The following is a 54,862-nucleotide window of genomic DNA, read 5'->3' as shown; positions in this document are numbered from 1 at the left end:
CGAATGGGCCGGGCTTGGCTATTACGCCCGCGCCCGCAACCTTCTGAAATGTGCGCGTGTCGTGGGAGGTGAGCTGGACGGGCGCTTCCCCGAAACGGCGGCAGAGCTGCAAAAGCTGCCCGGCATCGGGCCCTACACCTCCGCCGCGATCGCCGCGATCGCCTATGACGAGCCGGTCGCCGTGGTCGACGGCAACGTCGAGCGCGTCGTCTCGCGGCTTTTCTCGGTCGAGACGCCACTTCCCGGCGCCAAGGCGGAGCTGACCGAATTGACGGCACAGATCACGCCCGAGGACCGACCCGGAGATTTCGCGCAGGCGATGATGGATCTGGGCGCGACGATCTGCACGCCGCGCAATCCGGCCTGTGGCATCTGCCCGCTCATTGATTCCTGCACCGCCCGCGCTGCCGGGATCGCCGAGACGCTCCCACGCAAAGCTCCGAAGAAGGAAAAGCCCACCCGCCGTGGCTTCGCCTATGTCGTGATGAACGGCCAGGGCGACGTGCTGCTGGAACGCCGCCCCGACAAAGGGCTTCTGGGCGGAACGCTGGGCTTTCCCGGCTCGGACTGGTCCGAGGCGCCGACACCCGCCCCGCCGATGCAGGCCGACTGGGCCCTCTCCCCGGTCGAGGTGCGCCACACTTTCACCCATTTCCACCTGATCCTGCAGGTCCACGTCACCCGCACGGAGGCCCATGCCATGACCCCGCGCGCCGATTTCCGGCCCGGCGATTTGCCCACGCTGATGCGCAAGGTCTGGGATGCCGCCCAAAGCGCCGAATGGCCGCAACCCGAGTGATTGTATCGGGTTAGCGTTCGGCTAGTATGACCGCGCCCGCATCGCTCACGAGGCCCCGATGTCCAGCCGCGACGAAATCCGCCGCCCCTCTCACGCCCTGCCCTTCTGGCTGTCGCTCGGCACCGTGCCGCTGGCGGGGATCGAGGCGTGGTTCGGCGGTTGGACCCTGATCCTGCTGCCCGCCTATGCGTGGTGGCTGACGACGGTGCTCGACCAGTTGCTGGGGCGCAACGAGGATCAGCCCGACACCGAGACGCCCGAAGCCGACCTGTTCTGGTATCGCGCGATCACGCTGGTCTGGTTCCCGATTCAGGCGGCCGTGATCTTCGGCACGATCTGGTGGGTGACGCATACGACCCATCTAAATGGGTTCGAGATCGTCGCCCTGATGTTCGGCGTGGGCGTGATCTCGGGCACGATCGGCATCGTTTATGCCCACGAATTGCTGCACCAGAAGAGCAAGCTGGAACGCTGGCTGGGCGATTTGCTGCTGGCGAGCGTCCTCTACTCCCATTTCCGGACCGAGCATCTTCTCGTCCATCATCTCTGGGTCGGCACCCCCCGCGACGCGGTCTCGGCACGCTACAACGAGGGCTTCCACCGCTTCTTCTGGCGGGTGATCTTTGAATGCCCCCGCTCCGCCTGGAAAGCCGAGAAGCTGAAACTGAGCCGCGCGGGCCGCCCGGTCTGGCACCGCTCCAACCCGTTCTGGCGCTACGGCGCATTGCAGGCGCTGGCGCTGATCGTCGCGGCGCTTTTGGGTGGCTGGATGGGGCTCGGTCTGTTCCTTCTGCAGGCGCTCTTCGCGATCTGGCAGCTGGAGCTGACCAACTATGTCGAGCATTACGGCCTGACCCGGCAATACAAGGGCGAAGGGCGCTATGAGCATGTTCTGCCCCGTCATAGCTGGAACGCCGATCACACCGCCTCGAACTGGCTGCTGATCAATTTGCAGCGCCATTCGGATCACCATTACAAACCCGACCGCCGCTTCCCGCTTCTTCAGACCTACGACGCGGACGAAGCCCCGCAGCTGCCCTTCGGCTATCCCGGCATGACGGCGCTCGCGATGATCCCGCCGCTCTGGCGGCGCCGGATGAACCCGAGGGTTCGGGCATGGCGGCGGAAATACTACCCGGATGTCGAGGACTGGACGCCCTATAACAAGGGCACGACGCCGCTGCCGCGCGGCTCTTTCTGACGAGCCTCTTCCTCTTGGCAAGAATATCCCCGCCGGAGGCTCCCGCAGATGCCGCCAGCACAGGCCTCAGGTCACGACACGCATCGTCAGGTTGATCCGCCCGCCCTTCGGCATCAGCGGCGAGGTGCCGGGCTTCACGCGGTCGATTCCATGATAGAGCAGCCGCGCCTCGCCCCCCATCACCATCACATCGCCCGAGTGCAGCCAGAGGCTCTCTGTCTTGCCACCGCGCGTCTTGTTCCCGATGCGAAACAGCCCGTCATCGCCCAGCGAGACCGACACCACGGGCTGATCGAAATCCTGCTCGTCGCGGTCCTGATGCATGCCCATCTTCGCGCCTTCGCCGTAGAAGTTGATGAGACAGCATTCGGGGGCGCGGGGCGTGCCCGAAACCGCCTCCCAGATATCGAGGATCAGCTGTGGGATTGCGGGCCAAGGTTGTCCGTCGGGATGGGTCTCCGAATAGCGGTAGCCGCGCCGGTCGGAGATCCAGCCGAACCGCCCGGCCGACGTCATGCGCACCGACATCGGCTTGCCGTAGGGTGTCATCGGCGAGAACAGCGGCGCCTGCGCCACGACACCGCGCAGCGTCTCGATCAACGCCTTCTGCTCGTCGAGGTCCAGCCAGCCGGGATAATGGCGGAAGCCGCGAATCTCCTGCGGATCGGGCCGAGATATTGCGTGTTTCGGATTTTCTGTCATTTTCTCACCCTCTTCCTCGGGGGAGCCTTCTTGCAGCCCGATTTTCCCCTCCTTATATACACTTCGAAGCCGAAGGCGGCTCACACCGCCAGATAGCAGAACATGAAACCGAAACCCAAGGGATAGGGGCCGGGGGCCTGAATGGACCCGTTCCCCGTCATATCGCCAAGAGAGGTAACATCATGGGTAAAGTCATTGGTATCGACCTCGGGACTACGAACTCCTGCGTCGCCATCATGGATGGCGCACAGCCCCGAGTGATTGAAAACTCCGAAGGGGCGCGCACCACCCCCTCGATCGTCGCCTATACGGACGACGAACGTCTGGTCGGCCAGCCGGCGAAACGTCAGGCGGTCACCAACCCCTCGAACACCGTTTTCGCTGTTAAGCGTCTGATCGGTCGCCGCACCACCGATGCGGAAGTCGAGAAGGACAAGAAACTCGTCCCCTACAACATTGTCGACGGCGGCAATGGCGACGCATGGGTCGAAGTGAAGGGCGACAAGTACTCCCCGGCTCAGGTTTCGGCCGTGATTCTTCAGAAGATGAAGGAAACCGCCGAGAGCTATCTGGGTGAGGAAGTCACGCAGGCCGTCATCACCGTGCCCGCCTACTTCAACGACGCTCAGCGTCAGGCCACGAAAGACGCCGGCAAGATCGCTGGTCTCGAAGTGCTGCGCATCATCAACGAGCCGACCGCGGCTGCGCTGGCCTATGGCCTCGACAAGAAAGAATCGAAAACCATCGCGGTCTATGACCTTGGCGGCGGCACCTTCGACATCACCATCCTCGAGATCGACGACGGTCTCTTCGAAGTGAAATCGACCAACGGCGACACGTTCCTCGGCGGTGAAGACTTCGACATGCGCATCGTCAACTACCTCGCTGACGAGTTCAAAAAAGAGCATGGCGTCGATCTGACCAAGGACAAGATGGCGCTGCAGCGTCTGAAGGAAGCTGCCGAGAAAGCGAAGATCGAGCTGTCGAGCTCGAGCCAGACCGAGATCAACCAGCCCTTCATCTCGATGGGCAAGGACGGCACTCCGCTGCACATGGTCATGAAACTGACCCGTGCGAAGCTGGAAAGCCTCGTGGGCGATCTCATCAAGGCTTCGCTGAAGCCCTGCGCCGCAGCGCTCAAGGATGCCGGCGTCTCCAAGGACGAGATCGACGAAGTCGTGCTCGTCGGCGGTATGACCCGTATGCCGAAAGTCGTGGAAGAAGTGACCGGCTTCTTCGGCAAAGAGCCGCATAAGGGTGTGAACCCGGATGAGGTTGTGGCGCTCGGTGCGGCCATTCAGGCCGGCGTTCTGCAAGGTGACGTGAAAGACGTCGTCCTGCTCGACGTGACCCCGCTGTCGCTCGGCATCGAGACGCTGGGTGGCGTATTCACCCGCCTGATCGATCGCAACACGACGATCCCGACGAAGAAGAGCCAGGTGTTCTCCACCGCGGAAGACAACCAGAACGCAGTGACGATCCGGGTCTTCCAGGGTGAGCGCGAGATGGCTGCCGACAACAAGATGCTCGGCATGTTCAACCTCGAGGACATCCCCCCGGCCCCGCGCGGCATGCCGCAGATCGAAGTGACCTTCGACATCGACGCCAACGGCATCGTGTCCGTTTCGGCGAAGGACAAGGGCACCGGCAAGGAGCAGAAGATCACGATCCAGGCGTCCGGCGGTCTGACCGACGACGAGATCGAGAAAATGGTTCAGGACGCCGAGGCGAATGCCGACGCGGACAAGTCCCGCAAGGAACTGGTCGAAACCAAGAACCAGGGCGAATCGCTCCTGCACTCGACCCGCAAGTCGCTCGAAGATCACGGCGACAAGGTCGATGCCTCGACCGTCGAAGCGATCGAACTGGCAGCCAACGCGCTTGAGGAAGCCCTCAAGACCGAGGAAGCCGGCAAGATCAAAGGCGCGATCCAGAACCTGACGGATGCGGCGATGAAACTCGGCGAGGCCATCTACAAGGCCGAGCAGGAGAAAGCCGGTCAGGGCGAGAGCTCGAGCGACGAAGACAGCCCGCGCGATGTCGATGAAGATATCGTCGACGCTGACTTCGAAGATCTGGGCGAGGACGAGCGCAAGTAATTGCGCATGGAATGTCGGGCGGGCCTGCCTTTTCTAAGGGCGGGCCCGCCTGCGTTCCGCCAAGGGGGTAACCAATGGCAAAACGCGACTATTACGACGTTCTGGGAACTGCCAAAGGCGCCTCGGCCGAAGAGATCAAGAAAGCCTATCGCAAGAAGGCGAAAGAGCTTCATCCCGATCGCAATTCCGACAATCCCGATGCCGAGGCCCAGTTCAAGGAAGTGAACGAGGCTTATGACGTCCTCAAGGACGCCGAGAAGAAAGCAGCGTACGACCGGTTCGGTCACGCGGCGTTCGAAGGCGGCATGGGCGGCGGGCGTCCGGGCGGCGGCTATGGCGGCGCGGGCGGTCAGGGCGACTTCGCCTCGGCCTTCTCCGACGTCTTCGAAGACCTGTTCGGTGATTTCATGGGCGGCGGCAGAGCCGGTCCCGGCGGTGGGCGTTCGCGCGCACAGCGGGGCTCCGATCTGCGCTACAACATGCGCGTCACGCTCGAAGAAGCGTATCGCGGCACCCACAAGACGATCAACGTGCCAAGCTCGGCCGCCTGTACCGAGTGTAACGGCTCCGGTGCGGAAGGCGGCTCCGAGCCGCAGACCTGTCCGACCTGTTCGGGTCTGGGCAAGGTGCGCGCGCAGAACGGCTTCTTCACGGTCGAGCGGACCTGCCCGACCTGTGGTGGCCAGGGTCAGGTGGTGAAGAACCCCTGCAAGGTCTGCCATGGTGCAGGCCGCGTGGAGGTCGATCGCCAGCTTCAGGTCAACATCCCTCCGGGGGTCGAGACCGGCACCCGCATCCGTCACGCCGGTGAAGGCGAGGCGGGGCTGCGCGGTGGTCCGTCGGGCGATCTCTACATCTTCATCGAGGTCCAGCCGCACGCGATCTTCGAACGCGAAGGCACCGATCTGCATTGCCGCGTACCGGTCAGCATGGCGACCGCAGCCCTTGGGGGCGAAGTCGAAGTGCCGACGATAGATGGCGGCCGCAGCCGCGTGAAAATCCCGGCCGGCAGCCAATCGGGTCGGCAGATGCGCCTGCGTGGCAAGGGGATGCCCGCGCTGCGCGGCGGCGGGGCCGGCGACATGTTCATCGAACTTGCCGTCGAAACCCCGGTGAACCTGACTGCACGGCAGAAGGAAATCCTCAAGGAGTTTCAGGGGATCGAAGCCGAGAACAACCCGGAAGGCGCGAGTTTCTTCAAGAAAGTCAAAAGCTTCTGGGATGGCATGACCCAGTGATCATTTCGAAAAGGCGCCTTCGGGTGCCTTTTTTTCTTGGGCTGACCGAGGGCGATTAAGGCTTTCTTCAACCCGAATCGTTCATGGTCTGTTTCATGGACCAGATACCCCATCATATGCAGGAGCCTCCGCTGCCGTTGTTCAACGGCGGCACCGCGATCCGTCCGCCGCCGGGCGCGTCCAAGCCGTCCTATCTGTTCGACCATCGGCAACGGCTGCGCACGCGGTTCATGGAAGGCGGCGCGCAGGCCCTGCCCGATTACGAACTGCTCGAACTGGTGCTGTTTCGCGCGATCCCCCGGCAGGACGTCAAACCCCTCGCCCGCCGCCTGATCGAAACCTTCGGCGATTTCGGGCGGGTGGTCTCTGCCCCGCCTCACCGCCTGCGCCAAGTGACCGGCGTGGGCGAGGCCGTGGTGATCGAGTTGAAGCTGGTGGAGGCCTCGGCGCAAAGGCTCGCACGCTCGAAGGTGATGCATCGCCCGGTGCTCAGCTCTTGGCAGGCGCTCGTCGATTACTGTCACATGGCGATGTCCCATGCCGAGACGGAGCAGTTTCGCCTGCTGCTACTGGACCGGAAGAACGCGCTGATTGCGGATGAGGAACAGGGCCGCGGCACGGTCGACCACGTGCCGGTCTATCCGCGCGAGGTGATGAAGCGCGCGCTGGAGGCCAATGCCTCAGCGCTGATTCTGGTACACAACCACCCCTCGGGCGACCCGACCCCGTCGGAGGCGGATATCGCCCTCACACGGCAGATCGACGAGGCGGCGAAGCTCTTCGGCATCGTGCTGCACGATCACCTGATCCTCGGTAAGGACTGCGAGATCAGCCTGCGGTCGGAGGGTTACTTCTGAGCGGTCAGGCTCTGGGACTCGAACCCGTCAAGCGGAAGAACCACAGCGCCGCCATCGGAGGGGCAAGCGGGCAGATCGAGCGTGATCGGCATCGCTGCAGTCCCGGTGCCATGCATCCGCATCAGCCGACCGCCGACCGGTTTGCCGCAATCTTCGGAGGACAGCGTCGCCTCGAGTTGCAGCTTGAGCGCGGTAAGCGTCTTGGGTGCAGTGTAGATTTCGATGCGTTTGCCATCTGCGGAGGTGAAGCTTTGCATATAGCCGCCCAGCGAGGTGTCCGGCGTGCGCGGCTTTGTCACGTCGAGATGGCCTGCATCGTCGAACTGCGCGCCGTTCTCATAGGCGTTCAGATGCAACGGGCTTTGTCCATCGGTCACCCAGATCGCGCGGTTGATCTTATCGAGCCCCGACGCCGCGGCCTCCACCTGCGCGATCGTCGATCCACCGGTGGTGACTTCCAGCGACGTCGTCGGCGCGAGCAAAGGCAGGATAGCCGAGAAAGCCCCCGCTTTGTCGGTCTGCCCGGCGATCGAGAGCGACGCATCGCGGATCGTCAGTTTCGTATCGGGGTGGCACGGCGCGCTCAGCTCCAACTTGGTGAGCCCATCGCCTGCGGGGGTGACCGACAGAACGGCGTGCCCGCAATCGGCAGCGCCTGTCTTCAACGGCATCGGTTGCGGAAGCGAAGAGGTGAACCGGTCGCCCGATGTGCGCACCGTCGCAGGCACGATGCCGACGCCGGAATCCGTCGCGAAATGATAGACGGGAGGGTTGCGAAGTACGGTTTTCGAAATGAGCTGAACGCGCGGTTCCTCCCGCGGCTCGACCCGATTTCTCCAAGTCTCGCGGCTGACCGAGCTTGCCACCAAAGACGCACCGAGTTGCGGACGTGGACCCACGCTTTGCATCACATGACCGGTCGCGGCGGCGAGCAGGAACGTCGCTCCGATCATGGATATTTTGCGAATGGTGCGCATCGCCGCCTCGAACTGGGGTCTGTCTTAGAAAACTGGTTAAGCAATTCCTAATGTCCGAAAGCGGCGAAGCTGCGGCGCGAATTGGGAAATCGCGCCTATCACGCGGCTGGCGCGTGGGGTGAACCTGCCAAGAGAGTCAATGACTCCAACAAGATATGGAAAAGGCGGCCGAAGCCGCCTCAACTTTGCCACATTCGCGTCAGAGTTGTGTCAAACCAATTGCCCGTGGCAATGCTTGAACTTCTTGCCCGACCCGCAGGGGCAAGGATCGTTGCGCGACGGCTCGCCCCAAGTTGCCGGATTCGTCTCGTCGAATCCCGGAAGCGGCTCGCCCACCACCTCGACCTCGGGCATCGCCTCGGTCGGGGCTTCCGCCGACGCTTCGGTCGGTGCGGGCTGCTGCTGTTGCGCCTGCATCATCTGCGCCTGCTCTTCTTCGGTGAGCGGACGGATACGGGCCAGCTGCTGGGTCACGTCCGAGCGCAGGCTGTCGAGCATGATCTCGAACAGCTGGAAGCCTTCGGTCTTGAATTCCGACAGCGGATCGCGCTGCGCATAGCCGCGGAAGCCGATGGTCTGGCGCAGCTGGTCGAGCGTGACCAGATGCTCGCGCCATTTCGCATCGATGATCTGCAGCAGGACCTGCTTTTCGATCATCTGCATCGTGTCGGCGCCGAAAGCCTCGGCCTTCTCGGCCATAAGCGTATCGGTCGCTTCCTCGAGTCGCTCGGTGACGACTTCTTGATCGACGCCCTCTTCCTCGGCCCATTCCGCGAGCGGCACGTCGAGGTTCAGCTGTTCGATCACCTCTTGGTGCATGCCTTCGACATCCCATTGATCGGCATAGGATTTCGGCGGCATGAAGCGGTCCACGAGGTCCTCGATCACCTGCACGCGCATGTCGCGGGTGATCTCGCCGACCTCTTCGGTTTCCATGATTTCGCGACGCTGCGAGAAGACCGCTTTCCGCTGGTCGTTCATCACATCATCGAATTTCAGAAGCTGCTTACGGATGTCGAAGTTGCGGCCCTCGACCTTCGCCTGCGCGCGCTCGAGCGACTTGTTCACCCACGGGTGGACGATCGCCTCGCCCTCTTTCATGCCCAGCTTGGAGAGGACCGAATCGAGCTTGTCGGAGCCGAAGATCCGCATCAGGTCGTCTTCCAGCGAGAGGAAGAACAGCGAGCGGCCCGGGTCGCCCTGACGGCCCGAACGGCCGCGCAGCTGGTTGTCGATGCGGCGGCTTTCGTGGCGCTCGGTCGCGAGAACGAACAGGCCGCCCGCTTCCAGAACTTTCGCCTTTTCCTCGGCGGTCGCCGCGTCGATCCGTTTGCGGACCTCTTCGGGATCCGCATCGGGATTCGCCGCGAGTTCGTCCTGCACGCGCATCTCGACATTGCCGCCAAGCTGAATGTCGGTCCCGCGGCCTGCCATGTTGGTCGCGATGGTCACCGCGCCCAGACGACCGGCTTCGGCGACGATGGTCGCTTCCTGCTCGTGCTGGCGGGCGTTCAGGACGTTGTGCTTGATGCCGGCCTTCTTGAGCATGTCCGAGAGCATCTCAGACTTCTCGATCGAGGTGGTGCCGACGAGCATCGGCTGACCCTTCTCGTTGGCCTTCTTGATAGCCTCGACGACGGCGTCGTATTTCTCCTGCGCGGTGCGATAGACACGGTCGTGTTCGTCTTTCCGCGCGATCGGGCGGTTGGTCGGGATTTCGACCACGCCGAGCGAGTAGATCTCGGCGAATTCTTCGGCCTCGGTGGCCGCGGTGCCGGTCATGCCGCCGAGCTTGTCGTAGAGGCGGAAGTAGTTCTGGAAGGTGACAGAGGCCAGCGTCACGTTCTCTGGCTGAATCTCGACGCCTTCCTTGGCTTCGATCGCCTGATGCAGACCTTCCGAGAGGCGGCGGCCCTTCATCATGCGGCCGGTGAATTCGTCGATCAGCACGACCTCGCCCGATTGCACGACGTAGTTCTGATCCTTGAAGAACAGCTTGTGGGCGCGCAGGGCCTGGTTCACGTGGTGCACGATGGTCGTGCTTTCCGGATCGTAGAGCGACTGGCCTTCGGGCAGAACGCCCCCCTCGAGGAGGATGTTTTCGAGGAAGTCGTTGCCCTCTTCGGTGAAGGTCGCGGTGCGGGCCTTCTCGTCGATGGTATAATGCTCTTCGCTCAGGCTCGGGATGAACTTGTCGAGCGTGATATACAGCTCCGAGCGGTCGTCGGACGGACCCGAAATGATCAGCGGCGTGCGCGCCTCGTCGATCAGGATCGAGTCGACCTCGTCGATGATCGCGTAGAAATGGCCGCGCTGCATCATCTGGTCGACCGACGTCTTCATGTTGTCGCGCAGATAATCGAAGCCAAGCTCGTTATTCGTCGAATAGGTGATGTCGGCGGCGTAGGCCTGTTTCTTCTCCGGCTCGGCCTGGAAGGGCACGACGACGCCGGTGGTCAGACCCAGCGCGCCATAGACCTTGCTCATCCATTCCGCGTCACGCCGCGCGAGGTAGTCGTTCACGGTGACGACATGCACGCCCTTGCCCGCGAGCGCATTCAGATAGGCCGGGAAGGTCGCGACGAGGGTTTTCCCTTCGCCCGTCTTCATCTCGGCGATATTGCCCTGATGGAGGAAGATGCCGCCGACGAGCTGCACGTCGAAGGCCCGCAGGCCGAGTGCACGCTTCGCGGCTTCGCGACAGTTGGCGAAAGCTTCGGGCAGGATCTTGTCGAGGCTTTCGCCCTCTTCCTGCACGCGACGCTGAAACTCGCGCGTCTTTTCGATGATCTGTTCGTCGGAGAGGGCTGCGAACTGCTCCTCCAGCGCGTTGATCTTGGCCACCAGCGGGCGCACCGATTTCACCTTACGATCATTCGACGTGCCGAAGACCTTCTTCGCGAGTGTTCCGATGCCGAGCATGTAATCTCCGAGGGTAGCTGACCAGATCGTTATTCCCTGTGCCTTGTCGCATAGGGTTTGCTTGCCTAGAAGAGCTAGCGAAACAAGGCCGAAATGGCTCTTACAGGCCCTAGGCGATGTAAGGGGCGGCTGCCAGACTGTCAACGCCGCCTAGAGACGCGGCAGAAAGGAAGTGGCAAGGATGCCGAATCTGACGAAACTGTTCGCGAGCGTCGCGATCTGCGCAATGACTGCCGGGATCGCACAGGCCGATGACGCGAAAGCGCCTGCCGCCGCTGCGGATGCCGCGAAATCGGAAACCGTCGCCAAGCCGCGCACCGACCTGAGCGCCGACACCGTGGTTGCCACCGTGAACGGTCAGGATATCACGCTGGGCATGATGCAAACGGTACGCGACGGCCTGCCCGCGCAATACCAACAGCTGCCCGATGACAAGCTGTTCCAAGGCGTCCTTGAGCAGCTGATTCAGCAGACCGCGCTTGCCCAGCTGGAAGAAAAGCGCATCACCCAGCGCGACAAGATCGCTCTCGAAGTGCAGAAGCGCGCGTATCTTTCGGGTGCGATGCTCAACTACACCGCTGACAAGGCCGTGACCGACGAGGCCGTGCAGAAAGCCTATGACGCGAAATACGCCAAGGCCGAGCCGACCAAGGAATATCACGCGGCCCATATCATCGTGAAAACCAAGGAAGAGGCCGAGAAGATCAAGAAAGAGATCGATAACGGCGCCGACTTCGCAGAACTGGCGAAGAAGAACTCGACCGACGGTGCTGCGGCGAACGGCGGCGATCTGGGCTGGTTCAAGCTCGACGCGATGGTCAAGCCCTTCGCGGATGAGGTCGCAGGCATGAAGGACGGCGAAGTCGCCGGTCCGATCCAGACCCAGTACGGCTGGCATGTCGTGAAGCTGCTCGGCACGAAGATGGTCGACGCGCCGAAACTGGCCGATGTGCGCAAGAAGCTCGAAGGCGATATTCGCCAAGAGGCTGTCCAAAAACGCGTAAAGGCTGTTGTGGGCGAAGCCAAAATCGACAAGATGACCGACGGGATTGATCCGAGCGTTCTGAAAGATCAGTCCATCTTGGGTAGCAACTGATCGATCAAAAGGCGGGCGCGATGGCGAAGAAAAAGTTGAAGGACACAAAGGAGCTGAAGGCCAAGGTCAAGAAGCTCCGCGCCAAGGTTAAGGCGTTGAAGTCCGACCTTTCCGCCGCGCCCGCCCCTGCCGCTTCTGCGGCGCAAACCAAGGCGAAATCGGTGACGATTTCGCCGCTCGCCCCCGCGAAATTTCCCGATCTTCCGGAAATCGCGGGGGTCGAATTCGCCTCCGCCGCGGCGGGGGTCAAATATGCCGGACGGACCGATGTGATGCTCGCGCGGATCGCGCCGGGTGCGTCGATCGCGGGCGTTTTCACCACCTCTTCCACCCGCGCGGCCTGCGTTCTCGATTGTCAGGAAAAGCTCGCGATGCGCGCGCCTGCCGAGACGGGCGCCGCGATCATCGTCAACTCCGGCAACGCCAACGCCTTCACTGGGAAAAGCGGTCAGGAGAGCGTCGACAAGGTGACCGGTGCGGTGGCTCAGGCGCTCGACATGCCGATCAGCCGGGTGTTCTCTTCCTCCACCGGGGTCATTGGCGAGCCGCTTCCCCATGACAAGATCGTCGCCGTGATCGACGGCCTGACGCAGCGCCTCTCCCCTGCCGGGATCGAGGATGCTGCGCGCGCGATCATGACGACCGACACCTATCCCAAAGGCGCCTTTGCCGAGGTTCAGGGCGAGGGTGGCAAAATCAAGATCGCCGGGATCGCGAAGGGCTCGGGGATGATCGCGCCGAATATGGCGACGATGCTGGTCTATATCTTCACCGATGCGAAGATTACGCCGGCGCGGCTGCAGAAGATGCTGTCTCGGCAGGTCGATGACACGTTCAACGCGATCACCGTGGACAGCGACACCTCGACCTCGGATGCGCTGATCGTCGCGGCGACCGGGAAATCCGACGCCGCCGAGATCGCCGATCTGCGCTCAGAGCCCGCGAAGGCGTTCGAGGCCGGGCTGCGCGAGGTGATGATGGATCTAGCCCATCAGGTGGTCAAAGATGGCGAAGGGGCTACCAAGTTCGTCGAGATCCGCGTGACGCGGGCCCGCTCGAACGAGGATGCCCATAAGATCGCGATGTCGATTGCGAATTCGCCGTTGGTGAAGACCGCGATTGCGGGAGAGGACGCGAATTGGGGCCGCGTGGTGGCTGCTGTCGGCAAGTCCGGGGCCGAGGCCGATCGCGACAAGCTGAAGATTTCCTTCGGCGACATGGTCGTGGCCGAGAAAGGCTGGCGCGTGCCGGATTACTCCGAAGAGGCCGCGAGCGCCTATATGAAGAATGATGAACTCGTGATCGGCGTCGATCTCGGGCTTGGTCGCGCCTCGAAATCAGTCTGGACCTGCGATCTGACCCACCGCTACATCGACATTAACGCGGATTATCGTTCGTGAAGATGGTTCTGGTATCCGCCGTCGCCCTGATCGACGCTGACGGGCGCGTGCTTCTGGCACAGCGCCCCGAGGGCAAGTCGATGGCAGGTCTGTGGGAATTTCCCGGCGGCAAGGTCGAGGCAGGCGAGACGCCCGAGGCCGCGTTGATCCGCGAGCTGGACGAGGAACTGGGCATCCAGACCCACCAAAGCTGCCTCGCGCCGCTGACCTTCGCCAGCCACGCCTATGACGACTTCCACCTGCTGATGCCGCTGTTCGCCTGCCGTAAGTGGGAGGGGATCGTCAGCCCGCAAGAGGGGCAGACCCTCGCCTGGGCGCGGGCGCGGGACCTGCGCGACTACGAGATGCCGCCCGCGGATATCCCCCTGATCCCGATCCTGCGCGATTGGCTCTGATCGGGGTTACTGCGCGGTTAACCTTTGTGATCTTTTTTCCCACCTCTCGCGTCTAACACGGAGGGATCCCCGTTTCCATTTGCCGTTCCTTAACGCCTTGCGCGTCTAATGAGCGCTCAAGGGAGGAACCTCATGCTCAGAACCATTCAGATCGGCAGCAGCGTCTTCGTTCAGGGAGTTTACGAACGGACGCTGGATTGCGGGCGCATCCTCGTGCGTGTCGGCGATGCGCTCTTTGCCGGGCGTCCCGTCAATCGCTGACGCAGCCGGATGACAGCCACAGATGCAAAACGGGGGCCCGAAGGCCCCCGTTTCTATATTCGTAACTCGGTCCCGAAGGATCAGAGCGTCCGCTCGACCTCTTCGCGCTCGAAGATCTCAATGACATCGCCAGGGCGGATATCGTCGTATCTCTCGAAAGCCATGCCGCATTCCTGACCGGAGGGCACTTCCTTGACCTCGTCCTTGAAGCGCTTGAGCGTCTTCAGCGTACCTTCGTGGATCACCACGTTGTCGCGCAGCAGGCGGACGCCAGCCGAACGACGGGCCACGCCCTCGGTGACGATACAACCCGCGACCTTGCCGACGCCGGTGACCTTGAACACTTCCTTGATCTCGGCGTAGCCGATGAAGTGCTCGCGGATCTCGGCCGACAGGAGGCCCGAAGCGGCAGCTTTGATGTCGTCCACCAGATCGTAGATGATCGAGTAGTAGCGGATCTCGACGCCCTTCTGGTTCGCGGCGTTGCGCGCAGGCGCATTGGCACGAACGTTGAAGCCGATGACCGGCGCGTTGGACGCCTCGGCCAGCGTGATGTCGGATTCGGTGATTGCACCGACGCCCGAATGCAGCACGCGCACGCGCACCTCTTCGTTGCCGACCTTCTCGAGCGCCTGAACGATCGCTTCCGCCGAGCCCTGCACGTCGGCCTTCACCAGCACGGGCAGTTCGGTGACGCTTTCGTCGGCCTTGGCTTTCGCCATCAGCTGTTCCAGCGTCGTCGCGGCACCGGCAGCGGCGCGCTTATCCTTAGCGGCGTGCTCGCGGTATTCGGCGATCTCGCGGGCCTGCGCCTCGGTCTCGACGACGTTGAGAACGTCGCCAGCCTCGGGCGTGCCGTTGATGCCGAGCACCTCGACCGGAACCGACGGACCGGCCTCATCGACGCGGTCGCCCTTGTCGTTGATCAGCGCGCGGACCTTACCCCACTGCTCGCCGACGACGAAGATGTCGCCTTTGCGCAGCGTGCCGTTCTGCACCAGAACCGTCGCGACCGGGCCACGGCCCACGTCGAGCTTGGCCTCGATCACCGCACCTTGCGCGGCGCGATCGGGGTTCGCCTTGAGTTCGAGCAGTTCGGCCTGAAGCGCGATGGCTTCGAGCAGCTGATCGAGACCCTTGCCGGTCTTGGCCGACACTTCGACGTCCTGCACGTCACCCGACATCTCTTCGACGACGACTTCGTGCTGCAGAAGCTGGGTGCGGACCTTCTGGGCATCCGCATCGGGCTTGTCGCATTTGTTGATCGCAACGATCATCGGAACGCCAGCGGCCTTCGAGTGATTGATCGCTTCGATCGTCTGCGGCATCACCGAGTCATCGGCCGCCACCACGAGCACCACGATATCGGTGACATTGGCACCGCGGGCACGCATCGAGGTAAAGGCCGCGTGGCCGGGCGTGTCCAGGAAGGACAGGGTCGCGCCACTCTCGGTCTGCACCTGATAGGCGCCGATATGCTGCGTGATCCCGCCAGCTTCGCCGGAGACGACGTTCGCCTTGCGGATCGCGTCGAGCAGCGAGGTCTTGCCGTGGTCGACGTGGCCCATGATCGTGACGATCGGCGGGCGCGGCTGAAGATCTTCTTCCTTGTCGTCGACCTGATCGATGACCTGTTCGACATCCGCATCGGAGACGCGCACGGACCGGTGACCGAATTCCTCGATCACGAGTTCCGCGGTATCGGCGTCGAGCGTCTGGTTCGCGGTGACCATCATGCCCATCTTCATGAGCGTTTTGACCACGTCGGCCGCGCGCTCTGCCATACGGTTGGCGAGTTCCGACACGATGATCGTCTCGGGAAGCTGCACTTCACGCGACTGCTTTTCAGCACGCTGCGAGCCGCCCATCGCCTTCTGACGGGCCTTCTCCTGCTTGCGCTTCATCGCAGCAAGCGAGCGCTGGCGGCCTTCGCCACCCGAGAGCGCATCGCTCAGCGAGAGCTTGCCCGAACGACGGTTGCCGCGGTCATTGCCCTTGTTGTTGCGATCGTTGCGCGTGTCACGCTCACGATCCGTCTTGCGCGGACCCGAAGCGGAAACACCCTTGGTCTCGGCGCGGGCGGCAGCAACCTCCACGGCAGCCTGATCGACCGGAGTGTCCTTCTTCGGTCCGCCCTTGCGGATCTCTTCTTTCTTCTTGTCGCGAAGTTCGGCCTCGCGCTTCTTGCGCTCGTCCTCTTCAGCCTTGGCTTTCAGGGCCGCTTCGCGTTCACGCTCCTCGCGCTCCTTGGCCTCAGCCTCGGCGCGACGACGCTCACGTTCTTCTTCGCGGGCTTTTTCCTCGGCCTCGCGGGCGGCGGCCTCTTCGACCTCACGCGCCTTCGCGGCCTGAAGCGCCTTCAGGCGACGCTCCATCTCGGCGTCGGAAATCCCGGCGGGGCGCTTCGACGGATCGCCAAGGGAAGTTTTGTTACCCCCTCCCTTACCAGCGCCTGCCGCCGGTTTGTTCAGCACCCGCTTCTTGCCTTTCGTCTCGACCACGACGTTCTTGGTGCGCCCGTGCGAGAAGCTTTGCTTCACCTGCCCGGGGCGCCCGCCGCCCAGTCCGAGAGTCTTTTTGCCGTCCGTATCGCTCATGCCGTCTTCGTATCCTTCATGGCGGTCTTGCCGCCGTCCTGCTTGCGTACGCCCGCAAGCCTCGATGCGTCTTCAATTACGCGCCGGGTGAGGCCACCGGCTGCAAGCGCGCCGTGTATCGCACGATCGCGGCCGAATGCCAAACCCAATTCCTGAGAGGTGAGGCAGCCGAACCAGCGCCCGCCTTCGGGCGTCCACAGCTTGCCCTTGCCCCTGTCCGAGCCGTCGCTTGCCTGTAGCAGCACTTTCGCGCGCCCCTCGGCCAGCCAGCCCTTGACCTTTTCGAAGCCGACAACCGCTTTGCCGGCCTTCCGCTCCAGAGAAATAAGCTCCACAACGCGAGAGGCAAGGGCCAGTTCCACCAATTCCACCAGATTTTCTGGGGTTTTGGCTGCCTGCTTCGCTGCGCGAGCAAACAATCCCTTTTTCATCGCCGTCTCGATGACGCTGCGTTCGGAGGTGACCCAGATGCCGCGGCCGGGCAGTTTGCCTGCCACGTCCGGGTAGATCATCCCATCGGGTCCGAGCACGAAGCGGACAAGCCCCGCCTTCGGCTGAACATCGCCGGTGACGATGCAGCGCCGTTCGGGGTCGTCGTTGGTTTTCGGCTTTCCGCCGCGACTCATCTAAGCTCCTCTCCGGTCGGGACCGAGGCTTACGCCTCGGCCTCCTCCTCGGTTTCCTCTTCGCCTTCGTCTTCCGCGTCGCTTTCCAGCTCGGACGGGTCGACCCAGCCCAGCTGAATACGCGCGGTCATGATCAGGTTCTGCGCCTCTTCGAGGCTCACGTCGAATTTCTCGAGCAGACCGTCATCCTTCACGCGCTGACCGTCGACCGTGGTCCAGCCACCGGCCAGTTCCCAGTCGGCGCAGGTCGCGAAATCTTCCAGCGTCTTGACATCGTCTTTCGCGAGCGCCTCGATCATCTGCGGGGTCAGGCCTTCGAAGTCGAACAGCGACTGCTCGACGCCCATCTCCTTCGCCGCTTCCAGCGCCTTGCGGTTCTGCTCTTCGATCACGTCGCGGGCACGGGCCTGCAGTTCGCCTGCGGTGTCCTCGTCCACGCCTTCGATCGACAGCAGCTCGTCCATGTCGACATAGGCCACTTCCTCGAGCGAGGTAAAGCCCTCGGCCACGAGGAGCTGCGCGAAGAACTCGTCGAGGTCCAGCGCGTCGACAAACAGCTTGGTGCGCTCGGCGAACTCGGCCTGACGGCGCGCCGATTCCTCGGCTTCGGTCAGGATGTCGATGTCGAGACCGGTCAGCTGCGAAGCCAGACGCACGTTCTGACCGCGACGGCCGATGGCGAGCGACAGTTGCTCGTCCGGGACCACGACTTCGATCTTCTGCGCTTCCTCGTCGATCACCACTTTCGACACTTCGGCCGGCTGCAGCGCGTTCACGAGGAAGGTCGCCTGATCTTCGTTCCACGGGATGATGTCGATCTTCTCGCCCTGAAGCTCGCCGACGACGGCCTGCACGCGCGAGCCGCGCATACCGACACAGGCGCCGACCGGGTCGATCGAGTTGTCATAGGAGATGACGCCGATCTTCGCGCGCGAACCGGGATCGCGGGCCACGGCCTTGATCTCGATGATGCCGTCGTAGATTTCCGGCACTTCCATCTTGAACAGCTCGGCCATGAATTCCGGCGCGGTGCGGCTGAGGAAGATCTGCGGGCCACGGGTCTCGCGGCGCACGTCTTTCACATAGGCACGGATGCGGTCGTTCGGGCGATAGCTCTCGCGGCCGATCTTCTCGTTGCGGCGCAGAATCGCTTCGCCACGGCCCACATCGACGATGATGTTGCCGTATTCCTCACGCTTGACGATGCCGTTGATGATCGTGCCCACGCGGTCCTTGAACTCTTCGTACTGGCGATCACGCTCTGCTTCGCGGACCTTCTGCAGGATGACCTGCTTGGCCGATTGCGCGGCGATACGGCCCAGATCGACCGGCGGCACCTCGTCGACGATCTGATCGCCGACCGAGGGGTTGTCGAGATACTGCTTCGCCTGCTCGACGGTCAGCTCGGCTTGATAGTTCTCCAGCTCCTCGTCTTCGACGACGGTGCGGACGCGGGTGAAGGTCGCCTTGCCGGTCTTGCGATCGATCGAGACACGGATGTCCATCTCCGCGCCGTAACGCGACTTCGCTGCGCGCGCGAGGCTCTCCTCCATCGCCTGGATCACCAGATCCGGGTCGATCATCTTTTCGCGCGCCACCGCCTCGGCGGTCTGCAGAAGCTCAAGCTGGTTGGCTGCCGTGATGGCCATCTCAGTTCTCCTCCTCGGGGGAATCGTCAATCTCGTCAAATTCAGCTTCGTCGACGCCTTCGGTCGCCTTCTTCTGGCGCAGCATCTCGTCGATCAGCTCATCGGTCAGCACCAGCTTCGCATCCGCGAGCCAGTCGAACTGGAGGCCGATCACGACGTCTTCGCCGTTCTCGTCCAACTCGATCAGGATTTCCGAGCCTTCGGTGCCGCGCAGGATACCCTTGAAGCGCTTGCGTCCGTCGATCTGCTCGGAGGTCTCGATCTTCGCCTCGTAGCCTTCCCAGATGTCGAAATCCTTAAAGCGCGTCAGCGGCCGGTCGATCCCGGGCGACGACACTTCCAGCGTATATTTGTCCTCGATCGGGTCTTCCACATCGAGAGCCGCGGACACGGCGGTCGAGATCGCGGCGCAATCGTCCACGATGATCCCGCCATTGGGGCGGTCTGCCATGATCTGAAGCGTGGCCGTCTTGCCGCCCTGCAGCCGCAGCCGCACGAGCTCGAAGCCAAGCCCCTCGATCACGGGGGTCACGATCTCGGCCAGACGCCGGTCGATGGCGGTCTTGGCGATCAGGTCGGTCATGTCTCTCTTTCCGATCCTACAAAAACAAAAAACGGGCCGTTGCGGCCCGTCACACGTTTCCGGTGGGCGTCAGGTTTGGACCCCGGCGCGCCGCTGTTGATGGCGATATAGTCCTGTATTGCAGATTCCGCAAGTGGAATCAGGTTTGGGCCCCCGCCCGCGGATTGTCGCGCCAAACGCGGAAGTTCAGCGCGCCCGCCAATGTCAGCCAAACGAGATAGGGAAAAACCAGCAATCCGGCCAACATATCGAGCTGCAGGAAGGCCAGCATCATCGCCGCGACGGCGACCCAGAGGCAGATCAGGACCAAAAGCCCGAGCCACAGCCGATGCGCCCCGAAGAAGACCGGCGTCCAGAGCGTGTTCAGCGCGATCTGCACCGCGAAGAGAGCGAGCGCGATCTGGCTGCCCGCCTCGGGGGCGATGCGCGCCGCGGCATAGGCGACCGAGACGTAGAGATAGGTCCAGGCAACCGGGAAGACCCAGTTGGGCGGCGTGAAGCCGGGCTTCTTCAACCCGACATACCATTCGCCCGGCTTGAAGATGATGCCCGTCGCAGCGGCGGCCGCGGAGGCCACGAGAAACAGCAGGAAATAGGTAAGCGTCATGGCGGCCCCGATCGAAATCTTTCGCTAGATCAGGATCTAAGCTCATCCATCGCGCGGACAAGCCCGGCGGTGATGCCCGGTTCGGAAAGCGCATGCCCCGCCATTGGCACCAGCTGCAGCTTCGCCATCGCCCAGCCCTGCGCCAGCCGATAGGCCGAGGTCGGCGGGCAGATCATGTCGAGCCGCCCCTGCACGATGGTCGTCGGAATATGCTCGATCCTGTGACGGTCGCGCAGGATCTGACCGTCCACTTCGAGGAAGGCCGCATTCTGGAAATAGTGGTTCTCGAGCCGCGCGAAGGCACGCGCGTAATCGGGCGAGGCCTCGCCCGGCGGGCCGTCATAGCGCACCGAAGCCAGCGCGTTTTCCCACATCGCCCAGTGCCGCGCATAGCGCGCCTCGGCCATGTAGTCGCCCGAGAACAGCCGCTTGTGATAGGCCCCGATCAGATCGTGCTGTTCGTCTTCCGGAATCGGACGCCGGAAATTCGCCCAGAGGTCGGGATAGAAATTCCCTGCGCCGCCGCCGTAGAACCAGTTGAGCTCGGCCTGCGTCGCAAGGAAGACGCCCCGAAGAATCAGATTCGTCGCCCGGTCGGGATGCGCCTGCGCGTAAAGCAGCGCCAGCGTCGCCCCCCAGCTACCACCGAAGACCATCCAGCTGTCGATGCCGAGCGTCCGGCGGATCTGCTCCATATCCGCGATCAGATGCCAGGTCGTGTTATCCGCGACGCTGGCATGCGGGCGCGAGAGACCGCAGCCGCGCTGATCGAACAAGATGACCCGGTAATGCTGCGGATCGAAGAATCGCCGCATCGTGGGTGAACAGCCGCCCCCCGGCCCGCCATGGCAAACCACGACCGGCTGGCCCTCGGGATGACCCGATTGTTCGACGTAAAGAACATGGCCATCGCCCACGTCGATCCGGCGCTGATCGAAGGGCTCGATCGGCGGATAAAGATGGGCGCCCGATGCGCGCTTTTGCCCTGCAGTTCTGTCCATATCCGGACTATATAGAGCAAAAGGCGCGCCCGCCATGGGCTGCCCTAAAATCAATGCGAGGAGAGCAATGGCAGATCCGGCAAACAGCATCGACCCGTCCGAAGTCGCCAAATTCGAGGCGATGGCCGCCGAATGGTGGGACCCGAACGGCAAGTTCAAACCGCTGCATATGCTCAACCCCTGCCGGCTCGACTACATCACCACGCAGATCGCCACGCAGTTCGGCCGCGACCTGAAAGCGCCGCGCCCGTTCGAGGGGCTGCGCCTCTTGGATATCGGCTGCGGCGGCGGGCTTCTGTCCGAGCCGATGGCGCGACTTGGCGCCACGGTCGTGGGCGCGGATGCGGCGGAAGGGAATATCCCCGTTGCGCGGCTGCACGCCGAACAGTCGGGGCTCGAGATCGATTACCGCCATTGCGCGGCGGAAGATCTGGCCACGAACGGCGAGCAATTCGATGTCGTCCTCGCGCTGGAGATCATCGAGCACGTCTCCGACCCGCAGGGCTTCGTGAACACGATCCAGAGCCTGATGAAACCGGGCGGGCTGATGATCTGCTCTACGCTGAACCGCAATCCGAAAAGCTACATGGTCGCGATCATCGGGGCCGAGCGGGTGATGCGCTGGCTGCCCGTGGGCACGCATGAATGGTCGAAATTCGTCACGCCCGACGAGCTTTACGAGCTGTCGCGCAACGCGGGGCTCGACCCGGTCGATCGCCGCGGCATGGTGTTCAATCCGCTGGCGTGGACCTGGTCGCTCTCGGAGCGCGATCTTTCGGTGAACTACGCCATCGCAGCAGTGAAGCGGTAGGGGCGCTGCCCCTCTGCCTTCGGCATTCACCCCGGGATATTTCAGCCAACACGAAGAGAGGCGATTTTCGCCTTGGGTCAAATATCCCGGGGAGTCTCTGAAAGAGACGGGGGCGGCGCCCCCTCTTACTTTTTCTTCGGACGGAAGGCTTTGATCCGGGCCGGATCGGTCTCGATATAGCCCGCGCCGATCAGGTCGAGGCAATAGGGCACGGCGGCGAAAACCGCATCGAGGCAGGTCGCGATGGCCGAGGGTTTGCCCGGCACCATGATGATCAGCGAATTGCCCGCGATCCCCGCCGACTGGCGCGACAGGATGGCGGTCGGCACTTCGAGCAGGCTCGCACGGCGCATTTCTTCGCCGAAGCCCGCAAGTTCCTTCTCGATCACGTCGAAGCAGCCTTCGGGCGTCTCGTCGCGCGGCGCGGGGCCGGTGCCGCCGGTGATCAGGATCAGATCGGCTTCGGCCGCGACCAGTTCGCGGAGTTTCGCGGCGACCGACTCGCGCCCATCGGGGATGATGTGACGCTCGATCTCCAGCGGCGAGGTGACCACGCCGCGCAGATAGTCCTCGCAGCCCGGACCGCCCTTGTCTTCGTATTCGCCGCGCGAGGCGCGGTCGGAGACGGTGACGATGGCGGCCTTGGGCTGCGAAAAGCTCATTTCTTCACTCGCGCGTTGCGGGTCGCGATCAGCTTCAGGCGCAGCGCGTTGAGCTGGATGAAGCCCGCCGCGTCTTTCTGATCGTAGGCGCCTGCGTCTTCCTCGAAGGTCACATGGGCCTCGGAATAGAGCGAGTACTCCGACCAGCGCGCCACGGTCCGGGCCGCGCCCTTGAAGAGCATCAGCTTCACCGTGCCGGTGACATATTCCTGCGTCTTGTCGATCAGCGCCTGCAGCGCCTCGCGCTCGGGCGAGAACCAGAAGCCGTTATAAATCAGCTCGGCATAGCGCGGCATGATCGAATCCTTCAGGTGGCCCGCGCCGCTATCGAGCGTGATCTGCTCGATGCCACGGTGCGCTTCCAGCAGGATCGTGCCGCCGGGGGTCTCGTAGACGCCGCGCGACTTCATGCCGACGAAACGGTTCTCGACGAAATCGAGACGGCCGATGCCATGGGTCTTGCCGTATTCGTTGAGCTTGGTGAGGATCGTCGCCGGGCTCATCGCCTCGCCATTGATCGACACCGCGTCGCCCTTCTCGAAACCGATCTCGATGAATTCCGGCTCGTTCGGAGCCTGCGTGATCGGATCGTCGGTGCGCTGGTAGACGTAATCGGGCGCCATGTCGGCCGGGTCTTCCAGAACCTTGCCCTCGGAAGAGGTGTGCAGAAGGTTCGCATCGACCGAGAACGGCGCTTCGCCGCGCTTGTCCTTGGCGATCGGGATCTGGTTCGCCTCGGCGAATTCCAAGAGCTTGGTGCGCGAGGACAGGTCCCATTCCCGCCAAGGCGCGATCACCTTGATCGACGGGTCGAGCGCATAGGCCGACAATTCGAAGCGGACCTGATCGTTGCCCTTGCCGGTCGCACCATGCGCCACCGCATCGGCGCCATGCTTATGCGCGATCTCGACGAGGTGCTTCGAGATCAGCGGCCGCGCGATCGAGGTGCCCAGCAGATAGAGCCCTTCATAGACCGCATTGGCGCGGAACATCGGGAAGACGAAATCGCGGACGAATTCCTCGCGCGCGTCGAGAATATGGATATTCTCCGGCTTGATGCCGAGCATCTCGGCTTTCTTGCGCGCCGGCTCGAGCTCCTCGCCTTGGCCGAGATCGGCGGTATAGGTGATGACCTCGCAACCGTATTCGGTCTGCAGCCATTTCAGGATGATCGAGGTATCGAGGCCGCCCGAATAGGCAAGCACGACTTTCTTGGGCGCGGACATGCGGCATCTCCCGGTTTTCTTGTTCCGCGACGGAATAGAAGCTTTTTTTCCAATGAACAAGGGCCGCCCCGAAGGACGGCCCTTTCGAATGTGCTCTGCGCGAGATCAGCTCTCGGTGGACGGGTCCACGAGCGGATCGGTCGTGGTGTCCCCGCTCGAGGCGAGATCGCCATCAACCGTGGTCCCGTCGCCCGTCGTGCCGTCGCCGGTCGCCACATCGCCATCCGCAGGCTGGTCTTCCGTTGCCGTTTCCGGCGGCGGCAGGTCGAGCAGTTCGTGCAGATAGGCTTTGGCCTCGGGCGAAAGATCGCGCCCGTTGGATGCGGCAAGAAGCGCGTCCGCCTGCATCTGATCGGCTTCCGCGACCTGTTTCTCAAGCTCGGTGACCTGATCCTGAGCAGTCGCGAGATCCGTCGGATAGGTCTCCGCCGCCTGCTTTTGGGCTTCGAGCGTGTCGAGCTGGCTCTGGTAGTCCTCTGCCTCGGGATCGAGATCGTCGATTTGAGCCTGAACTTCTTCCGGCGTGGGAACATCCTGCGCCTCGAGATCCGAGAGGGTCTGCTGCGCGGTCGCGAGATCTTCTTCTGCTTGCGCCGCCCCGACGACAGAGTCGCGATAGGTCGCGATCCGGCCCACCTGACTGTTAGGCGAGGCGTTGGCGAGCGCGGTTGCGCTTGCATGGGCCGCGTTCAGACCCTTCAGCTCGGAGGCCAGTGCGCCGTGATTGCGCAGCTCATCCTCGCTCAAGCTCGGCTTGCCGTTCGGGCGCGGCGACTCGTTGACCGCATATTTGGTTGGGGTGGTCGAGCGCGTCTTCGTCGCGGTGGTGCCGCGCGACGCCGTTTTCACAGTGGAGCGGGTCGTATGCTGCGATTTCGCCTGCCGCTTACCCGAGAACAGATCGTCGAGGAATTTCGCGGGGCCGCCGCCATGCGCAGCAGCCTTGCCGGAATTTCCGGGGCTCGTTGCACGCCCGGCCGATGCGGATTTGCCCGCCGCGCCGGAATTGCCGCCTGCGTTGCTTTTGCCTCCGCCATTGCCGCCACTATTTCCGCCGCCGTTGCCGCCACCGTTTCCACCGCCGTTTCCACCGCCATTACCGCCACCGTTGCCGTTCTTGGCAAATGCGGCATCCGCGCCGGTGAAATGGCTTGTCGCCACCGGGGCGACGACGAAGCTCGCCGCGACAAGGGCGACAATCGAAGTTTTTCTCAGGCGCATGCGGCCCTCCTCTTTTGTTGCTCGCAACACAGTTTCAGCACGATTAGCGTCGAAAGTGGGCAAAAAAGCGGCAGCCTTTGCAAAATGCGCAAGGCTTCGCTCAAAGCGAAGGTGAACCAGCGGTGACTCGCTCTTTTCCACCTCGATCACACGGAGAATTCAACCAAGGCGCGCCGAACGTGCTTTGACTGCGGTGAGATCGAGCCCCAACGGTGAATTGTTAAATGACATTCTTTGGGGGCAAAGTAATGAATGTATTGGGGGTTTTCGGACACTCGTTCCGGCAGGTCTTTGGAAATTGGCGGCAGACCCTTCGGATCTCGGCGGTTCTTCTCTTGATCATGATCATCGGGCAGCAGTGGCTTATCGAGAGCGTGATGCAGGCCGGAGCATCGCAACACCAGAGTTTCGAAAAATCACTGTTCATGTTGGTTTTCAACACGTTCATCCTGCCGATCCCGATGATCATCGCCGCAGTGAACTGGCACAGGTTCATCCTTCTCGGCGAGCGCGTCGGCTGGCTGCCGCGGCTTCATCTGCGCCGCGACGTGAGCTATTTCTGGCGTGGCATAGTGATCACGCTCTGTGCCATGGCGATGATGGTTCTGGGAGCCGCGATTGTCTTTCTTTTCGCCCTCGCGGCGCAGGAAATCATTCCGAACCAGACCGCTGAAGCCGTTCTACTTGCCGTGGTGGGGCTGGCGTTCTTCATTGCCCTGTATGCCTTCATGCTCCGTCTCGGAGTATCCCTGCCCGGGGCCGCGATCGGCGGCGCCACGATCCGCGACAGTTGGCGCGCGACTCGCGGCCACTGGCGTGGCTTCGCTTTGCTCACTCTGCTGGCATTTCTCGTGGTACTCCCTTTCGTTGCGGTGAGCATGCTTTCGATACAGGCGCCACATGACCTCGCGGATGATATGGTCGTGGTCGCGCTCAAGCTGCTTTTCGCTGTGCCCACCGTGATGCTGCTGCTGTCGATCCTAACGACGCTCTACGGTCATTTTGTCGAGCAACGCGCCCTCGTCTGAGCTTGCCAAAGCGGGCGGCGCGCGTCACATCTGGCGGTATGAGTGAGTTCGCCCTTTCCGCCCAAGCCGCCACCCGCGCGCTGCGTGCGCTCTTCGAGCCCACGCCGCTGCAACTCAATGCCCATCTGTCGAAACGTTTCGACGCCGAGGTCTGGCTCAAGCGCGAGGACCTGACGCCGGTGCGCTCCTACAAAATCCGCGGCGCCTTCACCGCGATGCGCAAATTGCGCGAGCGCGATCCGTCTGCGGCGCATTTCGTCTGCGCGAGCGCCGGGAACCACGCGCAGGGCGTGGCCTTCGCCTGTCGGCATTTCGGGGTGAAGGGGACGATCTTCATGCCGGTGACCACGCCGCAACAGAAGATCGACAAGACCAAGACCTTTGGCGGCGATGCGGTCGAGATCGTTCTCACCGGCGATTATTTCGACGACACGCTGGCGTCGGCGCAGGAGTTTTGCCGCGAGGCCGGGGCGCATTTCCTCGCGCCTTTCGACGATGCGGATGTGATCGAGGGGCAGGCGTCGGTCGGGGTGGAGATCCTCGACCAGTTGGGCGGCGCGCCGGATATGGTCATCTTGCCCGTGGGCGGCGGCGGCTTGGCCGCGGGCGTCACCGGTTATCTGCGCGCGACCGCCCCCGACACGGAATTTCGCTTCGTCGAGCCTTTGGGCGGCGCGAGCCTCACCGCTGCGGTCAAAGCCCATGAGCCCGTGACGATCTCGCAGGTGAACAGTTTCGTCGATGGAGCCGCTGTGGCCCGGATCGGCGCGCGCCCCTTCGCGGAGTTGGGCTGGGTCACGCCCGAGCAAGTTCATCTCGCACCGGAAGATCGCATCTGCATCACGATGCTTGAGATGCTGAACGTCGAGGGCGTCGTGCTGGAACCCGCCGGCGCGATGTCTGTCGACATCCTGCCCGAACTGGCCGAGACGATCCGCGGCAAGCGCGTGGTCTGCGTGACTTCGGGCGGCAATTTCGACTTCGAACGTCTGCCAGAGGTGCGCGAACGTGCCCAGCGCTATTCGGGTCTGAAGAAGTACTTCATCCTCCGCCTACCGCAACGCCCCGGCGCCCTGAAGGATTTCCTCCAGATGCTTGGCCCTGACGACGACATCGCACGCTTCGAGTATCTGAAGAAATCGGCGCGGAACTTCGGCTCGGTCCTGATCGGGATCGAAACGAAACGCGCCGAGAACTTCACAGAGCTCTTCGCGAAGCTCGACGCCGAGGGCTTCGTCTGGCGCGACATCACCGAAGACGAAACCTTGGCCGAGTTTCTTATCTGAGGCCTTCAATTCGATAAAGCGGCCGCCTGACGGACGAAACTCTCTGGACCTTCACCGATTTTACAATGTTGAACCTTTTCTACATCCTCAACTCCTGCGCTCACGGCCCGCGATAGGCACGCCAGTTAACCAAAGTTTGGCCGCTACCGCGCCCAATGGGTGCGACTGCGTGCGAACTGTGCTCGGCGCAGCTCAATCTGCTCAGCACCTCGCATTATGCCGCCGGAGTGAACTCCGATAGCCGCCCCATGAACTGCGTCTTGGACAGACTATAGGTCTCGCGGATCGCGCTCAGATCGACCTCCACGGCGCGTCCGGCGGCGGCCATTCGTTCTCCCTGCTGACAGGCGCCGCCGAAATCGCGGAACCCGAGATTCCAGGCAGACCCTTTCAAGAAGTGCAAATCCTCTTCGACCCGGTCGGGACGTCCGCCAAGCCCCATCACCACGGCCTCGACCTCGTCGAGAAAAAGGTCCACGACCTCGGCAAAGCCATCGGCGCCAATTTCCGAGCGCAACTCCTGCACCCGTTCCCAATCAATCATCACGCCCTCCAGGCCACTCGATCCGACTCCACCCGAGACTGACCGTAGCGCCGCACCCTTTCGATTTTCTTAACGTCTGATCCGGACTGGTTTTCACCGAATCTTAGGGAGTTTGCGGTTTCGTGAGGGCAGAGGTTTCGGATGATGCAGATGGTGCAAAGACAAGAGGCCCCCGCAGATGCGGGCCGACGACCACTGGCGGGCGCTGCGCGGCACGTTCTCGTCGTGGACGACAGCCGCATGCAACGCCGTATCCTCTCGGCGCAGCTGTCCCGCTCCGGCTATCAAGTGAGCGAGGCTGAAAGCGCAGAAGAGGCGATCGCGATCTGCGCTCAGTGCGAGCACGACATCGTGATCTCGGATTGGATGATGGCGGGCATGAGTGGCCCTGAATTCTGTCGCGTTTTTCGAGGCTTACCGCGGCGAAGCTACGGGTATTTCATCCTTCTGACCTCCAAGGCCGAGAAGACGGACGTCACGCGCGGCTTGGAAAGCGGCGCCGATGATTTCCTGTCGAAGCCGGTCAACGGAGCGGAGCTTCGGGCGCGACTTAGCGCGGGAGCCCGCATCCTGACCATGCAAGAGGAGTTGAGCGAAAAGAACCGCCTGTTACGCGAGGCACAGGAGGTGATCGACCGCGACCTGCAAGAGGCGCGGAAACTGCAACAAAGCCTCGTGCGGACACGACACGCGCGGTTCGAGGCGGCGGATGTCTCGCTACTCTTGCGGCCCGCGGGCCATGTCGGCGGCGACCTCGTCGGGTTCTTTCCAATCAATGAACGCCGGGTGGGCCTATACGGCATCGACGTGTCGGGGCACGGGATCACCTCGGCCCTGATGATGGCGCGGATCGCGGGCTACTTCTCCGGCACCACCCCCAGCCAGAACCTCGCGATTTACCGCAACGCACAGGGCGAATTGCGCGGACGACGCCCAGCGGAGCTCGCGCAGCGCCTCAACGATCTCGTGCTGAGTGAGATGAGCACCGAGAGCTATTTCACTCTTATCTACGCCGATGTCGACCTGCGCACCGGCAAGGCGGAATTGGTTCAGGCGGGCCACCCCTACCCGGTCCTGCAACGGCGCAACGGCACGGTCGAGTTTTTCGGAGAGGGCGGGCTGCCCATCGGCCTGATCGAGGGCGCCGAATACGAGACGCTTACGGTTCAACTGACCCCGGGCGACCGGCTGGTGCTGGTCTCGGACGGGATTACCGAAGCCAGCGACCGCAGAGGCGAGATGATCGATCAGACCCGGCTGGCCCGGATGCTTCGCAAGTTTTCCCAGATGCCGGGCCCCGGGCTTCTGGATGCGCTCTATTGGGCGACCGAGGCATTCGCGGAGGGTGAAATCGGGGACGATGTCTCGGCTGGCGTATTGGAATTTCACGGCCCCGGCAGCACCGAGCGACGTTCGGAGCTTGGGTCAGACAGCAGAGACCATCCCCCCGGGGAGACTTAAGAGGAGAACGCACCAGCTCAGCTACATCTGAGTCGAACGAACCGCCCGCGCCTTTTCAGCGACGGATGAACCGTTCGAAAAACGCGCGCTCGCCTTCATTCGCGAGCAGTTCGAGCGCATCCTCGGGATCGGCCCAATGCGCCGTGTGGTGCGGCTCTGGCGGCAGACCGCGCTTCAGCACCGGGCGCGCGAGCCAGACGGAACAGAGTTTCTCCGCCCAGAATTCGTATTCGGGCATATAGGTGAAACGCCGATAAGCCCCGAGGCGGCGCAGCCCCGTAATCGCCCAGCCGGTTTCCTCGAAGACCTCGCGATGCAGCGCCTCGATCGGCCCCTCGCCCGGATCGATCCCGCCGCCGGGCAATTGAAACTCCGGTATGGGGTGCGCCTGATGGGTCAGCAGCACTCGCCCGTCGCGGATCAGGATCGCGTAGGCACCGGGGCGCAAACGATACTGCTGACCGGATTTCACCCGCTCTCCGAACCTCGCGATCATGTGCTCTCCCTTGGGTCTGCGGTTGCCGCGCCTATATTGGGGCTGTATGGCAGGCTCCGCGCCGCCCGAAAACCCCTCTGAGCCCCTCAGGAGCACCATGTCCAAGCTATCCCAAATCGCATGGGACGATACAGTTCTGCCGTTTCAGCTCGACCGCTCTGACATCCGCGGCCGGGTTGCCCGCCTCGACGGCGTGCTCGACACCGTCCTGTCGCAACATGATTACCCCCGCGCGGTCGAAATGCTGGTGGCCGAAGCCGCCCTTCTGACCGCGCTGATCGGCCAGACCGTCAAGCTGCGCTGGAAGCTGTCGCTGCAAATCCGCGGCAACGGCCCGATCCGCATCATCGCCACCGATTACTACGCCCCCGAGAAGGAGGGCGCGCCCGCCCGCATTCGCGCCTGGGCGAGCTTCGATGAAGAGAAGCTCGATCCCAAGTCCGACCCGTTCGAACAGATCGGGCAGGGTTACTTTGCGATCCTGATCGACCAGGGCAAAGGCACGACCCCCTATCAGGGCATCACGCCACTGTCCGAAGGCTCGCTGCGCGCCTGCGCCGAGGCCTATTTCGCACAGTCCGAACAGCTGCCCACGCGGTTCTCGCTGTCCTTCGGGCGCTCGATCCTGCCGGGTCAGGGCGAAAGCTGGCGCGCAGGCGGCGTGATGCTGCAGCATATGCCGCCGGCCTCGCCCTTCGCCGCTCAGGAAGGCTCGGGCGATCAGGGGCTGCTGACCGCCGACGACATCCTCGACGGCGAGGAGGGCGAGAACTGGGCGCGCGCCAATATCCTGCTCGACACGGTCGAGGATATGGAGCTGATCGGCCCAACCGTGCAGCCGACCGAGCTGCTGGTGCGCCTGTTCCACGAAGAGCGACCGCGCGTCTTCGATCCGCAGCGGGTGGAGTTCGGCTGCACCTGTTCTTCCGATCGCGTGCGTCAGTCGCTCTCGATCTACTCGGCGCGCGACATCGCGCATATGACCACCGATGAGGGCACGGTTACCGCGGACTGCCAGTTCTGCGGCGCGCATTACATTTTCGATCCGCTGACGCTCGGCTTCGAGGCGCAGAAGAACCCCGACGGATCGCTGCGCGAAGCGGGGGATGAGGGATCGAATGAGTGATCCTCTCGCCCCGGTTCTCGACGCCTTGGCGCGACCGGGGCGGCCCTCTTCGGATTACGATCTGAACCCGGAAGTGATCCTGCCCGAAGGCCGCAAGCTGCGACCCGCGGGCGTTCTCGTCGCCTTCGATACGTTCGGGCCGGAACCGCGCCTGCATCTGACGAAGCGCAGCTCGCATTTGCGCCATCACCCCGGCCAGATCGCCTTTCCCGGCGGCAAGGTCGATCCCGATGACGAAGGTCCGGTCGGCGCGGCGCTGCGCGAGGCGCAGGAAGAGATCGGCCTGCCCCATGCCCATGTCGAAGTACTGGGCACACTCGATCCGCATGAGACCGTGACGTCCTTTCTGGTGACGCCGGTTCTGGCGTGCATCCATACCCCCTTCGAAGTCATTCCCGAAGCGGGCGAGGTGGCCGAGGCGTTCACCGTGCCGCTCTCGCATATCACGCCCGGGAATTTCCGCGTCGAGTCGCGGCGCTGGCGCGGCTCGCGGCGCAGCTATTTCGTGGCGCCTTACGGGCCCTATTACATCTGGGGCGCCACCGCGCGTATATTGCGCTCATTGGCGGACCGGATGGCAGGATGAGACTAACCGGAGACTGGATCGAGGCAGAGCCGACCCAACGCGTGCTGAAGATGCTCGAAGAGGGCGGGCATCAGGCGCTTCTGGTGGGCGGCTGCGTGCGCAACGGCGCCTTGGGCGCGCCGGTCAACGATATCGACATCGCCAGCGATGCACGCCCCGAGCGGGTGATCGAACTTGCGAAGGCGGCCGGGCTGAAGCCGGTGCCGACCGGCGTCGATCACGGCACGGTCACGGTCGTCGCGGAGGGGCATCCGCATGAGGTCACCACCTTCCGCCGCGATGTCGAGACGCATGGGCGGCATGCCACGGTCGCGTTTTCCGACGATATCGCGGAGGACGCGGCCCGACGCGATTTCACGATGAACGCGCTCTATGCCCGGGCGGATGGCACGGTTCTCGACCCGCTCGGCACCGGGCTGGAGGATTTGGCGGCGCATCATGTGCGCTTCGTCGGCGAGGCGGAGGAGCGCATCCGCGAGGACTACCTCCGCATCCTGCGCTTCTTCCGCTTTACCGCGTGGTACGGGCACGATCTCGACCCTGAAGGGCTGGCCGCCTGTGCCGAGAATATCGCCGGAATAGAGACGCTTTCGCGCGAACGCCTCGGCGGCGAAATGCGCAAATTGCTGGCCGCGCCCGATCCCGTGAACGCAGTGGCGGCGATGGCGCAATGCGGGGTCCTCACGGCCGTGCTGCCCGGCGCGGATGCGACCGCGCTCGGTCCGCTCGTCCATCTCGAGGATCGCCCCGCCGATCCGATCCGCAGGCTGGCGGCGATTGGCGGCGAAGGGGTCGCCGAGCGGCTGCGCCTGTCGAAGAAGGACACACGGCAGCTTGAGGCCCTACGCGCCTCGCTGTCCAACGGTGATGACGCTGCGGTTCTCGGGTATCGTCTGGGTGCCGAAACCGGAGCCGATGCGCTACTTTTGCGCCATGCGCTGATGGGGCAGGAAATGCCGGAAGGCTGGCAAAACAGGGTCTATTTCGGCGCAAAACAGCAATTTCCGCTGCAAGCGCGAGACCTGATGCCCCGCTATGAAGGCAAGGCATTGGGAGATACGCTGAAGACGCTCGAGGCGCGCTGGATCGCCTCCGGATTTACGCTGACGCGCGAGGATCTGCTCGCCGCGCTTTGATCCGCGCCGCAATCGACTATATCGGGAGAGGAAAGAGAGACTCATGTTCGATCCGTTCTCCCCCGCCGAAGGCGCCCCGCCGCGCCAGCTTGGCGCTTTCTTCCGCTGGTGCCTCAAGGGCAGCTGGGGCGCGATTGCCGTGGCCAGCGTTGGCACCACCATCGCCGGCGTGATGGAGGTCGTCTCGGCCTGGCTTCTGGGTCAGGTGATCGACGCGGCGCTCAACAGCGAACGCGCCGCGGTGATTGGGGCCAACGTCGGGCTTCTCGTTCTGTTCGTCGCGTTCTTCCTGCTGATCCGTCCCCTGACCTTCGGCATCAGCTCCGCCACCAACAACCTGCTGATCAGCCCCAATGTGATGCCCTTGGTGCTGTCGCGCCTGCACCGCTGGACGATGGGTCAATCGGTCACCTTCTTCGACAACGACTTCGCTGGACGCATTGCGCAAAAGCAGATGCAGACCGCGCGCGCCGTCACCGACACGGTCACCGAGATCATCAATACCGGGCTGTTCGCGCTGGCCTCGATCGTCGGCTCGCTGATCGTTCTGGCCCAGATCGACCGTTGGGGAGCCGTGGGCCTCGTGTTCTGGACCTTCGGACTTTACCTGATCATCCGCCTTTTCCTGCCGCACATCCGCGGACGCTCGCGCGAGCGGGCTTCGGCGCGGGCGATGGTGACGGGGCAGGTCGTCGACACGGTCACCAATATCAAGACGGTGAAGCTGTTCGCCCATGCCGAGCACGAGGATCGCGCGGCGCTGGAGGCGATGCAGAAGTTCCGCCAGAAGACCTATTCCTTCGGCATGGTCCAAAGCCTCTATCGCGTGGTGCAGATGGCCTATGCCGGGATCGTTCCGGTGATGCTGGTGGGCGGCGCGATCTGGCTCTGGTCGCAGGGCGAGGCGACCGCCGGGGCCATCGCCACCTCGGGCGCCATTGCGATCCGGCTGTCGCAGATGTCGGGCTGGGTCAGTCAGGCGCTTATGTCCGTCTGGACCCATATCGGCGAGGCCGAGGACGGGATGCGGACGCTCGCGCATATGCACGACCTGACCGACGCGCCCGATGCCCGCACGCTGCGCCACGTGGAAGGTGAGATTCAGTTCGACAATGTCGATTTCGCCTATGGGCGCCGCAGCGGCGGGATCGCGGATATCAACCTGACCATCGCGGATGGCGAGCGGATCGGGATCGTCGGGGCTTCGGGTGCGGGGAAATCGACGCTCGTGGCGCTGCTTCTTAGGCTCTATGACCCCGAAAAAGGGTCTATTCTGATCGACGGGCAGAAAATTCGCGAGGTCACGCAGGAAAGCCTGCGTCGCAACATCGCGATGGTCACGCAGGAGACCGCGATGTTCAATCGCTCGGCGCGGGAGAACATCCTCTACGGCAAGCCCGACGCCACCGAGGAAGAAATGATCGCCGCCGCGAAGCAGGCCGAGGCGGACCACTTTATCCGCGGCCTCGCCGATCACGAGGGTAATCGCGGTTATGACGCCAAGCTGGGCGAGCGTGGGGTGAAGCTGTCGGGCGGCCAGCGCCAGCGGATCGCCCTTGCCCGCGCCTTCCTGAAGAACGCGCCGATCCTTGTGCTGGACGAGGCGACCTCGGCGCTCGACTCGGAAGTGGAGGCGCAGATTCAAAGCGCCCTGCACCGGGTGATGGCAGGCAAGACCGTGCTGGCGATCGCCCACCGCCTCAGCACCATCGCCGAGATGGACCGGATCGTGGTGCTGGAGGAAGGCCGGATCGTCGAGCAGGGCAGCCACGACGAGCTCTTGGCGATGAACGGGCTCTACGCGCGCTACTGGGCGCGTCAGTCCGGCGGCTTCCTGACCTGCGATGACGCGGAGGATGCGGCGGAATAGGGTCTTTTCTGACCCGCGCCGCGCAGCTAGAGAAGGCGCATGACCTACGAAATCGAGCGACTGTCCCTGCATGCCGACGGCGTGACCCATGGCCCCGAGGGGACCGTGCATGTCGCCATGGCGCTTCCCGGAGAAGTGGTCGAGGGCGAGGTGATCGACGGCCGCATCGCGCAGCCCAAGATCGTGACGCCCTCGCACGACCGCGTCAAAGCGCCCTGCCCGCATTACCGCTCCTGCGGGGCCTGTTCGATGCAGCACGCGTCGGAGGCGTTCACCGCCGAGTGGAAAATGGACGTGGTGCGTCAGGCACTGACCGCGCGCAACCTGCCCGTGCCGGAGATGACCATCGCGACCTCGCCGCTGAATTCGCGCAGGCGGGCGACGCTTTCAGGACGGCGCACGAAGAAGGGCACGCTGGTCGGATTTCACGCCCGCGCCTCGGACACGGTCGTCGAGATTCCGAACTGCCTGATCCTGCGACCCGAACTGCTGGCCGCGATCCCGATGCTGCACGAGGCGACCGCGATTGCAGGCTCGCGCAAAGGCGAAATCGCCTTCACCCTGACCCTGTCGGAGGCCGGGCTGGAGCTGGCCGCACAGGGCGGAAAAGACCCTGATACGGCCCAATTCGAGGCTTTGTCGGGTCTGGCGCGCAGCCACGATCTCGCCCGGCTCAGCTGGAACGGACAGGTCATCGCGGGCCGCCGCCCGGCGATCCAGCAATTCGGCAAGGCCAAGGTCGTGCCGCCGCCGGGAGCTTTCCTGCAAGCCACCCATCACGGCGAAGCGGTGCTGACCGCCTTCGCGAAAGCGGCGATTGGCAACGCGAAAAAGGTGGCCGATCTGTTCGCGGGCTGCGGCACCTTCTCGCTGCCGCTGGCCGAACTGGCCGAGGTCCACGCGGTCGAAGGGGTCGCGGCGATGACCGAGGCGCTCGATCAGGGCTGGCGTCAGTCGCAGGGCCTGCACCGGGTGAGCACCGAGGCGCGCGACCTGTTCCGCCGTCCGCTTCTGCCCGACGAGCTGGCGAAGTTCGACGCGGTGGTGATCGACCCGCCGCGGGCTGGCGCGCAGGCCCAGATCGCCGAGATCGCGACGTCGAAGCTCAAGCGGCTGATCCATGTCTCCTGCAACCCGGTCACCTTCGCGCGCGACGCCGAGACGCTGATCGCGGCGGGCTTCACGCTCGACAAGCTGCTGGTCGTGGATCAATTCCGGTTTTCCGCTCATGTGGAGCTTGCGGCCCTTTTCACCCGCTAGATGCGACGGCGAAAATCGGGTAGAAAGACTGTAAAACAGCAGTCTCCGAATACAGGCCGAACATGAACCGTCGAACCCTCCTCTTGGGCGGATGCGCCCTTGCCACGCTGGCCGCCTGTGGCGATTCCAGCAAATTCAAATCCTATAACGGCCCCGCCGTGACCCAGATCCAGATCTTCAAGTCGCAGCGGATGATGTATCTGCTGCATGGCGACGAGGTACTTGAGAAGTACAAGATCGGCCTGGGCGGCGATCCGGTCGGGCCGAAGCGGTTCGAGGGCGACGGCAAGACCCCGGAAGGGCTCTATTACATCAATCGGCGCAATCCGAACTCGGCCTATTACCTGTCGATCGGCATCAGCTACCCGAACCCGCAGCAGGTGGCCTTCGCGGAGTCGCAGGGCAAGAAGGCGGGCGGCGATATCTTCATCCATGGCCGCGACGGCAAGAACAAAGGCAAGGGTCGCGACTGGACCGCGGGCTGCATCGCGGTGAAGGACAAGGAAATCAGCGACATTTACGCGATGGTCAGCGACGGCACGCCGATCTTCATCTTCCCCTGATCGCAGCGTCCCCCCGGAAATGACAAAGGGCCCCACGTGGGGCCCTTTTTGCTTGCGGCGGGTCTTCGGCTCAGTTGCCGGTGACCATCGTCCACCAGATCTTGCCGGACGGCTCCTGATACCACGAGAAGCCCATCTGCGTCGCCGCAGGGTTCAGGATCACGTCGCGCGTATCGGCGACCTTCATCCAGGCCGAGAGGGTTTCCATCTCGGTCTCGTAGGTCTCGGAGATATTCTCGCCCAGAACCTGCCCCGGATAGCCGGCGCGCTGCGCCCGGCTCAGCGGCGAGGAGCCGTCGGAGCCCCAGTGCCACGGACGGTTCTGCACGGCCATGTCCTTGGAATGGGCCAGCGCCGCCGTGGTGAGCGCGTCGTTCAGCACCAGCGGTGCGGCACCGCGCGCCGAACGCAGGCTGTTCACGGATTCCAGCACGCGCTGCGGGATCACCGAGCGATCGCTCGCGGTGATGTTGTAGACTTTCGGCAGCGGCAGGCCATCGGGCCCGAGCTTGGGCTGCGTGTCGGTCGGCTGGCAAGCCGCCAGAGCCACAATCGCGGAGACCGCAAATACAGAAGCGCGCAACATCTTTGGTCCGTCCCTCGTTAAAACGTCAATCTGCATTACACGCTTGTCCCCAGCCGCGCAAACCCCTCTGTCGCTTTGCGGGCACATCCCCGCCAGTTTGATTTGCCGCCGCCGCGCGATCACATTATATTTATCGCAATTGACCCCGTCGCGAACCCGGAGCCTGAGATGTCCCATACGCGCAAGCCCTTCGATCGCCGCGCCTTCCTCGGCGCCGCCGCCTGCCTTGGTGCGGGGCTCGCGCTGCCCGCCCGTGCGCAAACGCCCGATTACGGTCAGGAGCAGTTCGAAACGAACGCCTTTACAAACCAGCGCCGCAATATTTCGAGCTTCCAGAACCGCGACTGGCAGCCCTACTTCTCGAACCTCCGCGGTGGGGCAATCCTTGTGGATACCCATTCGCGGGCGCTGCATTACTGGTCGGCGGATCAGTCGATCTACCGCCTCTATCCGACCTCGGTGCCGGTGTCGGAAGAACTCACGCGGCGCGGCCGGACCTCGGTGATCCGCAAGGTCGAAGGGCCGAGCTGGGCGCCGACCCCCTCGATGAAGAAGCGCAATCCGGAATGGCCCGATTACGTGCCGCCGGGCCCCGATAACCCGCTGGGCACCCATGCGCTCTATCTGTCGTGGCGCTATTACCGGATCCACGGTACGCATGACACGCGCAAGATCGGCCGCAAAAGCTCGAACGGCTGCATCGGTCTGTACAACGAACATATCCAGGAGCTGTTCGGCTTCGCGAAGATCGGCACGCAGGTGCTGCTGATCTGAGCCACGCCGCCGATCGGACAAAGTAAAACCCTCGGGACCACGCAGTCCCGGGGGTTTTCAATTCATGGGACAGCGATCAGTGGTTGCCACCTTTGCCGCCGCCATGGCCGGACCCGCCGCCCGAACCACCAGCGCCGCTGCCCGAACCCGAGCCGCCGCCAGTGCCGCCGCTCGAACCCGAACCGCCCGCCAAGCCGTCGAGCTTGCCATGGGCGCTTCGTACCATGACGCCGAGCATCTCGTCTTCGCCGGGCGTATCGATGGATTTCACGAGGTTGTCCTCGTGCTCTTGGTTGTAAATCACGTCATCCTCGGTCGCCCACGGATTTGCGTGCCCGGCCCAGGAAGCGCCAGCATAGAGAGCCGCCAAGGCGACCAGTCCCATAGTCTTGAGCATTCTCTTTCCTTTCTGCTCTGAGCGGCCCGGTCGTTGCCGGTCCGCAGGGTACGCCTTCACGGCGATCCCTTGCCCCCGCGTCAGAACTTATAAGAAAAGACACTCACGAATCTGTGAGGCAGGACGTCGCAGATCGCGACAGTTTTATCAGTCGATCCAACCGGCGAGGTTTTCTCCGACCACCTCCATCAGCGCCTTGATGTGCAGATCGTCGTCGTTGAGGCACGGAACGTAGGTGAATTTCTCACCGCCCGCGTGCTCGAACGCCTCGCGGATTTCGCCGTTGATCTCTTCGAGCGTCTCGATGCAATCCGCGCTGAAGGCGGGCGAGATCACAGCGATGTTCTTCTTGCCCTGCTTCGCCAGCTCCGCGACATGCTCGACCGTGTAGGGCTTGAGCCATTCCTCGGTGCCGAAGACCGACTGGAAGGTCGTGTCGATCCCGTCCTTGTCCCAGCCGAGCCGTTCGCGCAGCAGGCGCGAGGTCTTCTGGCACTGGCAATGGTAGGGGTCGCCTTCCATCAGATAGCGCTTGGGCATCCCGTGATAGGAGGCGACCAGCACGTCGGGCTTCTCGTCGAGCGTGGCATAGACCCGCTCCACCGATTGCGCGAGCGCGTCGATATAGGAGGGCTTGTCGAAATATTCCGGCGCGACGCGCGCAGCGGGCTGGCGCTTTTGCTTCATCAGCGCGCGGAAGAACTGATCGTTCGCGGTGGCCGAGGTCGCGCCCGCGTATTGGGGGTAAAGCGGCAGGAACAGGATCTTCTCGCAGCCCTGCTCGACCATCCGGTCGACGACGGACTGGGTCGAGGGATTGCCGTAGCGCATGCAGTAATCGACGACGACCTCCTGACCGTAGCGCGCCGAGACAGCCTCGCGCAGCTTCGCGACCTGCTGCTTGGTGATCGTCATCAGGGGGCTTTCGCCTGCCTCGTTGTTCCAGATCGTCTTGTAGTTCGCGCCCGAGGTGAAGGGCCGCTTCGACAGGATGATGAGTTGCAGCAGCGGCTGCCATTTCCACGCCGGGTAATCGATCACGCGCCGGTCCGAGAGGAACTCGTTCAGATAGCGACGCATCGACCAGTAATCGGTGTTGTCCGGGGTTCCGAGATTGGCGACGAGCAGACCGATCTTCGCTTCCTTGACGGGCGGGTGATCGGCGGGGGCATGGGCAAGGCGCGGATTTGCGGCGTTGGTCATCGTGTCACTGTCCTGTCGTCATTTATCGCGGAACTTCCACCCGACTTAACGGGTTTCCCGATCTGTGCCAATGCGGCCTATTCAACCGGGACAGGATCACTTACGGTCTTCACATGGCAATGGATGACATGACCGGGAAAAAACCGGCCCCGCCCGCTCTCGACCCGTCGCGAGACGCGTTGTTCCTAGATTTCGACGGATGTCTGGTGGACATAGCGCCCCGCCCGGATGCGGTGATCGTGCCGCAAAATCTGCCGCGTTTGCTCGAACAACTCTCGGAGGCGCTCAACGGGGCGCTGGCGGTTGTCTCGGGGCGATCCCTGCACGAGCTGGAACGTTTCCTGGACGGCTTCGACGGGCTGATGGTCGGCTCGCACGGCTCGGAAGCGCGCGGAATGGAACCGCCGATGGCCGAGACCCCACAACATCTGGGCGCGGTCAAAGAGGATCTGGCCGGGTTCGCGCAGGACCACGATCTCATTTTTGAAGACAAGAGCCACGGCGCCGCGATCCACTTCCGCTCCAACCCCGCCAAGCAAGGCAAGGTCGAAGCCTTCACCGAAGAGCTGACCGCGCGCTATGACGGTTTCACGATCCAGCCCGCGAAAATGGCGGTCGAAATCCGTCCCGAGGGGTTCTCGAAGGATGGCGCTCTGGCGATCCTGTCCGACCTCGTGCAGTTCGGCGGCCGCAATCCGGTCTATGCGGGCGACGACACGACCGACGAGCCCGCATTGGCCTGGGCAGAGGCGCATGGCGGCTTCGGCATCAAGGTCGGTGACGGAGAGAGCGTCGCGCGCTATCACCTTGACGAGCCGATGGATGTGCGCGCCTGGCTCGCCGCTGCCATGGCACGCTGAATGAGGAACGACGAATGGGCCGCCTGATCTGCATCTCCAACCGCATTCCCACCGGAGCCAACCCCTCCGGCGGGCTGGTCGTGGCGCTTGGCGATGTGTTGGAGGAAACCGGCGGCATCTGGATCGGCACCTCGGGCGAGATCGCCGACACGCCTGCCGCAGAGTTGCGCGAGATCGAGGGCGGACCGTTCAGGCGCTACTGCTTCGATCTGACTCAGGAAGAACAGGACAACTATTACGCGGGCTATTCGAATTCGGTGCTCTGGCCGCTATTCCACGGCCGCGCCGACCTGATGGATATCCATCAGGAATATCTGGGCGTCTACAAACAGGTGAACCGGCGGATCGCGAAGCTCGTGGCGCCGTTCCTGAAGCCCGACGACCGGATCTGGGTGCAGGATTACCATCTGCTGCCGCTGGCCTACGAGCTGCGCCTGATGGGCGTGACCAATCCGATCGGCTTCTTCCTGCACACGCCCTTCCCCGGCCCGACCGCGATGCAGGCCCTGCCCAACGGGCGCGAGGTCTGCCAGTGGATCGCGAATTACGACCTCGTGGGCCTTCAGGCAGAGCGCGACGTGCGTGCCTGCCTCCACTCGATGATCGAGATCGCCGACGCCTCCAATCTCGGCGCGGGCTACGTGCATCTCTCGCCCCGCCAGTGCCGGATCGCCGCGTTCCCGATTTCGATCGATGCGCGCGAGTTTCAGGAACTGGCGGAGGCCGAGTTCGACAAACTGCCCGCCGGAATCGTGAAGGATCACCGCCGGCTGATGATCGGCGTCGACCGGTTGGATTATTCCAAAGGTGTGCCGCATCGTTTCCGCGCCTTCGGCGAGTTTCTCGAGCGGCACGAGGACTGGCATCGTTACGTCTCGCTCTTGCAGATCTCGCCGCCGACCCGCGAGGGCGTGCAGGCCTATGACGATATTCGCGAAGAGACCGAGCATCTCTCGGGCCGCATCAACGGCCAGTTCGCCGACATCCAGTGGGTCCCGATCCGCTTCATCAACCGCGCAGTGCCGCGCGAAGTGCTGGCGGGGCTTTATCGCGCCTCGCATGTGGCCCTCGTGACGCCGCTGATGGATGGGATGAACCTCGTGGCGAAGGAGTTCATTGCGGCGCAGAACCCCGACGATCCCGGCGTTCTGATGCTGTCGCAATTCGCGGGCGCGGCCGAGCAGATGGATGCGGCGCTGATGGTGAACCCGCACGATCCCGAACAGGTCGCGACCTCGATGCTGACCGCGCTGATGATGTCGCGCGGCGAACGGCGGGAACGCTATCGGTCGCTGATGACGGGGCTGACCACCTATGACGTGCATTGGTGGTCGAAGTCTTTCCTCGACGCGCTAGGCTGAGCCGGGCTTGTCGCCGCTCGGGCGCTCGGTGGTGCCCAGCGCATCGGCGAGCCGCTGGGCCGCAGATCCCGGACGCAACGGTTTCTGCTGATCGGGATGCGGCTTCCAGCCGGTAAGCCAGACCATGTCGAAAGTCGCGCGTACCCGGCCATCGGGCTCCTGATAGGTCTCGACATACAGCCGCAGCGCCTCGGTCAGCACGTCGCGGCGCAGGAAGCGGCGATCGCGGGCGGCAAGCGCATTGGTCTCGCCCATCGCGCGCAGGTCCGACAAGAGCCGCAGCGGCGTCTCGTAGGTCACCTTGCGCGTCACCGCATCGGCGACCGGCAGCGCCAGCCCGGCCCGCTGGATCAGCGCGCCGAGGTCACGAATTTCGCCCATCGGCACGATCCGCGGGCTCAAGCCTCCGGTGATCGCAGCCTCGGCCTGCGCCAGCGCGGCGCGCAGTTCATTGAGCGTCTGGCCGCCGAACATCACGCCGATGAACAGCCCATCGGGTTTCAGCGCGCGCGACGCCTGAACCATCTGCCCGACCGGGTCATTCGCCCAATGCAGACAGAGCGCGTGGACCACCAGATCATGCGCGCCTTCCTCCAGATCGAGCACATCCGTATCGGCCACGATCTTCGCCTCGGGAAGAATTTCGCGCCACGGCTCGGGAAAAGCGGCGATCAGCGCCGGCTCCGTAAAGGTTCTGTTAACCTCTTGCAGCCTTTCCTCAAGTTCAGCCGCCGCGTCCTCATGCAGAAACAGTTCGGGCGCACGGGCGGCGCGAAGTCTGTGGCGCTCGAGCGCGGCGCGGTCGGTCAGAAGGGGCGGCGTATCCATGGCAGAAACCCTTAACGAGGTTCGAAGCCGGATGCTAGCGGCGGGACGTCTGGGATTGCGCGCGCTCTTCCCGCCGCGCTGCATCGCCTGCGGCGACGCGGTCGGTACGGATTCGGCCTTTGCGGTGCGTGCTGGTCCGAGGCCACCTTCGCGCGCGGCACGGTCTGCGACGCCTGCGGCACGCCCCTTCCGGGTGAGAGCGACACGGCCATCCTTTGCGACGACTGCCTCACCCATCCGAGACCCTGGGCGCGGGGGCGCACGGTGATGCATTACTCGGGCACCGGGCGCGATCTTGTGCTAGCGCTGAAACATGGCGACCGGCTCGATCTGGTGCCGCCGCTGGCCGACTGGATGGCGCGCGCCGCCGCGCCGCTTCTGACGCCCGACACGCTGATCGCGCCGATCCCTCTGCATCGGCTGCGGCTGCTGCGACGGCGCTACAATCAGGCGGCGGAGCTGGCCCGCGCGCTGGCCCGGCGCACCGGGCACGCCTATTGCGCCGATCTCTTCACCCGCGCCCGCCCCACGTCGAGCCAGAAGGGCAAAACCCGCGATGAGCGGCACGCCAATCTCGACGGCGCGATCACCGTCACGCCGCGCCGCGCCGCGCTGCTGCGCGGGCGCCCGCTCCTTATCGTCGATGACGTGATGACCTCGGGGGCCACGCTTTCCGCCGCGACGGAGGCGGCGTTGAGCGCAGGTGCAGAGCCGATCTGCACTGTGACACTGGCACGCGTTGCGAAGGCACCCTAAATCCCTATAGTCTCGCAGACCAAAGGGAATTGAGAATGAAACGCGTCGAAATCTACGTCACTAGCACCTGCCCCTTCTGCATCATGGCCAAGCGCCTGTTAGACAAGAAGGGCATCTCCTACGAGGAAACCGATGTCGGGCGCGAACCGCAACTGCGCGCCGCGATGACCCAGCGCGCCAATGGCCGCCGGACCGTCCCGCAGATCTTCATCGGCGACGAGCCGATCGGCGGCTGCGACGAGCTGCACGCGCTCGAACATTCGGGCAAGCTCGATCAGATGCTGGCGAGCTGACACGATGAAGGCGGCGCTCGTTCAGCTTTCGGTCACGGATGATCCGGCACAGAACCTGCCGGTCACGCTCGACTTCATCCGCGATGCCGCGTCGAAAGGTGCGCAGCTGATCGCGACGCCGGAATGCACCAATCTGATCTCGTCGGATCGCGCCCATCAGAACGCGGTCCTGCATCACGAGCATCACGACCCGACGCTGGAGGCGCTTTGCAACGAGGCAGAGCGCCTTGGCGTCTATATCCTGATCGGCTCGCTCTGCCTGAAATCCGGAGACGATGCGCGCTTCGCCAATCGCTCTTTCCTGATCGGGCGCAAGGGCAATATCAAAGCCCGCTACGACAAAATCCACATGTTCGACGTGGACGTGTCCGAGACCGAACGCTACCGCGAATCCGAGGCCTACCGCCCCGGGCGCGAGGCGGTTCTGGGCGCCACGAAATACGCTCAGCTCGGCCTGTCGGTCTGCTACGACCTGCGCTTCCCGCATCTCTACCGGACGCTGGCGCAGGCCGGGGCGCAGGTGCTGACGATCCCGGCGGCGTTCAACGACACGACCGGGGCCGCCCATTGGGAGGTTCTGGTGCGTGCCCGCGCGATCGAGAATACCTGCTTCGTGCTGGCGCCCGCGCAATGCGGCACCCATGCCGCGCATGGCGGTCGGCCGCGCAAGACCTGGGGCCATTCGCTGGCGGTCGATCCCTGGGGCAAGGTGCTGGCCGATGGCGGCACCGAACCCGGCGTGACGCTCGTCGATCTCGATCTCGATCAGGTGGACGCGGTGCGCTCGCGCCTGCGGTCCCTCTTCCATGACCGGAGCTTCGACGGACCGTGAGCACCCCGCCCGAGAACGATCCGCTCGCCGCGACGCTGTTCGCCGAGGTCTTCATGGCCGATCAGCTGGCGCGAAACGTGGTGAGCCGTGCCCTGCCGAAGGGCATGGAAATCTCACATTTCTCGGTGCTCAACCTGCTGGCCCATATCAACGAAGAGCGCACGCCCGCCCAGCTGGCCGAGGCGCTGCATGTGACCCGCGGTGCGATGACCAACACGCTCGCCAAGCTGGAATGGGCGGGGCATGTGCATATCCGGCCCGACTGGGACGACGCGCGGCGCAAATGGGTGTCGCTCTCGCCCTCCGGTCGGCGGGCGCGCGATGCGGCGCTGGCCTCGCTGATGCCGATCATCGGAGGGATCGTGCGCGATCTCGGCCCCGATAAGGTCCGCGCCACCCTACCGGTTCTGCGCGAATTGCGCGCCCGCCTCGGCCAGGCCTGAACGCGGCAGGGGCGCTGCCCCTCTGGCCTGCGGCCATTCACCCCGGGATATTTCCGCCAACCCGAAATCCGGATCTTCGCTCTTGTGTAAATATCCCGGGGGAGCGCGGCACGCGCGGGGGCAGAGCCCCCTCTTCTTTCTCAAATGAAAAGACCCCGCCGTTTCGCACGGCGGGGCAAGGCGCGTGCCGAGGAGCGGCCCTCGGCACCGGCGGTAACTTCTAATTCTTGAGAGAGGGCTGAGCCTCAGTTCATCTCGGCGCGGATCTGCTGGCGCAGCAGGTCGATCGGGACCTGTTTGCCATCGCGCTTGAACGTCCAGTAGGTCCAGCCATTGCAGCTCGGCGCGCCTTCGAGATGGGCGCCGACCTGATGGATCGAGCCTTTCACGTCGTCGCCGATCAGCGTGCCGTCCGCGCGGACCTTGGCCTTGTGGCGACCGTTGAGCGAATACAGCTCCTCGCCCGGGCGCAGCATTCCGCGTTCGACCAGCTGGCCGAAGGGCACGCGCGGCTCGGCGCGTTTCGAGGTGGAAACTTCCAGCGCTTCCTTGTCGAACTTGCGGATCTTGGCGAGGCGCTTGAGCGCGACTTCGCGATACGCTTCTTCGCGCTCGATACCGATGAAATCACGGCCGAGCATCTTCGCCACGGCGCCGGTCGTGCCGGTACCGAAGAACGGGTCGAGGATCACGTCGCCGGGATTGGTGGTGCCGACGAGGACACGATGCAGCAGCGCCTCGGGCTTCTGGGTCGGGTGGGCTTTCTCGCCGTTCGAATCCTTCAGACGCTCGCCGCCATTGCAGATCGGGATCACCCAGTCGGAGCGCATCTGCACGCCTTCATTGAGCGATTTCAGCGCCTCGTAATTGAAGGTGTATTTCGCGCCTTCGGATTTCGACGCCCAGATCAGCGTCTCATGCGCGTTGGTCAGGCGCTTGCCGCGGAAGTTCGGCATCGGGTTCGACTTGCGCCACACGACGTCGTTGAGAATCCAGAAGCCCTGGTTCTGCAGCTCTGCGCCCATGCGGAACACGTTGTGATAGGAGCCGATCACCCACATCGCGCCATTCGGCTTGAGGATGCGGCGCGCGGCCTTCAGCCAGTCTCGGGTGAAATTGTCGTAATGCGCGAAGGAGCCGAACTGGTCCCACGCGTCATCGACCGCGTCGACCTTGGAATTATCGGGGCGGTGCAGATCACCGCGCAACTGTAGATTGTAGGGCGGATCGGCGAAGATCAGGTCCACACTGTCCTCGGGCAGCGAGTTCATCATCTCGATGCAATCGCCATCCAGAATTTCGTTCAGGGGCAGTGCATTGCGCACCACCGGAGTCTTGGTCTTTGCCATTTTTAGCCTCTTAACTGCCCGCCTCAGGGCCCAATATCTGGGAGCCGGCTTTGTGCCGATCTATGGCTATAAAAATGAGTCAAAGGCGATTCATCGTCAATTTCTTTTTTGAATCAAGGGGTTATATAATTAGCTTGGCACAAGATATTGTGGACCGGCTTGAAGCTTCGTCTATGAACGGGGGTGACCCCTAAATCTAGAAGCGCCTGCAGATGGTCCTTGGTCGGGTAGCCCGCATTCCGCTCCCAGCCGTAGCCCGGATACTGTTGCGCCAAATCCACCATGAGCAAATCGCGGGCCTCTTTCGCGAGGATCGAGGCCGCCGCGATCGACAAGGAGCGGGCATCGCCCTTCACGACCGGCTCGCTGGACAACTTCAGGTCGCGCGGCACGCGGTTACCGTCGACGAGCACATGATCAGCGGTGCGGGCCAGCCCGTCGACCGCGCGGCACATCGCGAGATGCGAGGCGTGGTAGATATTGAGTTCGTCGATTTCCTCGACGCTGGCATGGGCCACGCAGAACTCGGCGCAGTCCATGATCTGCGCGGCCAGATCGGCGCGGCGCTTTGCGGTGAGCTTCTTCGAGTCGTTGAGCCCTTCAGGAATGCGGGCGGGATCGAGAATGACCGCCGCTGCCGTCACCGGACCGCAAAGCGGACCGCGGCCCACCTCGTCCACGCCTGCAACGATTGTCAGGCCGCGCGCGAAGGCGGCTTCTTCGAAAGAGAAATCGGGGTTCTGTGCCATGGCTTCGGAATGCCCCGGAACGGCAGGTCTGTTCAATGAAAAAGCGGGGACCCGAAGGCCCCCGCACTGCTCGACGACGCTCTTATGGCGTCTGCCGCATCACTTAACGCCGGCTGAGACGGATCCCGCGATCCTCGAGGCAGTTGCTGCCATAGACTTTCTCGACGCCGTGACGGCCGGTCTTCATCGTGAAGGCGCAATTCGCGGGCAGGCGACGTTCGGTGCGGCGATCGAGGCAGGAGGCGGAAACCACCTCACCCCAGCCGCGGCGGGTCTTCACGCGCTGCACGCATTGCGCGGGCAGGCGGATGCGGTCGCGGTCATGGCTATAGCGACGGTGGTCGCGGTCGTAACGCTCCTGCGCGCGCTGGCGGCGGGCCTCGGCTTCGCGGCGCTCGCGCTCGCGGCGTTCACGCTCCAGTCGGCGCTGGCGGTCCTGCCAGCTCTCGTAGCGCGGCTGCGCCTTCTTCGCCTTGTGATCCTTCTTGTTCATCCCGTCGAGGAGCAGCGCGGCAGCACCGACCCCAAGCAGGATGCTCAGCGCCTGACGGTCCTTCTTGCCCAGCGCGGCGGCAGGCGTAGCACTGATTGCGACGGAGCCCAGCGCGAGGGCGAGGGCGGTGATGGCGGCGGTGGCCTTGGTCTTGAGGCTCATGGCTTCGGTCCTTTCACTCGGCAGCCCGAAGGCCGCATGACGTCGATGAACCAAGATTGGGCCGAGGGGCGAAAGTCAGGCAATAACGCCCCCCTGCTATCGGATAACAGGCGGGCCAACCCCCTTTGGCTATTGAATAACACGGGCGTTGAGCGCAGCGTGTTCCACATGAAACACGTAGTCCTCATATTGGCGTTTCTCGCCTCTGCCTCGGCCGCGCAGGCCGAGTGCTATGCCGATTACAAGGCCAAGCGCGACAACCCGTTGCAGCTGCAATACGGGGTAGCGCAGGTCTCGGACTCGGCCTGTTCGAAAAAGGCGGCGGCGCGCGAATTGGCGCCGAAGCTGAAAGCCGATGGGTGGACCTTGCTGACGGTTCTCTCCACATTCGGCCCCGATGGCTTGGAGCAAAGGAAGGCCAGTGCCGGACAATATTTCCTCCGTTACTGATAGTTTACGACTCGGCTCGCGCGCGGTTGTGGGCGGGATCGTGGCCGTGGTCGCGATTCTCGCCGTGGCCGCGGTGCTGTTGTTCGCGAACCTGCCGAATGCGGATGCTTTCAATGCCCGGGTCGAGCAGATCTTCGTGCAGAACGACAATCTGACCTCACAAGCCGAGATCAAGCTGCTGGAGGTGCTGGCGCAGTCGGGCACCGCGTTCTCGGACGTGCTGGCGAATTACCGGGTGATCATCTTCATCCTGCTGATCTTCGCCGCCGCGTTGCTGATCGCGACGATCGTGTTCTTGCTGCTCCTGATCGCGCTGAACAAGCGGATGACCGAGATTCGCCGCGCCGGGATCGAGGTGCAGTCCTTACGCATCCTGCGGGGCGAAAACGCGGTCATGCTTAACGATATGGGCTTCACGCTGACCCCGGCGGCGATCGAGACGCTGTCGGTGCTGGCCGAGGCGCGGATGGATGACGACATCCTCACCGGCGTGCAGATCGAGGCGATGATCTCGGGCCGGGACGAGGCCGATTGCGACGAGGCGGCGGGCGCCACACGGATCAAACGGCTGCGCGACAGCCTCGGAAATCAGCTCGTCAGCGAGCTTCTCGTGCGCAACATTTCCCGCAAAGGCTATGCACTTAGCGTCGCCAAGGATGCGATCCGAGTCGACTGATCCGGTTGCGCCACTGTCACATGCGCCCTATATCGCAGGGTCTGTTGACCCGAGGGAGAGCCATGTCCGACACGCCCTTCTACCTGATCGACGAGGCGCGCCTGCGCGAGAACATGCGCAAGATCGAGCGTCTGCGCGAACGGTCCGGCGCGAAAGCCCTGCTGGCGCTGAAATGTTTCGCCACATGGTCGGCCTTCGACATCATGAAGCCCTACATGGATGGCACGACCTCCAGCTCGCTGTTCGAGCTGCATCTGGGGCGTGAGAAATTCGGCAAGGAAACCCATGCCTACTCGGTCGCCTGGGCCGATCACGAGATCGACGAGGCCATCGGTTACGCCGACAAGATCATCTTCAACTCGCTGAGCCAGCTGGATCGCTTCGGTGACAAGGCCGCGCATATCGAGCGTGGCCTGCGCCTGAACCCGCGGTTTTCGACTTCCGGTTTCGATCTGGCCGATCCGGCGCGGCCGTTCTCGCGGCTGGGCGAATGGGATGCCGAGCGGCTGGAGGCGGCGATGGACCGCATCTCGGGCGTGATGATCCACTACAATTGCGAGAACGCGGATTTCGCGCTGTTCGACCATCAGCTTTCGCGGATCGAGGCGGAGTTCGGCGACATCCTGAAGCGTCTGAAATGGGTCAGCCTCGGCGGCGGCATCCATTTCACCGGCGACGATTACCCGCTCGACGATCTGGCCGACCGGCTGAAGAAATTCTCCGAGGATTTCGACGTGCAGGTCTATCTGGAGCCCGGCGAGGCGTCGATCACGCAGACCGCCTCGCTCGAGGTGACGGTGCTCGACATTCTCGATAACGGCAAGAAGATCGCCATCGTCGACAGCAGCATCGAGGCGCATATGCTCGACCTGCTGATCTATCGCGAGACCGCCAAGCTGCCGCAGCAGGGCGAGTTTGAATACCAGATCGCGGGCAAGACCTGCCTCGCGGGCGACATCTTCGGCGAGGCGCGGTTCGACAAACCGCTCGAAATCGGCGACCGTATCTCGATTGCCGATGCCGCCGGTTACACGATGGTCAAGAAGAACTGGTTCAACGGCGTGGCGATGCCCGCCATCGCCATCCGCCGCGAAGATGGGAACATCGACCGGATTCGCGACTTCACCTATGAGGATTATCGCGCCTCATTGTCCTGAGGGCCCACAAGAGCCCCCTTCCCCTGTCCGCAGAAAAAGGAGACAGCCGAAGTGAAAAAGAACGTGCTCATCATCGGAGCGGGCGGCGTCGCCCAGGTCGTGGCGCATAAATGCGCGCAGAATAATGACATCCTTGGCGATCTGCATATCGCTTCGCGCACCAAATCGAAATGCGATGCCATCATCGACAGCGTGCGTGAAAAGGGCGCGATGAAGGTGGACGGCACGTTCGAGGCGCATGAGGTGGATGCAACCGATTCCGAGGCCGTCGCAGCGCTGATCCGCGAGACCGGGTCCCAGATCGTCATCAACGTGGGCACCGCCTTCGTGAACATGCACGTGCTCGACGGCTGCATCGCGACGGGCGCCGCCTATATCGATACCGCGATTCACGAAGAGCCCGACAAGATCTGCGAAACCCCACCGTGGTATGCCAACTACGAGTGGAAAAAGCGCGATCTGTGCACCGAGCACGGCGTGACCGCGATCCTCGGCGCTGGCTTCGATCCGGGTGTGGTGAATGCCTATGCGCGCTTCGCGATCGACCAGATGGACGAGGTGAAGTCGATCGACATCGTCGACATCAACGCAGGCTCGCACGGCAAGTATTTCGCGACCAATTTCGATCCCGAGATCAACTTCCGCGAATTCACCGGCGTGGTTTACTATTGGGAAGACCAGCAGTGGAAAGAGACGAGCATGTTCGCCTCGGGCCACAACTGGGATCTGCCCGTCGTCGGCCCGTCGCAGGCCTATCAGTCGGGCCATGACGAGGTGCATTCGCTGGCGACCAACTATCCGCAGGCCGATGTGCGCTTCTGGATGGGCTTCGGCGATCACTACATCAACGTCTTCACCGTGCTGAAGAACCTCGGCCTGTTGTCCGAGCAGCCGGTGAAAACCGCTGAAGGCCTTGAAGTCGTGCCGCTGAAAGTGGTGAAGGCCGTGCTGCCCGACCCGTCGAGCCTCGCGCCCGATTACACCGGCAAGACCTGCATCGGCGATCTGGTGAAAGGCACCAAGGACGGCAAGGACGTGGAGTATTTCGTCTATAACGTCGCCGATCACAAAGAGGCCTATGAGGAAGTCGGCTCGCAGGGCATTTCCTACACAGCGGGCGTGCCGCCGGTCGCCGCCGCGATCCTGATCGCGCAGGGCGACTGGGATGCGAAAACGATGAAAAACGTCGAAGAGATGGACCCCAAGCCCTTCTTCACCGAACTCGACCGCATCGGCCTCCCGACCCGCGTGATGGTCGGTGGCCTCAAGGGCGAGGACAAGGCCTGGACCGAGGTTTAAGCGGTCGCACCAGAAACACGAAAGGCCCGCATCGCGCGGGCCTTTTTCATGTCTGATTGGCGATCCCGGCAGGATTCGAACCTGCAACCTGCCCCTTAGGAGGGGGCTGCTCTATCCAGTTGAGCCACGGGACCGCACTGCGCCTTTGATGCCGCCAAAGAGCCTATGGTGCAAGTCCATCGCGGCGCTGCAACAGAAAACCGCGCGCATATTCCTATGCATGCGGATCTTGCAGAAGTTTCAGGATTTCGGGGGGAAGGAAAGAAAAGGGAGCGCAAATTGGCCCACTGCGCCCCCTTTCGCATCCCTCGCCGTGACGAATCCGACACCGGCGCGGGTCGTTCCAGGTATCGGGCGGAGATTATCCGACCCTACAACCGTTAACGCTAACATACTTGGCATCATTCGCTTGCGCAAGGGAAATGTTTGGCGCTAACAAGAGGAGAACCTTGAGGAACCGCCCTTGTCTCGCCCTATCGAAACCCGCCGTCCATTGACCCTGCGCGATGTCTCCGAAGCCTCCGGCGTCTCGGAGATGACCGTCAGCCGCGTGCTGCGCAATCGCGGCGATGTCTCTGATGCGACACGCGAAAAGGTCCTGCAGGCCGCGAAAGCGCTTGGCTATGTGCCCAACAAGATCGCGGGCGCGCTGGCCTCTCAGCGGGTGAACCTCGTGGCCGTGATCATCCCGTCGCTGTCGAACCTCGTCTTTCCGAAAGTGCTGTCGAGCGTGTCCGACGAGCTCGAGGATACCGGGCTGCAGCCGGTCGTGGGGGTGACGAATTACTCGCCCGAGAAGGAAGAGCAGGTTCTGTACGAAATGCTCTCGTGGCGCCCCTCGGGGGTGATCATCGCGGGGGTCGAGCACACGCCCGCCTCGCGCGCGATGCTGCAGAACGCGGGCATTCCGGTGGTCGAGATCATGGATGTCGACGGCGAGGGGATCGACTCGGTCGTGGGGATTTCGCATCGCCGCGCCGGGCTGCATATGGCCGAGGCGATCATCGCCGCGGGCTATCGCAAGATCGGGTTCCTTGGCACGAAGATGCCCGAGGATCACCGGGCGCGCAAACGGCTCGAAGGGTTCAAGGAAGGGCTCGCCAAGGCAGGGATCGAACTGGCGGACACCGAGTTCTACGCGGGCGGTTCTGCGCTCGCGAAAGGGCGCGAGATGACGGAGACGATGCTCAAGCGCTCGCCCGATCTCGATTTCCTTTATTACTCCAACGACATGATCGGCGCGGGCGGTCTGCTCTGGTGCCTCGATAACGGCATCGACGTGCCGGGCAAGATGGGCCTGGCCGGGTTCAACGGGCTGGAACTGCTCGACGGGTTGTCGGTGCGGCTCGCCACGATGAATGCCTGCCGCGCTGAGATTGGCCGCAAGGCGGCACAGATCATCTCGGGTCGCTCGCAAAGCGGGATGATCGGCGGCGAAGTGATCGAGCTGGAGCCGACGCTCGATCCGGGCGACACGATCCGTAAACGCTGATCCCAAGGCGGCGGCGCAAGCACCGCCTGCCTTTTAGCGCCGCGCGCCCCAGCTGAGCGACGCGTATTGCCGTGTGTAGAACTCGCCCAGAAGGCCGATCATCAGGATCGCGAGCCCGACATAGAGCGGATATTCCCAGTTCGAGAAATGCGGATTGTAGTTGATGAAGGTGTAGCCCCGCGCCTGATCGATCGTGTGAAACAGCGGGTTCCAGTTGAACAGGATCAGCATCTTGTGCGGCAGATTGTTGGCGAGAAACATCTTGCCCGAGGCGATCATGTTGGCGCGGGTATAAACCTGCTGGATCACGCTCACCACTTCGGGCGCCCATGGCTTCGCCGCAAGCAGCACGACACCGACCGCGAGCCCCGTGAACCACGCCAGCAACACCATCGCGAACGCGCCGACCCAGTCGTAGATCTCGATCGGTTTGAAGGCCGCGTGGTAGATGTAGAGCACCGTCACCATCGACAGCACCTGGATATACAGCGCGCTCAGCGCCGCCGACGCGATCGAGATCGCCGTGGTCATCGGCGCGTGTTTCATCATCGCCGATGTGGGCCCTTCCGACCCGAAGACCGCGCCAAGGGTCTTGGTGTGGGTCATGTAAAGGAAGATGCCCGTCATGATGTAGAGCAGGAAATCGCCCCGCACCGAGCTCGACCGCATCCCGAGTACGCTGAACATGATGTAGAAAGAGATGACCAGCAGCATCGTCTGAAACATGTTCAGCAGCAGGCCGATCAACGCATTCCCGTGGTTCTTGCGCAGATTGCGCACGGTGGCGTGATAAATCAGCTCCAGCAGGCTGAAGGTCGTGCCGAGCTTGGTCGATTTCGTCTCTGGTCTGAACATGTCCCTGCCGATTCGGGCGTCGTTGCGGCCCAAGCTAGGTCGGATTGCTTGCTCAACCCTTATCGCCGCATCATAAGGGGGGAGTTGGAGCATAGCAATTGGGCCTTAACAAGGCCGGGAGAGGCGTGACGATGGATTTCGAACATCTGATGCGAGTGATGCGGCGGCTGGCGCTCGAAGCAGGCGACAAGATCATGGAGATCTACGACTCGCCCGATTTCGAGGTGAAGTCGAAGTCGGATAACTCGCCGGTGACCGAGGCCGACGAGGCCGCCGACGCGTTGATTTCCGCAGGGCTGCGCGCAGAGTTTCCCGATATGCCGCTCGTCACCGAAGAGCAGGCCGCGAGCCATTCGCAGGAAGTGTCGACCTTCCTGATCGTCGATCCGCTCGATGGCACGAAGGAATTCGTCAAGCGCCGCGGCGATTTCACGGTGAACATCGCCTATGTCGAGAATGGCAAGCCCGTGCGCGGCGTGGTCTACGCCCCCGCCAAGGGACGTCTGTTCTACACGCTGGCCGAGGGCCGCGCGGTCGAAGAGGATGGCCCCTTCGACAAGGAACGCCCCGGCAAGCAGCATCCGATCACCGTCTCGATGCCCGACAATCGCGGTCTGATGGTCGTCGCGTCGAAATCGCACCGCGATCAGGCGACCGACGATTACATCGGCAAATACGCGGTGAAGGATATGGCCTCGGCCGGGTCGTCGCTGAAATTCTGCCTTGTCGCGACCGGCGAGGCCGATCTCTATCCGCGCCTCGGGCGCACGATGGAATGGGACACGGCAGCCGGTGACGCGGTTCTGCGTGGCGCGGGCGGCGAAATGATCCGCTTCGACGATCACGCACCCTTCACCTATGGCAAGCCGGGCTTCGAGAACCCGTTCTTCATCGCCTATGCCCCCGGCGTTCTCTTGGTGAAGTAATGTCGGTCCTGATCGTCATCCCGGCGCGCTACGCGTCGAGCCGCTATCCCGGCAAGCCTCTGGTCGAACTGACCGGCGCCACCGGCGAGAAAAAGACCCTGATCCAGCGCAGCTGGGAGGCGGCGACACAGGTCGGCGGCGTCGACCGGGTCGTGGTAGCGACCGATGACGCCCGTATCCGCGAGGCCTGCGAAGCCTTCGGCGCTGAGGTGGTGATGACCTCCGAGAGCTGCCGCAACGGGACCGAGCGCTGCGCCGAAGCGGCCGCGACCCTTGGCGGCGATTTCGACATCGTCGTGAATCTGCAGGGCGACGCGCCGCTGACCCCCGCGTGGTTCATCGAAGACCTCGTTGCAGGCCTGCGCGCGAATGACTGGGCCGAGCTGGCCACCCCGGTCCTGCGCTGCGAAGGCGCGATGCTCAACAGCCTGCTGGAAGATCGCCAGAACGGGCGCGTTGGCGGCACGACCGCAGTATTCGGTGCTGGCAATCGCGGGCTCTATTTCTCGAAAGAGGTCATTCCCTTCACCTCCGAGACTTATGACGACGAAGCCCCCACGCCGGTCTTCCACCATGTGGGCGTCTATGCCTACCGGCCGGACACGCTGGCCGCCTATGCGGGCTGGCCGATCGGG

The 54,862-nt window shown here is 63.3% G+C and carries 55 protein-coding genes, 1 tRNA gene and 1 pseudogene (2 of these 57 running past the window's edge); 34 read left to right on the top strand and 23 right to left on the bottom strand.

The window, feature by feature from the left end; translation table 11 throughout:
* Both mutY and F8R15_RS11345 read left to right on the top strand, forming a co-directional pair.
* Positions 1-799 carry the 3' portion of an A/G-specific adenine glycosylase gene (gene mutY / locus F8R15_RS11350; RefSeq protein ID WP_152844639.1) on the top strand. The gene continues 254 nt to the left of window position 1, outside the view, so 799 of the gene's 1,053 nt are visible here — the last part of the coding sequence; its start codon lies off the left edge, out of view; it ends in the stop codon at positions 797-799.
* 58 nt (positions 800-857) lie between these two features.
* Complete coding sequence (locus tag F8R15_RS11345) at positions 858-2,000, top strand: alkane 1-monooxygenase (RefSeq protein ID WP_152844638.1); 1,143 nt, start codon at positions 858-860, stop codon at positions 1,998-2,000.
* Positions 2,001-2,066: 66 nt separating this feature from the next.
* Here F8R15_RS11345 and F8R15_RS11340 read toward each other — a convergent pair whose 3' ends face one another.
* Positions 2,067-2,702 (bottom strand): alpha-ketoglutarate-dependent dioxygenase AlkB, encoded by a 636-nt coding sequence (locus F8R15_RS11340; RefSeq protein WP_152844637.1) that lies wholly within the window; start codon positions 2,700-2,702, stop codon positions 2,067-2,069.
* A 182-nt stretch (positions 2,703-2,884) separates the two neighbouring features.
* Between F8R15_RS11340 and dnaK the strand changes: the two genes are divergently transcribed.
* From dnaK to radC, 3 genes are all read left to right on the top strand, one after another.
* Positions 2,885-4,801: a molecular chaperone DnaK gene (gene dnaK, locus F8R15_RS11335; protein WP_152844636.1), complete on the top strand. Its 1,917-nt coding sequence runs from the start codon at positions 2,885-2,887 to the stop codon at positions 4,799-4,801.
* Between the two features lie 74 nt (positions 4,802-4,875).
* Positions 4,876-6,039 (top strand): molecular chaperone DnaJ, encoded by a 1,164-nt coding sequence (gene dnaJ, locus F8R15_RS11330; RefSeq protein ID WP_078570707.1) that lies wholly within the window; start codon positions 4,876-4,878, stop codon positions 6,037-6,039.
* 95 nt (positions 6,040-6,134) lie between these two features.
* Positions 6,135-6,896: a DNA repair protein RadC gene (gene radC, locus F8R15_RS11325; protein WP_152844635.1), complete on the top strand. Its 762-nt coding sequence runs from the start codon at positions 6,135-6,137 to the stop codon at positions 6,894-6,896.
* Here radC and F8R15_RS11320 read toward each other — a convergent pair.
* On the bottom strand, positions 6,887-7,849 hold the full coding sequence (locus tag F8R15_RS11320; protein WP_152844634.1) for a hypothetical protein: 963 nt from the start codon (positions 7,847-7,849) through the stop codon (positions 6,887-6,889). The genes radC and F8R15_RS11320 overlap by 10 nt on opposite strands.
* A 234-nt stretch (positions 7,850-8,083) precedes the next feature.
* On the bottom strand, positions 8,084-10,795 hold the full coding sequence (gene secA, locus F8R15_RS11315) for a preprotein translocase subunit SecA (RefSeq protein ID WP_152844633.1): 2,712 nt from the start codon (positions 10,793-10,795) through the stop codon (positions 8,084-8,086).
* Positions 10,796-10,976: 181 nt separating this feature from the next.
* On the opposite strand from secA, the gene F8R15_RS11310 reads away from it, so the two are divergent.
* The 4 genes from F8R15_RS11310 (at position 10,977) to F8R15_RS21930 (ending at position 13,947) form a co-directional block, all read left to right on the top strand.
* Positions 10,977-11,891 carry a peptidylprolyl isomerase gene (locus F8R15_RS11310; RefSeq protein WP_152844632.1) on the top strand — a complete coding sequence of 305 codons (915 nt, stop codon included), beginning with the start codon at positions 10,977-10,979 and terminating at the stop codon, positions 11,889-11,891.
* A gap of 20 nt (positions 11,892-11,911) precedes the next feature.
* Positions 11,912-13,291, top strand: a complete 1,380-nt coding sequence (argJ, locus tag F8R15_RS11305) for a bifunctional glutamate N-acetyltransferase/amino-acid acetyltransferase ArgJ (RefSeq protein WP_152844631.1) — start codon at positions 11,912-11,914, stop codon at positions 13,289-13,291.
* Complete coding sequence (mutT, locus tag F8R15_RS11300) at positions 13,288-13,686, top strand: 8-oxo-dGTP diphosphatase MutT (protein WP_078522238.1); 399 nt, start codon at positions 13,288-13,290, stop codon at positions 13,684-13,686. The genes argJ and mutT overlap by 4 nt, the downstream gene beginning before the upstream one ends.
* Before the next feature lie 132 nt (positions 13,687-13,818).
* Entirely contained in the window at positions 13,819-13,947 is a 129-nt protein-coding gene (locus F8R15_RS21930) for a hypothetical protein (protein ID WP_256365680.1), read from the top strand.
* Positions 13,948-14,027: 80 nt separating this feature from the next.
* On the opposite strand, the gene infB is transcribed toward F8R15_RS21930, so the two are convergent.
* From infB to pip, 6 genes are all read right to left on the bottom strand, one after another.
* Positions 14,028-16,544 (bottom strand): translation initiation factor IF-2, encoded by a 2,517-nt coding sequence (gene infB, locus F8R15_RS11295; RefSeq protein ID WP_152844630.1) that lies wholly within the window; start codon positions 16,542-16,544, stop codon positions 14,028-14,030.
* Positions 16,541-17,170 carry an RNA-binding protein gene (locus tag F8R15_RS11290; protein WP_078522236.1) on the bottom strand — a complete coding sequence of 210 codons (630 nt, stop codon included), beginning with the start codon at positions 17,168-17,170 and terminating at the stop codon, positions 16,541-16,543. Before F8R15_RS11290 ends, infB begins: the two co-directional genes overlap by 4 nt.
* A 29-nt stretch (positions 17,171-17,199) precedes the next feature.
* Positions 17,200-18,819 carry a transcription termination factor NusA gene (gene nusA / locus F8R15_RS11285; RefSeq protein WP_078522235.1) on the bottom strand — a complete coding sequence of 540 codons (1,620 nt, stop codon included), beginning with the start codon at positions 18,817-18,819 and terminating at the stop codon, positions 17,200-17,202.
* Position 18,820: 1 nt separating this feature from the next.
* Positions 18,821-19,402 carry a ribosome maturation factor RimP gene (gene rimP, locus F8R15_RS11280; protein WP_078541597.1) on the bottom strand — a complete coding sequence of 194 codons (582 nt, stop codon included), beginning with the start codon at positions 19,400-19,402 and terminating at the stop codon, positions 18,821-18,823.
* 139 nt (positions 19,403-19,541) lie between these two features.
* Positions 19,542-20,009 carry a TspO/MBR family protein gene (locus F8R15_RS11275; protein ID WP_078550932.1) on the bottom strand — a complete coding sequence of 156 codons (468 nt, stop codon included), beginning with the start codon at positions 20,007-20,009 and terminating at the stop codon, positions 19,542-19,544.
* Between the two features lie 29 nt (positions 20,010-20,038).
* The gene (gene pip, locus F8R15_RS11270) at positions 20,039-21,010 is read right to left on the bottom strand and encodes a prolyl aminopeptidase (RefSeq protein WP_152844629.1); all 972 of its coding nucleotides are present in this window, start codon (positions 21,008-21,010) and stop codon (positions 20,039-20,041) included.
* Positions 21,011-21,077: 67 nt separating this feature from the next.
* On the opposite strand from pip, the gene ubiG reads away from it, so the two are divergent.
* The gene (gene ubiG / locus F8R15_RS11265; RefSeq protein WP_152844628.1) at positions 21,078-21,821 is read left to right on the top strand and encodes a bifunctional 2-polyprenyl-6-hydroxyphenol methylase/3-demethylubiquinol 3-O-methyltransferase UbiG; all 744 of its coding nucleotides are present in this window, start codon (positions 21,078-21,080) and stop codon (positions 21,819-21,821) included.
* A 125-nt stretch (positions 21,822-21,946) separates the two neighbouring features.
* Here the strand turns inward: ubiG and mog are convergent, their stop codons facing one another.
* The 3 genes from mog to F8R15_RS11250 all read right to left on the bottom strand — a co-directional run bounded on the left by mog (position 21,947) and on the right by F8R15_RS11250 (position 24,930).
* Positions 21,947-22,483 carry a molybdopterin adenylyltransferase gene (gene mog, locus F8R15_RS11260; protein WP_152844627.1) on the bottom strand — a complete coding sequence of 179 codons (537 nt, stop codon included), beginning with the start codon at positions 22,481-22,483 and terminating at the stop codon, positions 21,947-21,949.
* Positions 22,480-23,709 (bottom strand): argininosuccinate synthase, encoded by a 1,230-nt coding sequence (locus F8R15_RS11255; protein ID WP_078541592.1) that lies wholly within the window; start codon positions 23,707-23,709, stop codon positions 22,480-22,482. Before F8R15_RS11255 ends, mog begins: the two co-directional genes overlap by 4 nt.
* Positions 23,710-23,814: 105 nt before the next feature.
* Entirely contained in the window at positions 23,815-24,930 is a 1,116-nt protein-coding gene (locus tag F8R15_RS11250; protein WP_152844626.1) for a hypothetical protein, read from the bottom strand.
* 335 nt (positions 24,931-25,265) lie between these two features.
* Between F8R15_RS11250 and F8R15_RS11245 the strand changes: the two genes are divergently transcribed.
* Positions 25,266-25,958, top strand: a complete 693-nt coding sequence (locus tag F8R15_RS11245; RefSeq protein ID WP_152844625.1) for a hypothetical protein — start codon at positions 25,266-25,268, stop codon at positions 25,956-25,958.
* A gap of 38 nt (positions 25,959-25,996) precedes the next feature.
* Entirely contained in the window at positions 25,997-27,244 is a 1,248-nt protein-coding gene (gene ilvA / locus F8R15_RS11240; RefSeq protein ID WP_152844624.1) for a threonine ammonia-lyase IlvA, read from the top strand.
* A 214-nt stretch (positions 27,245-27,458) separates the two neighbouring features.
* Here ilvA and F8R15_RS11235 read toward each other — a convergent pair whose 3' ends face one another.
* Positions 27,459-27,788 carry a histidine kinase gene (locus F8R15_RS11235; protein WP_078541587.1) on the bottom strand — a complete coding sequence of 110 codons (330 nt, stop codon included), beginning with the start codon at positions 27,786-27,788 and terminating at the stop codon, positions 27,459-27,461.
* A gap of 150 nt (positions 27,789-27,938) precedes the next feature.
* Here F8R15_RS11235 and F8R15_RS11230 point away from each other — a divergent pair, with 150 nt between their 5' ends.
* The gene (locus tag F8R15_RS11230; protein ID WP_152844623.1) at positions 27,939-29,249 is read left to right on the top strand and encodes a PP2C family protein-serine/threonine phosphatase; all 1,311 of its coding nucleotides are present in this window, start codon (positions 27,939-27,941) and stop codon (positions 29,247-29,249) included.
* Between the two features lie 55 nt (positions 29,250-29,304).
* Here F8R15_RS11230 and F8R15_RS11225 read toward each other — a convergent pair whose 3' ends face one another.
* Positions 29,305-29,745, bottom strand: a complete 441-nt coding sequence (locus F8R15_RS11225) for an NUDIX domain-containing protein (protein ID WP_152844622.1) — start codon at positions 29,743-29,745, stop codon at positions 29,305-29,307.
* A 97-nt stretch (positions 29,746-29,842) separates the two neighbouring features.
* On the opposite strand from F8R15_RS11225, the gene F8R15_RS11220 reads away from it, so the two are divergent.
* The 6 genes from F8R15_RS11220 to F8R15_RS11195 all read left to right on the top strand — a co-directional run bounded on the left by F8R15_RS11220 (position 29,843) and on the right by F8R15_RS11195 (position 36,286).
* The gene (locus F8R15_RS11220) at positions 29,843-30,871 is read left to right on the top strand and encodes an Hsp33 family molecular chaperone HslO (RefSeq protein ID WP_152844621.1); all 1,029 of its coding nucleotides are present in this window, start codon (positions 29,843-29,845) and stop codon (positions 30,869-30,871) included.
* Positions 30,864-31,457, top strand: a complete 594-nt coding sequence (locus tag F8R15_RS11215; protein ID WP_152844620.1) for a CoA pyrophosphatase — start codon at positions 30,864-30,866, stop codon at positions 31,455-31,457. The genes F8R15_RS11220 and F8R15_RS11215 overlap by 8 nt, the downstream gene beginning before the upstream one ends.
* The gene (locus tag F8R15_RS11210; protein ID WP_152844619.1) at positions 31,454-32,593 is read left to right on the top strand and encodes a CCA tRNA nucleotidyltransferase; all 1,140 of its coding nucleotides are present in this window, start codon (positions 31,454-31,456) and stop codon (positions 32,591-32,593) included. The genes F8R15_RS11215 and F8R15_RS11210 overlap by 4 nt, the downstream gene beginning before the upstream one ends.
* A gap of 43 nt (positions 32,594-32,636) precedes the next feature.
* Complete coding sequence (locus F8R15_RS11205; RefSeq protein WP_152844618.1) at positions 32,637-34,463, top strand: ABC transporter ATP-binding protein; 1,827 nt, start codon at positions 32,637-32,639, stop codon at positions 34,461-34,463.
* A 39-nt stretch (positions 34,464-34,502) separates the two neighbouring features.
* Positions 34,503-35,723, top strand: a complete 1,221-nt coding sequence (locus F8R15_RS11200) for a class I SAM-dependent RNA methyltransferase (RefSeq protein ID WP_152844617.1) — start codon at positions 34,503-34,505, stop codon at positions 35,721-35,723.
* Positions 35,724-35,785: 62 nt separating this feature from the next.
* Positions 35,786-36,286 (top strand): murein L,D-transpeptidase family protein, encoded by a 501-nt coding sequence (locus tag F8R15_RS11195; RefSeq protein WP_152844616.1) that lies wholly within the window; start codon positions 35,786-35,788, stop codon positions 36,284-36,286.
* Between the two features lie 70 nt (positions 36,287-36,356).
* Here F8R15_RS11195 and F8R15_RS11190 read toward each other — a convergent pair whose 3' ends face one another.
* Complete coding sequence (locus tag F8R15_RS11190) at positions 36,357-36,872, bottom strand: CAP domain-containing protein (RefSeq protein ID WP_078522216.1); 516 nt, start codon at positions 36,870-36,872, stop codon at positions 36,357-36,359.
* A gap of 168 nt (positions 36,873-37,040) precedes the next feature.
* On the opposite strand from F8R15_RS11190, the gene F8R15_RS11185 reads away from it, so the two are divergent.
* Entirely contained in the window at positions 37,041-37,646 is a 606-nt protein-coding gene (locus F8R15_RS11185; RefSeq protein WP_078522215.1) for a L,D-transpeptidase, read from the top strand.
* Between the two features lie 76 nt (positions 37,647-37,722).
* On the opposite strand, the gene F8R15_RS11180 is transcribed toward F8R15_RS11185, so the two are convergent.
* Both F8R15_RS11180 and hemH read right to left on the bottom strand, forming a co-directional pair.
* The gene (locus tag F8R15_RS11180) at positions 37,723-38,043 is read right to left on the bottom strand and encodes a hypothetical protein (RefSeq protein ID WP_152844615.1); all 321 of its coding nucleotides are present in this window, start codon (positions 38,041-38,043) and stop codon (positions 37,723-37,725) included.
* A gap of 147 nt (positions 38,044-38,190) precedes the next feature.
* Positions 38,191-39,246, bottom strand: coding sequence for a ferrochelatase (gene hemH, locus F8R15_RS11175; RefSeq protein WP_152844614.1), 1,056 nt, complete (start codon positions 39,244-39,246; stop codon positions 38,191-38,193).
* A 113-nt stretch (positions 39,247-39,359) separates the two neighbouring features.
* On the opposite strand from hemH, the gene otsB reads away from it, so the two are divergent.
* Positions 39,360-40,106 carry a trehalose-phosphatase gene (gene otsB, locus F8R15_RS11170; RefSeq protein ID WP_152844613.1) on the top strand — a complete coding sequence of 249 codons (747 nt, stop codon included), beginning with the start codon at positions 39,360-39,362 and terminating at the stop codon, positions 40,104-40,106.
* A gap of 14 nt (positions 40,107-40,120) precedes the next feature.
* A complete protein-coding gene (locus F8R15_RS11165; protein ID WP_078570682.1) occupies positions 40,121-41,467 on the top strand; it encodes a trehalose-6-phosphate synthase in 1,347 nt (448 codons plus the stop codon).
* On the opposite strand, the gene F8R15_RS11160 is transcribed toward F8R15_RS11165, so the two are convergent.
* A complete protein-coding gene (locus tag F8R15_RS11160) occupies positions 41,459-42,295 on the bottom strand; it encodes a methyltransferase domain-containing protein (protein WP_152844612.1) in 837 nt (278 codons plus the stop codon). The two genes, F8R15_RS11165 and F8R15_RS11160, sit on opposite strands and share 9 nt — an antisense overlap.
* Positions 42,296-42,349: 54 nt before the next feature.
* Here F8R15_RS11160 and F8R15_RS22050 point away from each other — a divergent pair.
* The 5 genes and pseudogenes from F8R15_RS22050 to F8R15_RS11140 form a co-directional block, all read left to right on the top strand.
* A pseudogene (locus F8R15_RS22050) lies at positions 42,350-42,472 on the top strand (hypothetical protein); the annotation flags it as partial.
* A 90-nt stretch (positions 42,473-42,562) separates the two neighbouring features.
* Complete coding sequence (locus F8R15_RS11155) at positions 42,563-43,051, top strand: ComF family protein (protein WP_306461396.1); 489 nt, start codon at positions 42,563-42,565, stop codon at positions 43,049-43,051.
* Between the two features lie 35 nt (positions 43,052-43,086).
* Positions 43,087-43,344, top strand: coding sequence for a glutaredoxin 3 (grxC, locus tag F8R15_RS11150; protein ID WP_078522208.1), 258 nt, complete (start codon positions 43,087-43,089; stop codon positions 43,342-43,344).
* 4 nt (positions 43,345-43,348) lie between these two features.
* Entirely contained in the window at positions 43,349-44,176 is an 828-nt protein-coding gene (locus F8R15_RS11145) for a carbon-nitrogen hydrolase family protein (RefSeq protein WP_134330008.1), read from the top strand.
* A 53-nt stretch (positions 44,177-44,229) separates the two neighbouring features.
* The gene (locus F8R15_RS11140) at positions 44,230-44,619 is read left to right on the top strand and encodes a MarR family winged helix-turn-helix transcriptional regulator (RefSeq protein ID WP_078541755.1); all 390 of its coding nucleotides are present in this window, start codon (positions 44,230-44,232) and stop codon (positions 44,617-44,619) included.
* A gap of 245 nt (positions 44,620-44,864) precedes the next feature.
* Here F8R15_RS11140 and F8R15_RS11135 read toward each other — a convergent pair whose 3' ends face one another.
* The 3 genes from F8R15_RS11135 to F8R15_RS11125 all read right to left on the bottom strand — a co-directional run bounded on the left by F8R15_RS11135 (position 44,865) and on the right by F8R15_RS11125 (position 47,372).
* Positions 44,865-45,968 (bottom strand): site-specific DNA-methyltransferase, encoded by a 1,104-nt coding sequence (locus F8R15_RS11135; protein WP_078550956.1) that lies wholly within the window; start codon positions 45,966-45,968, stop codon positions 44,865-44,867.
* A 113-nt stretch (positions 45,969-46,081) separates the two neighbouring features.
* Positions 46,082-46,717: a ribonuclease HII gene (locus F8R15_RS11130; protein ID WP_152844611.1), complete on the bottom strand. Its 636-nt coding sequence runs from the start codon at positions 46,715-46,717 to the stop codon at positions 46,082-46,084.
* Positions 46,718-46,820: 103 nt separating this feature from the next.
* On the bottom strand, positions 46,821-47,372 hold the full coding sequence (locus F8R15_RS11125) for a hypothetical protein (RefSeq protein WP_152844610.1): 552 nt from the start codon (positions 47,370-47,372) through the stop codon (positions 46,821-46,823).
* Positions 47,373-47,540: 168 nt separating this feature from the next.
* Between F8R15_RS11125 and F8R15_RS11120 the strand changes: the two genes are divergently transcribed.
* The 4 genes from F8R15_RS11120 (at position 47,541) to F8R15_RS11105 (ending at position 50,954) form a co-directional block, all read left to right on the top strand.
* Complete coding sequence (locus F8R15_RS11120; RefSeq protein ID WP_078541754.1) at positions 47,541-47,822, top strand: hypothetical protein; 282 nt, start codon at positions 47,541-47,543, stop codon at positions 47,820-47,822.
* A complete protein-coding gene (locus F8R15_RS11115; RefSeq protein WP_078550958.1) occupies positions 47,794-48,498 on the top strand; it encodes a hypothetical protein in 705 nt (234 codons plus the stop codon). Before F8R15_RS11120 ends, F8R15_RS11115 begins: the two co-directional genes overlap by 29 nt.
* 62 nt (positions 48,499-48,560) lie before the next feature.
* Complete coding sequence (gene nspC, locus F8R15_RS11110; RefSeq protein WP_152844609.1) at positions 48,561-49,655, top strand: carboxynorspermidine decarboxylase; 1,095 nt, start codon at positions 48,561-48,563, stop codon at positions 49,653-49,655.
* A gap of 51 nt (positions 49,656-49,706) precedes the next feature.
* Positions 49,707-50,954 (top strand): saccharopine dehydrogenase family protein, encoded by a 1,248-nt coding sequence (locus F8R15_RS11105; RefSeq protein WP_368731039.1) that lies wholly within the window; start codon positions 49,707-49,709, stop codon positions 50,952-50,954.
* Positions 50,955-51,011: 57 nt separating this feature from the next.
* Here the strand turns inward: F8R15_RS11105 and F8R15_RS11100 are convergent.
* Positions 51,012-51,088: transfer RNA gene (locus F8R15_RS11100), tRNA-Arg, on the bottom strand.
* 329 nt (positions 51,089-51,417) lie between these two features.
* Here F8R15_RS11100 and F8R15_RS11095 point away from each other — a divergent pair.
* The gene (locus F8R15_RS11095) at positions 51,418-52,446 is read left to right on the top strand and encodes a LacI family DNA-binding transcriptional regulator (protein WP_256365679.1); all 1,029 of its coding nucleotides are present in this window, start codon (positions 51,418-51,420) and stop codon (positions 52,444-52,446) included.
* A gap of 33 nt (positions 52,447-52,479) precedes the next feature.
* On the opposite strand, the gene F8R15_RS11090 is transcribed toward F8R15_RS11095, so the two are convergent.
* On the bottom strand, positions 52,480-53,301 hold the full coding sequence (locus F8R15_RS11090) for an ABC transporter permease (protein WP_078522201.1): 822 nt from the start codon (positions 53,299-53,301) through the stop codon (positions 52,480-52,482).
* Between the two features lie 131 nt (positions 53,302-53,432).
* Here F8R15_RS11090 and cysQ point away from each other — a divergent pair, with 131 nt between their 5' ends.
* Together cysQ and F8R15_RS11080 are read left to right on the top strand one after the other, a co-directional pair.
* Entirely contained in the window at positions 53,433-54,227 is a 795-nt protein-coding gene (cysQ, locus tag F8R15_RS11085; RefSeq protein ID WP_078522200.1) for a 3'(2'),5'-bisphosphate nucleotidase CysQ, read from the top strand.
* Positions 54,227-54,862: the 5' portion of a 3-deoxy-manno-octulosonate cytidylyltransferase gene (locus F8R15_RS11080; RefSeq protein ID WP_152844608.1), read on the top strand. The gene runs 165 nt beyond the window's last position; 636 of the gene's 801 nt are visible here — the first part of the coding sequence; the start codon lies at positions 54,227-54,229; the stop codon falls past the right edge of the window. The genes cysQ and F8R15_RS11080 overlap by 1 nt, the downstream gene beginning before the upstream one ends.

The organism is Thioclava sp. JE_KL1 (genome assembly GCF_009296265.1).
Classification (GTDB): domain Bacteria; phylum Pseudomonadota; class Alphaproteobacteria; order Rhodobacterales; family Rhodobacteraceae; genus Thioclava.
The sequence above is the reverse complement of the archived record's forward strand: the minus strand, read 5'-3'. Positions and strand labels throughout refer to the sequence as shown.

What these genes read in the sequence shown, in the direction of transcription:
- F8R15_RS11255 (WP_078541592.1), bottom strand. Translation starts at nt 23,709, where the DNA reads ATGTCCGCGCCCAAGAAAGTCGTGCTTGCCTATTCGGGCGGCCTCGAT.
- dnaJ (WP_078570707.1), top strand. Translation starts at nt 4,876, where the DNA reads ATGGCAAAACGCGACTATTACGACGTTCTGGGAACTGCCAAAGGCGCC.
- F8R15_RS11145 (WP_134330008.1), top strand. Translation starts at nt 43,349, where the DNA reads ATGAAGGCGGCGCTCGTTCAGCTTTCGGTCACGGATGATCCGGCACAG.
- F8R15_RS11230 (WP_152844623.1), top strand. Translation starts at nt 27,939, where the DNA reads ATGGTGCAAAGACAAGAGGCCCCCGCAGATGCGGGCCGACGACCACTG.
- F8R15_RS11200 (WP_152844617.1), top strand. Translation starts at nt 34,503, where the DNA reads ATGACCTACGAAATCGAGCGACTGTCCCTGCATGCCGACGGCGTGACC.
- F8R15_RS11160 (WP_152844612.1), bottom strand. Translation starts at nt 42,295, where the DNA reads ATGGATACGCCGCCCCTTCTGACCGACCGCGCCGCGCTCGAGCGCCAC.
- F8R15_RS11180 (WP_152844615.1), bottom strand. Translation starts at nt 38,043, where the DNA reads ATGCTCAAGACTATGGGACTGGTCGCCTTGGCGGCTCTCTATGCTGGC.
- F8R15_RS11340 (WP_152844637.1), bottom strand. Translation starts at nt 2,702, where the DNA reads ATGACAGAAAATCCGAAACACGCAATATCTCGGCCCGATCCGCAGGAG.
- F8R15_RS11135 (WP_078550956.1), bottom strand. Translation starts at nt 45,968, where the DNA reads ATGGCAAAGACCAAGACTCCGGTGGTGCGCAATGCACTGCCCCTGAAC.
- F8R15_RS11165 (WP_078570682.1), top strand. Translation starts at nt 40,121, where the DNA reads ATGGGCCGCCTGATCTGCATCTCCAACCGCATTCCCACCGGAGCCAAC.
- F8R15_RS11140 (WP_078541755.1), top strand. Translation starts at nt 44,230, where the DNA reads ATGGCCGATCAGCTGGCGCGAAACGTGGTGAGCCGTGCCCTGCCGAAG.
- F8R15_RS11310 (WP_152844632.1), top strand. Translation starts at nt 10,977, where the DNA reads ATGCCGAATCTGACGAAACTGTTCGCGAGCGTCGCGATCTGCGCAATG.
- F8R15_RS11195 (WP_152844616.1), top strand. Translation starts at nt 35,786, where the DNA reads ATGAACCGTCGAACCCTCCTCTTGGGCGGATGCGCCCTTGCCACGCTG.
- F8R15_RS11290 (WP_078522236.1), bottom strand. Translation starts at nt 17,170, where the DNA reads ATGAGTCGCGGCGGAAAGCCGAAAACCAACGACGACCCCGAACGGCGC.
- cysQ (WP_078522200.1), top strand. Translation starts at nt 53,433, where the DNA reads ATGGATTTCGAACATCTGATGCGAGTGATGCGGCGGCTGGCGCTCGAA.
- F8R15_RS11235 (WP_078541587.1), bottom strand. Translation starts at nt 27,788, where the DNA reads ATGATTGATTGGGAACGGGTGCAGGAGTTGCGCTCGGAAATTGGCGCC.
- hemH (WP_152844614.1), bottom strand. Translation starts at nt 39,246, where the DNA reads ATGACCAACGCCGCAAATCCGCGCCTTGCCCATGCCCCCGCCGATCAC.
- F8R15_RS11155 (WP_306461396.1), top strand. Translation starts at nt 42,563, where the DNA reads ATGCATTACTCGGGCACCGGGCGCGATCTTGTGCTAGCGCTGAAACAT.
- secA (WP_152844633.1), bottom strand. Translation starts at nt 10,795, where the DNA reads ATGCTCGGCATCGGAACACTCGCGAAGAAGGTCTTCGGCACGTCGAAT.
- ilvA (WP_152844624.1), top strand. Translation starts at nt 25,997, where the DNA reads ATGAGTGAGTTCGCCCTTTCCGCCCAAGCCGCCACCCGCGCGCTGCGT.
- radC (WP_152844635.1), top strand. Translation starts at nt 6,135, where the DNA reads ATGGACCAGATACCCCATCATATGCAGGAGCCTCCGCTGCCGTTGTTC.
- otsB (WP_152844613.1), top strand. Translation starts at nt 39,360, where the DNA reads ATGGCAATGGATGACATGACCGGGAAAAAACCGGCCCCGCCCGCTCTC.
- dnaK (WP_152844636.1), top strand. Translation starts at nt 2,885, where the DNA reads ATGGGTAAAGTCATTGGTATCGACCTCGGGACTACGAACTCCTGCGTC.
- nspC (WP_152844609.1), top strand. Translation starts at nt 48,561, where the DNA reads ATGTCCGACACGCCCTTCTACCTGATCGACGAGGCGCGCCTGCGCGAG.
- rimP (WP_078541597.1), bottom strand. Translation starts at nt 19,402, where the DNA reads ATGACCGACCTGATCGCCAAGACCGCCATCGACCGGCGTCTGGCCGAG.
- F8R15_RS11220 (WP_152844621.1), top strand. Translation starts at nt 29,843, where the DNA reads ATGTCCAAGCTATCCCAAATCGCATGGGACGATACAGTTCTGCCGTTT.
- F8R15_RS11090 (WP_078522201.1), bottom strand. Translation starts at nt 53,301, where the DNA reads ATGTTCAGACCAGAGACGAAATCGACCAAGCTCGGCACGACCTTCAGC.
- F8R15_RS21930 (WP_256365680.1), top strand. Translation starts at nt 13,819, where the DNA reads ATGCTCAGAACCATTCAGATCGGCAGCAGCGTCTTCGTTCAGGGAGTT.
- F8R15_RS11250 (WP_152844626.1), bottom strand. Translation starts at nt 24,930, where the DNA reads ATGCGCCTGAGAAAAACTTCGATTGTCGCCCTTGTCGCGGCGAGCTTC.
- F8R15_RS11190 (WP_078522216.1), bottom strand. Translation starts at nt 36,872, where the DNA reads ATGTTGCGCGCTTCTGTATTTGCGGTCTCCGCGATTGTGGCTCTGGCG.
- F8R15_RS11275 (WP_078550932.1), bottom strand. Translation starts at nt 20,009, where the DNA reads ATGACGCTTACCTATTTCCTGCTGTTTCTCGTGGCCTCCGCGGCCGCC.
- ubiG (WP_152844628.1), top strand. Translation starts at nt 21,078, where the DNA reads ATGGCAGATCCGGCAAACAGCATCGACCCGTCCGAAGTCGCCAAATTC.
- F8R15_RS11320 (WP_152844634.1), bottom strand. Translation starts at nt 7,849, where the DNA reads ATGATCGGAGCGACGTTCCTGCTCGCCGCCGCGACCGGTCATGTGATG.
- F8R15_RS11130 (WP_152844611.1), bottom strand. Translation starts at nt 46,717, where the DNA reads ATGGCACAGAACCCCGATTTCTCTTTCGAAGAAGCCGCCTTCGCGCGC.
- F8R15_RS11185 (WP_078522215.1), top strand. Translation starts at nt 37,041, where the DNA reads ATGTCCCATACGCGCAAGCCCTTCGATCGCCGCGCCTTCCTCGGCGCC.
- infB (WP_152844630.1), bottom strand. Translation starts at nt 16,544, where the DNA reads ATGAGCGATACGGACGGCAAAAAGACTCTCGGACTGGGCGGCGGGCGC.
- F8R15_RS11225 (WP_152844622.1), bottom strand. Translation starts at nt 29,745, where the DNA reads ATGATCGCGAGGTTCGGAGAGCGGGTGAAATCCGGTCAGCAGTATCGT.
- F8R15_RS11345 (WP_152844638.1), top strand. Translation starts at nt 858, where the DNA reads ATGTCCAGCCGCGACGAAATCCGCCGCCCCTCTCACGCCCTGCCCTTC.
- F8R15_RS11205 (WP_152844618.1), top strand. Translation starts at nt 32,637, where the DNA reads ATGTTCGATCCGTTCTCCCCCGCCGAAGGCGCCCCGCCGCGCCAGCTT.
- F8R15_RS11125 (WP_152844610.1), bottom strand. Translation starts at nt 47,372, where the DNA reads ATGAGCCTCAAGACCAAGGCCACCGCCGCCATCACCGCCCTCGCCCTC.
- argJ (WP_152844631.1), top strand. Translation starts at nt 11,912, where the DNA reads ATGGCGAAGAAAAAGTTGAAGGACACAAAGGAGCTGAAGGCCAAGGTC.
- pip (WP_152844629.1), bottom strand. Translation starts at nt 21,010, where the DNA reads ATGGACAGAACTGCAGGGCAAAAGCGCGCATCGGGCGCCCATCTTTAT.
- mog (WP_152844627.1), bottom strand. Translation starts at nt 22,483, where the DNA reads ATGAGCTTTTCGCAGCCCAAGGCCGCCATCGTCACCGTCTCCGACCGC.
- F8R15_RS11215 (WP_152844620.1), top strand. Translation starts at nt 30,864, where the DNA reads ATGAGTGATCCTCTCGCCCCGGTTCTCGACGCCTTGGCGCGACCGGGG.
- F8R15_RS11120 (WP_078541754.1), top strand. Translation starts at nt 47,541, where the DNA reads ATGAAACACGTAGTCCTCATATTGGCGTTTCTCGCCTCTGCCTCGGCC.
- F8R15_RS11210 (WP_152844619.1), top strand. Translation starts at nt 31,454, where the DNA reads ATGAGACTAACCGGAGACTGGATCGAGGCAGAGCCGACCCAACGCGTG.
- grxC (WP_078522208.1), top strand. Translation starts at nt 43,087, where the DNA reads ATGAAACGCGTCGAAATCTACGTCACTAGCACCTGCCCCTTCTGCATC.
- nusA (WP_078522235.1), bottom strand. Translation starts at nt 18,819, where the DNA reads ATGGCCATCACGGCAGCCAACCAGCTTGAGCTTCTGCAGACCGCCGAG.